Annotated in this window: 49 protein-coding genes (2 of these 49 running past the window's edge); 21 read left to right on the forward strand and 28 right to left on the reverse strand. The window is 68.3% G+C overall.

Annotated features, from left to right (window positions below):
- Positions 1-403, forward strand: the 3' portion of a protein-coding gene (locus DFO63_RS16390) for a ribonuclease H-like domain-containing protein (RefSeq protein WP_119007369.1). The gene continues 620 nt to the left of window position 1, outside the view; only the last 403 of its 1023 coding nucleotides appear in the window; the start codon falls outside the window, past its left edge; it ends in the stop codon at positions 401-403.
- 78 nt (positions 404-481) lie between these two features.
- On the forward strand, positions 482-796 hold the full coding sequence (locus DFO63_RS16395; protein ID WP_049443590.1) for an I78 family peptidase inhibitor: 315 nt from the start codon (positions 482-484) through the stop codon (positions 794-796).
- 64 nt (positions 797-860) lie between these two features.
- Here DFO63_RS16395 and DFO63_RS16400 read toward each other — a convergent pair whose 3' ends face one another.
- The 5 genes from DFO63_RS16400 to DFO63_RS16420 all read right to left on the reverse strand — a co-directional run bounded on the left by DFO63_RS16400 (position 861) and on the right by DFO63_RS16420 (position 6812).
- Positions 861-2861 (reverse strand): M56 family metallopeptidase, encoded by a 2001-nt coding sequence (locus DFO63_RS16400; protein ID WP_119007370.1) that lies wholly within the window; start codon positions 2859-2861, stop codon positions 861-863.
- A 3-nt stretch (positions 2862-2864) separates the two neighbouring features.
- Positions 2865-3251: a BlaI/MecI/CopY family transcriptional regulator gene (locus DFO63_RS16405; protein WP_119007371.1), complete on the reverse strand. Its 387-nt coding sequence runs from the start codon at positions 3249-3251 to the stop codon at positions 2865-2867.
- 106 nt (positions 3252-3357) lie between these two features.
- Positions 3358-4170 carry a hypothetical protein gene (locus DFO63_RS16410; protein WP_119007372.1) on the reverse strand — a complete coding sequence of 271 codons (813 nt, stop codon included), beginning with the start codon at positions 4168-4170 and terminating at the stop codon, positions 3358-3360.
- Between the two features lie 3 nt (positions 4171-4173).
- A complete protein-coding gene (locus DFO63_RS16415; protein WP_101764654.1) occupies positions 4174-5589 on the reverse strand; it encodes an XVIPCD domain-containing protein in 1416 nt (471 codons plus the stop codon).
- Between the two features lie 116 nt (positions 5590-5705).
- Entirely contained in the window at positions 5706-6812 is a 1107-nt protein-coding gene (locus DFO63_RS16420; RefSeq protein ID WP_101764653.1) for an SDR family oxidoreductase, read from the reverse strand.
- 196 nt (positions 6813-7008) lie between these two features.
- Between DFO63_RS16420 and DFO63_RS16425 the strand changes: the two genes are divergently transcribed.
- Positions 7009-7317 carry a hypothetical protein gene (locus DFO63_RS16425; protein WP_049443579.1) on the forward strand — a complete coding sequence of 103 codons (309 nt, stop codon included), beginning with the start codon at positions 7009-7011 and terminating at the stop codon, positions 7315-7317.
- Here DFO63_RS16425 and DFO63_RS16430 read toward each other — a convergent pair.
- Positions 7305-8363 (reverse strand): DNA topoisomerase IB, encoded by a 1059-nt coding sequence (locus DFO63_RS16430; RefSeq protein WP_101764652.1) that lies wholly within the window; start codon positions 8361-8363, stop codon positions 7305-7307. The two genes, DFO63_RS16425 and DFO63_RS16430, sit on opposite strands and share 13 nt — an antisense overlap.
- 111 nt (positions 8364-8474) lie before the next feature.
- Between DFO63_RS16430 and DFO63_RS16435 the strand changes: the two genes are divergently transcribed.
- The 3 genes from DFO63_RS16435 to DFO63_RS16445 all read left to right on the forward strand — a co-directional run bounded on the left by DFO63_RS16435 (position 8475) and on the right by DFO63_RS16445 (position 15001).
- Positions 8475-8864, forward strand: coding sequence for an I78 family peptidase inhibitor (locus DFO63_RS16435; RefSeq protein WP_014035471.1), 390 nt, complete (start codon positions 8475-8477; stop codon positions 8862-8864).
- A 175-nt stretch (positions 8865-9039) separates the two neighbouring features.
- The gene (gene gltB / locus DFO63_RS16440) at positions 9040-13494 is read left to right on the forward strand and encodes a glutamate synthase large subunit (RefSeq protein ID WP_119007373.1); all 4455 of its coding nucleotides are present in this window, start codon (positions 9040-9042) and stop codon (positions 13492-13494) included.
- A 61-nt stretch (positions 13495-13555) separates the two neighbouring features.
- Complete coding sequence (locus DFO63_RS16445) at positions 13556-15001, forward strand: FAD-dependent oxidoreductase (protein WP_119007374.1); 1446 nt, start codon at positions 13556-13558, stop codon at positions 14999-15001.
- Here the strand turns inward: DFO63_RS16445 and DFO63_RS16450 are convergent.
- On the reverse strand, positions 14987-17359 hold the full coding sequence (locus tag DFO63_RS16450; RefSeq protein ID WP_259337440.1) for a response regulator: 2373 nt from the start codon (positions 17357-17359) through the stop codon (positions 14987-14989). The genes DFO63_RS16445 and DFO63_RS16450 overlap by 15 nt on opposite strands.
- A gap of 202 nt (positions 17360-17561) precedes the next feature.
- On the opposite strand from DFO63_RS16450, the gene DFO63_RS16455 reads away from it, so the two are divergent.
- Complete coding sequence (locus tag DFO63_RS16455; protein ID WP_014035467.1) at positions 17562-18428, forward strand: methylglyoxal synthase; 867 nt, start codon at positions 17562-17564, stop codon at positions 18426-18428.
- Between the two features lie 401 nt (positions 18429-18829).
- Here the strand turns inward: DFO63_RS16455 and DFO63_RS16460 are convergent, their stop codons facing one another.
- The 3 genes from DFO63_RS16460 to ttcA are packed head-to-tail and all read right to left on the reverse strand — an operon-like array spanning position 18830 to position 21531.
- Positions 18830-19609, reverse strand: coding sequence for a SprT family zinc-dependent metalloprotease (locus tag DFO63_RS16460; protein WP_119007408.1), 780 nt, complete (start codon positions 19607-19609; stop codon positions 18830-18832).
- A 59-nt stretch (positions 19610-19668) separates the two neighbouring features.
- Complete coding sequence (locus DFO63_RS16465; protein WP_005411825.1) at positions 19669-20574, reverse strand: recombination-associated protein RdgC; 906 nt, start codon at positions 20572-20574, stop codon at positions 19669-19671.
- Between the two features lie 36 nt (positions 20575-20610).
- A complete protein-coding gene (gene ttcA / locus DFO63_RS16470; protein WP_182474436.1) occupies positions 20611-21531 on the reverse strand; it encodes a tRNA 2-thiocytidine(32) synthetase TtcA in 921 nt (306 codons plus the stop codon).
- A gap of 91 nt (positions 21532-21622) precedes the next feature.
- Here ttcA and DFO63_RS16475 point away from each other — a divergent pair, with 91 nt between their 5' ends.
- Positions 21623-21826 (forward strand): YdcH family protein, encoded by a 204-nt coding sequence (locus DFO63_RS16475; RefSeq protein WP_004153435.1) that lies wholly within the window; start codon positions 21623-21625, stop codon positions 21824-21826.
- A gap of 155 nt (positions 21827-21981) precedes the next feature.
- Here DFO63_RS16475 and plsB read toward each other — a convergent pair whose 3' ends face one another.
- From plsB to DFO63_RS16500, 5 genes are all read right to left on the reverse strand, one after another.
- Positions 21982-24618: a glycerol-3-phosphate 1-O-acyltransferase PlsB gene (plsB, locus tag DFO63_RS16480; protein ID WP_049443568.1), complete on the reverse strand. Its 2637-nt coding sequence runs from the start codon at positions 24616-24618 to the stop codon at positions 21982-21984.
- Positions 24618-25571 carry a hypothetical protein gene (locus DFO63_RS16485; RefSeq protein WP_119007376.1) on the reverse strand — a complete coding sequence of 318 codons (954 nt, stop codon included), beginning with the start codon at positions 25569-25571 and terminating at the stop codon, positions 24618-24620. Before DFO63_RS16485 ends, plsB begins: the two co-directional genes overlap by 1 nt.
- A gap of 316 nt (positions 25572-25887) precedes the next feature.
- Positions 25888-26709, reverse strand: coding sequence for a serine protease (locus DFO63_RS16490; RefSeq protein WP_119007377.1), 822 nt, complete (start codon positions 26707-26709; stop codon positions 25888-25890).
- A gap of 218 nt (positions 26710-26927) precedes the next feature.
- On the reverse strand, positions 26928-27653 hold the full coding sequence (gene pyrF / locus DFO63_RS16495) for an orotidine-5'-phosphate decarboxylase (protein ID WP_119007378.1): 726 nt from the start codon (positions 27651-27653) through the stop codon (positions 26928-26930).
- Positions 27650-28573, reverse strand: coding sequence for a 5'-nucleotidase, lipoprotein e(P4) family (locus tag DFO63_RS16500; protein WP_119007379.1), 924 nt, complete (start codon positions 28571-28573; stop codon positions 27650-27652). Before DFO63_RS16500 ends, pyrF begins: the two co-directional genes overlap by 4 nt.
- A 101-nt stretch (positions 28574-28674) precedes the next feature.
- Between DFO63_RS16500 and DFO63_RS16505 the strand changes: the two genes are divergently transcribed.
- Positions 28675-29325, forward strand: coding sequence for a YceH family protein (locus DFO63_RS16505; RefSeq protein ID WP_119007380.1), 651 nt, complete (start codon positions 28675-28677; stop codon positions 29323-29325).
- Positions 29326-29450: 125 nt separating this feature from the next.
- Here DFO63_RS16505 and DFO63_RS16510 read toward each other — a convergent pair whose 3' ends face one another.
- The gene (locus DFO63_RS16510; protein WP_119007381.1) at positions 29451-29975 is read right to left on the reverse strand and encodes a GNAT family N-acetyltransferase; all 525 of its coding nucleotides are present in this window, start codon (positions 29973-29975) and stop codon (positions 29451-29453) included.
- Positions 29976-30236: 261 nt separating this feature from the next.
- Positions 30237-32213, reverse strand: a complete 1977-nt coding sequence (locus DFO63_RS16515) for a UvrD-helicase domain-containing protein (RefSeq protein ID WP_119007382.1) — start codon at positions 32211-32213, stop codon at positions 30237-30239.
- Positions 32214-32312: 99 nt separating this feature from the next.
- On the opposite strand from DFO63_RS16515, the gene DFO63_RS16520 reads away from it, so the two are divergent.
- Genes DFO63_RS16520 through DFO63_RS16530 form a run of 3 tightly spaced genes read left to right on the forward strand, consistent with a single transcriptional unit; the run spans position 32313 to position 34345 of the window.
- The gene (locus tag DFO63_RS16520) at positions 32313-32984 is read left to right on the forward strand and encodes an SEL1-like repeat protein (protein ID WP_101764641.1); all 672 of its coding nucleotides are present in this window, start codon (positions 32313-32315) and stop codon (positions 32982-32984) included.
- Positions 32981-33715 (forward strand): SEL1-like repeat protein, encoded by a 735-nt coding sequence (locus DFO63_RS16525; RefSeq protein WP_259337441.1) that lies wholly within the window; start codon positions 32981-32983, stop codon positions 33713-33715. The genes DFO63_RS16520 and DFO63_RS16525 overlap by 4 nt, the downstream gene beginning before the upstream one ends.
- A 9-nt stretch (positions 33716-33724) precedes the next feature.
- Positions 33725-34345, forward strand: a complete 621-nt coding sequence (locus tag DFO63_RS16530; RefSeq protein WP_049445723.1) for a thymidine kinase — start codon at positions 33725-33727, stop codon at positions 34343-34345.
- A gap of 525 nt (positions 34346-34870) precedes the next feature.
- Here the strand turns inward: DFO63_RS16530 and DFO63_RS16535 are convergent.
- The 5 genes from DFO63_RS16535 to DFO63_RS16555 all read right to left on the reverse strand — a co-directional run bounded on the left by DFO63_RS16535 (position 34871) and on the right by DFO63_RS16555 (position 40043).
- Positions 34871-36475, reverse strand: a complete 1605-nt coding sequence (locus DFO63_RS16535) for a glucan biosynthesis protein D (RefSeq protein ID WP_049445726.1) — start codon at positions 36473-36475, stop codon at positions 34871-34873.
- Between the two features lie 106 nt (positions 36476-36581).
- Complete coding sequence (mutM, locus tag DFO63_RS16540; protein WP_005421105.1) at positions 36582-37394, reverse strand: bifunctional DNA-formamidopyrimidine glycosylase/DNA-(apurinic or apyrimidinic site) lyase; 813 nt, start codon at positions 37392-37394, stop codon at positions 36582-36584.
- A gap of 76 nt (positions 37395-37470) precedes the next feature.
- Positions 37471-38313: a hypothetical protein gene (locus tag DFO63_RS16545; RefSeq protein WP_119007383.1), complete on the reverse strand. Its 843-nt coding sequence runs from the start codon at positions 38311-38313 to the stop codon at positions 37471-37473.
- Positions 38314-38511: 198 nt separating this feature from the next.
- A complete protein-coding gene (locus tag DFO63_RS16550) occupies positions 38512-38844 on the reverse strand; it encodes a hypothetical protein (protein ID WP_014035450.1) in 333 nt (110 codons plus the stop codon).
- Positions 38841-40043: a fatty acid desaturase gene (locus DFO63_RS16555; protein WP_119007384.1), complete on the reverse strand. Its 1203-nt coding sequence runs from the start codon at positions 40041-40043 to the stop codon at positions 38841-38843. The genes DFO63_RS16550 and DFO63_RS16555 overlap by 4 nt, the downstream gene beginning before the upstream one ends.
- 151 nt (positions 40044-40194) lie before the next feature.
- On the opposite strand from DFO63_RS16555, the gene DFO63_RS16560 reads away from it, so the two are divergent.
- Positions 40195-41016, forward strand: a complete 822-nt coding sequence (locus DFO63_RS16560; protein ID WP_119007385.1) for an ATP-binding cassette domain-containing protein — start codon at positions 40195-40197, stop codon at positions 41014-41016.
- Positions 41017-41067: 51 nt separating this feature from the next.
- Here DFO63_RS16560 and DFO63_RS16565 read toward each other — a convergent pair whose 3' ends face one another.
- Together DFO63_RS16565 and DFO63_RS16570 are read right to left on the reverse strand one after the other, a co-directional pair.
- Positions 41068-42270, reverse strand: a complete 1203-nt coding sequence (locus DFO63_RS16565) for a DUF4785 domain-containing protein (RefSeq protein ID WP_049445734.1) — start codon at positions 42268-42270, stop codon at positions 41068-41070.
- Positions 42271-42281: 11 nt separating this feature from the next.
- Entirely contained in the window at positions 42282-43160 is an 879-nt protein-coding gene (locus tag DFO63_RS16570; RefSeq protein WP_014035446.1) for a hypothetical protein, read from the reverse strand.
- A 260-nt stretch (positions 43161-43420) separates the two neighbouring features.
- Here DFO63_RS16570 and DFO63_RS16575 point away from each other — a divergent pair, with 260 nt between their 5' ends.
- A complete protein-coding gene (locus DFO63_RS16575; protein WP_119007386.1) occupies positions 43421-44260 on the forward strand; it encodes a phosphatase PAP2 family protein in 840 nt (279 codons plus the stop codon).
- 188 nt (positions 44261-44448) lie between these two features.
- Here the strand turns inward: DFO63_RS16575 and DFO63_RS16580 are convergent, their stop codons facing one another.
- A complete protein-coding gene (locus tag DFO63_RS16580) occupies positions 44449-46719 on the reverse strand; it encodes a TonB-dependent receptor (RefSeq protein ID WP_049445741.1) in 2271 nt (756 codons plus the stop codon).
- Between the two features lie 159 nt (positions 46720-46878).
- Between DFO63_RS16580 and DFO63_RS16585 the strand changes: the two genes are divergently transcribed.
- Both DFO63_RS16585 and DFO63_RS16590 read left to right on the forward strand, forming a co-directional pair.
- A complete protein-coding gene (locus DFO63_RS16585) occupies positions 46879-47892 on the forward strand; it encodes a TIGR00266 family protein (protein ID WP_119007387.1) in 1014 nt (337 codons plus the stop codon).
- A 183-nt stretch (positions 47893-48075) separates the two neighbouring features.
- On the forward strand, positions 48076-49068 hold the full coding sequence (locus tag DFO63_RS16590) for a patatin-like phospholipase family protein (RefSeq protein WP_014035442.1): 993 nt from the start codon (positions 48076-48078) through the stop codon (positions 49066-49068).
- A 39-nt stretch (positions 49069-49107) separates the two neighbouring features.
- Here the strand turns inward: DFO63_RS16590 and DFO63_RS16595 are convergent, their stop codons facing one another.
- Positions 49108-49593 (reverse strand): Lrp/AsnC family transcriptional regulator, encoded by a 486-nt coding sequence (locus DFO63_RS16595; RefSeq protein WP_049446786.1) that lies wholly within the window; start codon positions 49591-49593, stop codon positions 49108-49110.
- Between the two features lie 125 nt (positions 49594-49718).
- Between DFO63_RS16595 and phhA the strand changes: the two genes are divergently transcribed.
- Positions 49719-50612 (forward strand): phenylalanine 4-monooxygenase, encoded by an 894-nt coding sequence (phhA, locus tag DFO63_RS16600; protein WP_119007388.1) that lies wholly within the window; start codon positions 49719-49721, stop codon positions 50610-50612.
- Between the two features lie 104 nt (positions 50613-50716).
- Here the strand turns inward: phhA and DFO63_RS16605 are convergent, their stop codons facing one another.
- Complete coding sequence (locus tag DFO63_RS16605) at positions 50717-51772, reverse strand: LacI family DNA-binding transcriptional regulator (RefSeq protein ID WP_049446790.1); 1056 nt, start codon at positions 51770-51772, stop codon at positions 50717-50719.
- A 240-nt stretch (positions 51773-52012) separates the two neighbouring features.
- On the opposite strand from DFO63_RS16605, the gene DFO63_RS16610 reads away from it, so the two are divergent.
- The 4 genes from DFO63_RS16610 (at position 52013) to DFO63_RS16625 (ending at position 55004) form a co-directional block, all read left to right on the forward strand.
- Complete coding sequence (locus DFO63_RS16610) at positions 52013-52603, forward strand: cysteine dioxygenase family protein (RefSeq protein ID WP_049446792.1); 591 nt, start codon at positions 52013-52015, stop codon at positions 52601-52603.
- 117 nt (positions 52604-52720) lie between these two features.
- Positions 52721-53359 carry a bifunctional 4-hydroxy-2-oxoglutarate aldolase/2-dehydro-3-deoxy-phosphogluconate aldolase gene (eda, locus tag DFO63_RS16615; protein WP_119007389.1) on the forward strand — a complete coding sequence of 213 codons (639 nt, stop codon included), beginning with the start codon at positions 52721-52723 and terminating at the stop codon, positions 53357-53359.
- Positions 53360-53455: 96 nt separating this feature from the next.
- A complete protein-coding gene (gene adhP / locus DFO63_RS16620) occupies positions 53456-54484 on the forward strand; it encodes an alcohol dehydrogenase AdhP (protein WP_014035436.1) in 1029 nt (342 codons plus the stop codon).
- A gap of 127 nt (positions 54485-54611) precedes the next feature.
- Entirely contained in the window at positions 54612-55004 is a 393-nt protein-coding gene (locus tag DFO63_RS16625) for a hypothetical protein (protein ID WP_014035435.1), read from the forward strand.
- 71 nt (positions 55005-55075) lie between these two features.
- Here the strand turns inward: DFO63_RS16625 and ligD are convergent, their stop codons facing one another.
- Positions 55076-57101: the 3' portion of a DNA ligase D gene (gene ligD / locus DFO63_RS16630; RefSeq protein ID WP_119007390.1), read on the reverse strand. Its footprint extends 467 nt past the window's final position; 2026 of the gene's 2493 nt are visible here — the last part of the coding sequence; its start codon lies off the right edge, out of view — the gene reads right to left on this strand; the stop codon is at positions 55076-55078.

Raw genomic sequence — 57101 nt, forward strand, 5'->3', positions numbered from 1 at the left:
CTGGCTGCAGCCGTCCACCGTGTTCTGCAGCTACAACGGGCGCAGCTACGATGCGCCGCTGCTGAAGGCGCGCTACCGGCTGGCCCGCCAGCGTTGCCCGATCAGCGCGCTGGATCACGTCGACCTGCTCTATCCGACCCGCCGCCGCTATCGCGGCACGTGGGAGAACTGCAAGCTGTCCACCATCGAGCGCCAGCTGCTGCGCGTGGTACGCGAGGACGACCTGCCTGGCTCCGAAGCCCCGGGCGCATGGCTGCGTTTCCTGCGTGGAGGCGACGCGGTGGACCTGCGCCGGGTCGCCGACCACAACCACCAGGACGTGGTGACCCTGGCCCTGCTGCTGCAGCGGCTGGTGCACGAGGAACAACGCGAACGTGAGACGCTGGCGCTGGTCGGGCAGTAACGGCATGGGGCCGCGTTGACATGCCCTGACGCTGGCAGCGGTGACACTGCCGCCACCATCCACGCCTGGAGCCCGACGATGCGCCTCAATCCCCTTGCCCTGCTCGCCATCCTGCCGCTGGCCGCCTGCAGCCACGCCGGCAGCACCACCCGCCACGATGCCGCACCGGCGCCGGTGGCCGATGCCGCGCACGAATGCAGGCCGGAAGCGCTGGAAGCCTTCACCGGCAAGACCGCCGACGAGGCCACGATCAAGAAGCTGGTGGCCGACAGCGGCGCGCGCAACGCGCGGGTGGTCAAGCCGGGCATGGCGGTGACCATGGACTTCCGCCAGGACCGCGTGACGGTGCAGGTGGACGGTCAGAACCGGATCGAGCGCGCCAGCTGCGGTTGATCAACGGGGTGCCGGCCGCTGGCCGGCACCCCACACATTGCCGGCCAGCGGCCGGCACCACCGATCAGAGCCGCTCGGCCTTGCCGCTGGCCAGTGCGCGCGCGATCACCTGCTGCGCCTGCCGCGACGCCTGCTCATGCACGCGTGCCTGGCGCTCACCCAACGCGGCCTGCTGGCTGCCCAGCGCCGCCTGGCGGCTGGCCAGTTCAGACTGCTGGCTGGCCAGGCGCTGCATGTCGCGGGTGTGAGTGGCCCGCGCGGTTTCTTTATCAACTTCCTGCATCGCACGACGTGCCTCTGCAGCGGCCTCACGTGCGGCCTCACGGGCAACAGCCGCATCGTTGGTCGCGCCGCGCGCCGCCTTCGCCGCTTCCGCCGCCGCTTCGCGGTTGATGTCATGCGCGGCCATCGCGCTGCGCGCGGCCTCGGCGGCAGCCAGTGCCATGCGGCGCGCCTCCTCGCCCTGCAGGCGGCCCATCTCGCCCATCTGCTTGCCGAGTTCGCCCTGCTGGCGACCCAGCGCACTCTGCTGGCGGCCCAGTTCGCTCTGCTGGCGGCCCAGATCCGCCGCGCCGCTGTAGGCACGCTGCAGGGTCTGGATCATCATCGGATCACGCACCACGTAGCGCTTGTCGCCCTGGCGGAACCACAGCGCCGGGCCCTTGCCGAGCTGCCTGCGGGCGACCGTCACGTCGTCCATGCCGCCATTGGCGAAGGTCGAATCGCCATCGACCAGCACGAAGGCCTCCGGCGGCGACTTGCCCAGGTCCAGGCGGCCGTAGGTGGTGATGGAGGTGGCGCGGGAGGTCGTGTGTTGACTGTGCATGCCGGTATCGACATCGACATCCGCATCCACGTCGACCGCCACATCCGCATCGTCCGGACCTGACAACGCCTCGGCATCAGCCGGCTCGGCAGGCGGCGCGGGCGCCACAGGCACGGCCGGAACGCGCGCGGACGAAGGCGGTGCGGGCGGTGCTTTCGGAGCCTTCGGCGGCGACGGCACAGCGACCTTCGGCGCCGCAGGAGGCGCGGGCGGTGCCGGCGGCACCGGCGCAGCGACCAGTCGCATCGGCGCCACGCCCACCACCAGCACCACAGCGGTCAACGCCATCGCCAGGATGCGCGGGCAGGCCCGGCGTGGCTGCAACGAGAGCAGGCGACGCTTGAGGCTGGTGGTATCCGGTGCGGCACTGGCCACGCCCAGGTGCGGCTGCGGTGCCACACCCAGCTGCAGCAGCAGGCGCCCATAGGCCTGGCGGCTCGCGCCATGCTGGCCAACCACCGCTGCATCCACCGCTTCTTCGCGGGCCTGTGCGTATTCGCGCACCGACAGGCGCAGCAGTGGGTGGAAGAAGAACAGATGCTGGGCCAGCGCCGGCAGCAGGCCCCACTGCAGGTCACGCCGCTGCAGGTGCTGCAATTCATGGGTCAGGGCCAGGTCCAGCGCATCGCCCTGCAGGGCGTTGTCGCCGGCCGGCAGCAGCAGCACCGGGCGGAACGGACCGACCAGCTGCGGTGCGTCCACCTGCGTGCTCATCCACAACCGCGGCGCAGGACGCACGCCATGTGCATCGGAAGCCAGCTGCAGGGCCTGCACCAGCGCCTGGTCCTCGCAGGGATAGGCCGCTGCCAGCAGCGCACGGCAGCGACGCCACTCACCGAAGGTACGCAGTGCCATCAGCAGCACGCCGGACATCCACAGCGCGGCCAGTGCGACGGCCCACCATGCCACCGCCGGCACATCCGCGGCAGGCACCGGCATTGCGGCCAACAGCTGTGCCGAGGCCTCCGGGGCCAGCGGGTAGACGATATCGGCGGCCACGTCAGTCGCGCTCATCGCCACCGCCTGCGGCGCCGGCAGCCAGGCCAGCTGCAGCGGCTGGCTCCAGAACAGGCCGAGCACGGCCTGCAGCGAGACGAGCCACCACAGGCGGCAGCGGGTCGCCGCCGACAGCGACGGCAGCGCGCGGCATACGCCATACACCAGGGCCACCAGCAGCACGGTCTGCAGGCTGGTCCAGCCCAGCCGTTCCAACATCGGGATCAGCATCGTGGTGTCCATGGCTCAGCCCTCGTGGCGGCGCGATTGGAGTTGGGCGACCAGCGCTTCCAGCTCGGCCAGCTCGTTGTCGCTGACCTGCTTGCGCTGCGACAGATAGGCCACGAACGGCGACACCGAGCCCTGCAGGGTGTTGTCGACGAACTGGGCCACGGCGCCCTGCAGCACGCTCTCCGGGCCACGCGTGGCCTGGTAGCGATAGACACCGTCCTGCTGCTGGCGCTGAAGATACCCCTTCGCCCGCAGCCGCTCCATCATCGTCAGCACGGTGGAGCGGGCCAGGCCACGGGCCTCCCCATAGCCACTGGCGACCTCGCCGACCGTGGCCGGCGCATGTTCATCGATGTACTGCAGCAGGGCCAGTTCCTGGTCCCCGATCGTCTTGCCACGCATGACACCACTCCCTTGACTACACGTGTCGTCACTGTCTGCGTGACGACAACTGTAGTCAACCCCCCGAAAGTCATGGGCCGACGAACGGTAGGGGCGGCCTACCCCCTCAGCGCCCCGTCACGAACGGGTCGCCCTTGCACGGCAGCAACGGGCTGTCGTCGCAGGGCCATAGCGTGGCGGGAACGGTCCTGGCCACTTCGAAGTGGTCCTGGTTCCAGCGCAGGAAACCGGCGTGGATGGCATTGCCATGGTCGAAGCTCCGCGCATCGGCGGCCAGTGGCTGTTCGGGGTCGGCTTCGGCCACCCAGCGCAGCACTGGCACTTTGTCCAGCACGCCGATGAAGGCGAACAGATCGCCCGCGCCCTTGTCCTGGTACGCCGTCAGGGTCGCCGCATCGGGCAACCCCGCCTGCGCCAGGATGGATGCAGTGACATCCTGCAGCGGTGCGGCTCCCTGTGCGATGTAGGCGCGCATGCCCGTGGTGGTTGCCGGGCAATCCTGCAGCTGCACCAGATACCCGGTGGTACCGCCAGTGCCGGAGAACGACCGCATCCAGTAGCGGAAACGCGGCCCGCTGCGATCAGTAACCATGAAATCCTGCTGGCCATCCTGCGCGGGAATGGAAAGCACCTGCACCTTGCTGGCGCCCTCCACGTTGCACTTCAACTGCGCCAGCACCTGCCTGTCAGGTTCGGGCAGCGCAGCGTAGCGGCCGCCGGGATAGGCGCTGCCGGAGGCTTCCGGCAGTGCGGGCAATCCACGATCAGTGGGCAGGGTCTGCGCAGGCAAGGCCTCCGGTTTCGCCGCCGGGCTGGCAGTGGGCGCTACCGGCGCGACGCGCTCTCCAGCGGGCGCGCAGGCACTGCAGGCCAGCAACAGCATCAACGAAATGCCCGGCATCAGGTGTGATCGGATCATCGCTCAACGCCCTCCCATCGCCGGCGCTTCCTGCAGTTGTGCAGGCGCGGGTGTGGGTGCCGCCTGTTCGCGCGATTGCTGCTGCAGTTGGCGCAGGCTGCTTTCCACCGAAGTCTCGCGTACCTCGGCCGCATTGACGCCTGCGCGCAGCGCCGCAGGATCGCCCGGACTGCCCTGCACCAGGAACAGTGTCTCGCCCGCCGCACGTCCAGCACTGGGATTGCTGGCCACGATCTGGTCGACCCGGGTGATGCCCGCGGCCTTCGCTTCGCGCAGCATCACCAGACTATAGTCATCAGCATGCTCGGCGTAGCGTCCGCCCAAGGCCTGCAGGCGCGTGCTGATCTGCTGCTGCAGGGCATGGTCGCGATGCTGCGGCTGACGGGGGTCGTCATTGGCCGCGAGCGGCACGTCCTGCCCCAGCTCACGCGCCTGGCCGGGTGCGACCGAGGTCAGCACGTACTGCCAACGGTTCTGCCCGGGCGTGCCGCGCACCGTCGACACGAAGTCGTCGTACTCGCCGCCGCCGATGGTCTGGCAGCCGGCCGAATCGGTGTTGGAGCGGCTGCCCCGATGGATCTTGAAGGTGTCGTTGAGGTCCTGCACGCCCTGCGTATCTCGCGCATCGAACCAGCCGTCGCCATTGCTGTCGCGCTCCACCCGTCCGGCGCCAGCAGTGATCGCGTCCTGCGAAGGACGCAGCGCGAACTCATTCGGATGGCCATTGCGCGGATGGGTCGTTGCGCGCATCTCGGTGGTGCCCTCACCCAGGCGCCCCAGATCCTTGACCCGGTCGCCGTTGACGTCCTCACCCTCGGTCTTGGTGCGCGGCGCCACGTTGCCAAAGCCCGGGCTGCGTGGCGTGGTCTTGGCATGCCCGTCGTACTGGGCGGTCGGCTCAGTCGTGGCCTGGTTGAACTCGCGCACATGGCCGTGGCCCTGCGCATCCCTCCACAGCACCACGATGCGATCGTCGTAGACGCCACGCCCACGTGCCTCGGTGGTGCGGTTCTCGTCGCGCAGCCCCAGCACCACGCGGTCCTGCGTTGCCATCGCGTCATTCGCTGCGGTGTTGCCGCGCTGGGCCACCATGCTGCCATACACATCGTACTGCTGGGCCTGGCTCAGGGCTGCGGTCTCCGCCGCATCCGGCATTCGCGGTGGCCGCGTCGCCTCGCCCAGGCGATCCAGCATCGGGTTCACCGTTGCCGCATCCGCTGCGGCAACACCACCATTCCGTCGCAACGCCTCGAGCTCGGTGGCGGCACGCACCGATATGTAACGATCCAGCGATTCCTGCACCACGGCGCTCTGGCCGTCGTGCAGGACCTGCAGACGGGTGGCGGCAGCGCGCGCATCGTTCTGCCGCAGCAGGGCGACGACTTCGTCGGCCGCCGCATTGATATCCATCTCGGGCATGGTCGGTCCTGGGACGTGATCAGTACAGGGTCAGCCTACCCCAGCCCCCCACTGGGGCGTTTGACGCACTGCACACCCTCACTGCCACGCCGTATTCAGGCAGATCACGCCGTCACTCAGCCCCGTGGGCCGCCCATCACCGGCAGGATCACCCCGCTGATGTAACTGGCACAGACCGGCGAGGCCAGGAACACATACGCCGGTGACAACTCTTCGGGCTGTGCAGGCCGGCCCATATCGCTGTCCCTGCCGAACTCGGCGACGTCCCCGGCCTGCTTGTCGGCCGGGTTCAGCGGCGTCCATACCGGCCCCGGCGCCACGCAGTTGACCCGGATACCGCGTGGCAGCAGCTGGCTGGCCAGCGCCTTGGTGAAGGCATGGATGGCGCCCTTGGTGGCCGAGTAATCGATCAGCGCCTTGCTGCCGAAAATGCCGGTTTCCGAACCGGTGTTGATGATGCTGGCCCCCTCGCCCAGATGCGGCAGTACCGCGCGCGCCATCTGGATGTAGCCGCCAATGTTGGTCTGCAGGGTCTCCTGCAGGTGCGCGTCTTCCAGGTCTTCCAGCCGCTTGCAATGCAGCTGGAACGCGGCGTTGTTGACCAGGATGTCGATGCCGCCGAACGCCTTGGCCACCTGCTTGACCGCCTTGTTGCAGAAGCGCGGATCGCGCACATCACCGGCGATCACCACGCAGCGGCCGCCTTCGCGCTCCACGTGCTGGCGGGTGATGTCCGCGTCTTCGACCTCGTCCAGGTGCAGCACTGCCACATCGGCGCCTTCGCGTGCGAACAGCACCGCCACCGCACGGCCAATGCCCGAATCGCCACCGGTGACGATCGCGCGCATGCCTTTCAGCTTGCCGCTGCCGGCGTAGTCCGGTGCAAGGAAACGCGGCGCCAGCTCCAGTTCGTGTTCATGCCCGGGCTTGGCCAGCTGCTGCGCCGGCATCGCTTCCGGTTGCCGGCGTGCACCGGCCTGGGTAGCGGGCTTCTTTGTGGCTTTCTTTGCCGCGCGCACGTCCTTGGCCTTCTCCTGGTCCTGCAGGCGTCGCTGCCGGGCCGCGACGCGCGCTGCCCGTGGATCGCTGGCCGCCGCCTTGCGGGTTGCGGTCTTCACCACCCGTGGGCGAGCGGGGTCGGCAGCGGTCTTCGTCGCGGTGCTGCCTTTGCGCACCTTGGGCGAGGCTTTGCGGCGGACGGGGGTCTTTCGGGTGGTGGCCATGCAGGTCTCCTCGGGAGGGAAAGGGGCTGCCGGCCAGCGGCCGGCACTACCGGGGGCGGCGCACGCCGCTCCTGCAGTGTCTCCACCCAGGCTGTTGGCGGCAGTGAGCGCGCCGTGTCCACGATGTGCACGGTATTCATTCCGCCACCACGTGCGGCGTCGCACGCTGCACCCAACCACACCAAGGAATCCTTCCATGAAACATGCCATCGCCACCGCCGCCGTCTGTCTTGCCCTCGCCGCCTGCAGCAGCACGCCGATGGCCCAGGTGCAGCCGATCGACGGCGTGATTTCCGGCCAGTGCCACAGCGACATGGTGCGCGGCGCACTGGGCCTGGCCGCGTCGGACGCCACCGTGGCCCGTGCACGCGTGGACAGCGACAGCCTGCACGTACGGGTGCTGCGTCACGATGGTCCGCGTGTGCCGCCGGCCAGCGAGGGCGGCGACCGCCTGACCATCGAGAAGGGCCGCACCAACAACATCGTCGCGATCTACTGCGGCTGACGACTGCGGCTGAGCCGGCGCGCCCTGCGCAGCACGCGCAGGGTGGCCTGTTCCCACTGGCGCGGCCCACGCAGGCCGGCCAGCTTGGCCAGTTCGCCTCGCTCCCAGCCGGCGAACACGCACGGGTCGATGTAGGCCTTGCGGCACACCGCCGGGGTGTTGCCCAGCAGCGACGCCACCTCGCACACCACCGCGCGCTGCGCCTGCGCCAGGGCGCGCTGGCTGGCCGGTTCCGGGAGCTCGGTGGCGGCGAACGCCTGCACCGCCGCCACCGTGCCGCCCCAGGTGCGGAAATCCTTGGCGGTGAAGTCCTCGCCCATCACCCCGCGCAGGTAATCGTTCACCGCACCGGAGTCCACCGGCTGCAGCGCACCGTCGTCATCGCGGTACTGGAACAGCGCCTGCCCCGGCAGCTGCTGCAGGCGCCGCACCAGCAGCCCCAGCCTGCGATCGCCCACGGTCACCTCCTGCAGCTGCCCGGACTTGCCACGGAAGCGCATGCGCACGCGGCCGCCGCGCAGCAGTTCCAGATGCCGGTTGCGCAGCGTGGTCAGCCCGAACGAACGGTTCTGCTGCGCATAGGTTTCATTGCCGACCCGTACCAGCGTATCGGCCAGCAGCGCGACCACCATGGCCAGTACCTTTTCCTGCGGAAACCCGGGCCGTTTGAGATCCCGCGACAGCCGCCGCCGCAGCGTGGGCAACGCCTCGCCAAAGGCGATGATGCGGTCGAACTTGCCGGCGTCGCGCTCCTTCGCCCAGTTGGCGTGGTAGCGGTACTGCTTGCGCCCGCGGGCATCGCGGCCGGTGGCCTGCAGATGGCCATTGGCGTGGGCGCAGATCCACACGGCGGTATACGCAGGTGGAATCGCCAGCGCGCGGATGCGCTGCAGGGTGGCGGCATCGCGGACCGCGTGGCCATCGGCATCGCGATAGCTGAAACCCTTGCCGGCGCGGCGCCGGCTGATGCCCGGCTGGGTGTCATCGACATAGCGCAGGCCTGCAGCACGCGCAGCCTGTCGTTCGGGGGTAGAGGGGGTTGGCATGCCCGCAGTGTCGCCGCCGCGATGCCGCGAACCTGTCGATAACACAAGACAAACACGTGAGGGTCGGTTCGCCGCTATGCTCGGGCTTTCACAATCCCTTCCGGAGTCATGATGTCGTTCCCGATTCGCGCCCGTTCGCTCTCCGCCCTGCTGCTGCCGGCCGTACTGGCCCTGACCGCCTGCCAGGCACCGGCGCTGGATGAACAGGATTCGGCCACGGCCCATGCCCAGCAGGCTGCCGAAGCCGCCAAGGCGCCGGCCGACGAGGCTGGCAAGGCCACCGAGGCACCGCCGGTCGGCACCTGCGATGCCAGCCAGGTGCAGAGCCTGGTCGGCCAGGCCTACGCCGACGCGCTGGGCAAGCAGGCGCAGGAAGACGCCGGTGCCCACCAGCTACGCGTCATGAAGCCCAATGACGTGGCCACGATGGAGTTCCTCGGCGACCGCCTGAACATCGAAGTGGACGACAAGGGCCTGGTCAGCGGCGTGCGCTGCGGCTGAGTTCGACCCCGCGCCGGCACGGGGTTGCCGGCGCGTTCTGTTGCACCTGCAACCGTGTATTGCGGCGCTGCAGCAACCTGTGATCTAGTCGAGGCATCCGGTGGCCTCACGATGCGCTCCAGGGATTGAGCGGGCTTGAGTGTCCCCGTTCAATTCATCCCGCATCGAGGTAGAGATGGCCCCCCGCAACCGCCAAGGGCTTTACGACCCGCGCTCCGAGCGCGATGCCTGTGGATTTGGCATGGTCGCCCAGCTCGACGATCAACCTTCGCGCCTGTTGGTTGATACCGCCATCGCCGCGCTTTCGCGCATGACCCACCGTGGCGGCGTCGCTGCCGATGGCCTGACCGGCGATGGCTGTGGCCTGCTGCTGCGCCGCCCCGATGCATTCCTGAAACTGCTGGCCAGCGAAGCCGGCATCACCACCGCCGCGCGCTTCGCTGCCGGCCTGGTGTTCCTGCCGCACGACGCCGACGCCGCCGACGCCTGCCGCACGCAGCTGCAGGCGCAGGTGGAAGCGGTCGGCTGCAAGGTCGCCGGCTGGCGCGAGGTACCCACCGACGACAGCGTCTGCGGCCAGCTGGCGCGCGATACCCTGCCGCGCATCGAACAGGTATTCGTCGATGCCGGCGTCGGCCAGGATGATGCCGGCTTCGCGCTGGCGCTGTTCCTGGCCCGCCGCCGCAGCGAACAGCAGCTGCGCGGGCACGCCGATTTCTACGTCACCACCCTCACCCCGGATGCGATCAGCTACAAGGGCATGGTGCTGCCGGACAAGCTCAGCCGCTTCTACCCGGACCTGCAGCGGCGCGAACTGGCCTCCAGCGCGATCGTGTTCCACCAGCGCTTCTCCACCAACACGCTGCCGCGCTGGCCGCTGGCCCACCCGTTCCGGATGCTTGCCCACAACGGCGAGATCAACACCATCGAAGGCAACCGTCGCTGGGCGCAGGCGCGCAGCAAGGTGTGGAAGACCCCGCGCTTCGACATCGCCGAGTTCGACCCGGTGATCTCCATGCACGGTTCGGACTCGCAGAGCCTGGACAACATGCTGGAGCTGATGGTCGCCGGCGGCATGGAGTTGATCCAGGCGCTGCGCATCCTGGTGCCACCGGCCACCCAGTCGCTGGAGTTCAAGGATCCGGACCTGGCCGCGTTCTACGAATTCCATGGCCTCAACAGCGAGCCGTGGGATGGCCCGGCCGGCATCGTCGCCTGCGACAGGCGCTACGCCGTATGTACCCTCGACCGCAATGGCCTGCGCCCTGCGCGCTGGATGCTGACGGCCGACCGCCACTTCCTGGTGGCCTCCGAAGCCGGTGTGTGGGAAGTGCCGACCGAGCGCGTGGTGCGCAAGGGCAAGCTCGGCCCCGGCGAAATGGTGGCCATCGATCTCAAGCGCGGCGACCTGCTCGACTCCGATGCGGTGGACCGCATCAACCGCGGCCGCGCACCGTACAAGCAGTGGCTGCAGCAGGGCGTGACCTACCTGCAGACCGAACTGATCGATCCCTCGCTGGTGGAAGAGCCGTTCGACGAAGGCACCCTGCGCAGCTACCACAAGCTGTACCAGCTCAGCAGCGAGGAAGTGGAACAGGTGCTGCGGCCGCTGGCCGAGACCGAACAGGAAGCCACCGGCTCGATGGGCGACGACACGCCGATGGCGGTGCTGAGCCAGCGCAGCCGTCCGCTGTACGACTATTTCCGCCAGGCCTTCGCACAGGTCACCAACCCGCCGATCGACCCGCTGCGCGAAGACTGCGCGATGTCCCTGTCCACCCAGCTCGGCAAGGAGACCAACATCTTCCATGCCGGCCCGGAGACGGTGAACCACGTCATCCTCAATTCGCCGGTGCTCAGCCAGCGCAAGCTGCGCCAACTGCTGAAGATGGACCAGTACGTGCAGGCCAACCGCCTGCTCGACCTGTCCTACAGCGAAGACGAGGGCCTGCGCGCCGGCATCGAGCGCATCTGCGCCGAGGCCGAACAGGCCGCGCGCGAGGGCATGGTGATGCTGCTGCTGTCCGACCGCTACCCGGTGGCCGGGCGGCCGATGGTGCATGCGCTGCTGGCCACCAGCGCCATCCACCACCACCTCTCGCGGCTGGGCCTGCGCTGCGACGTGAATCTCATCGTCGAGACCGGCACCGCGCGCGACCCGCACCACATGGCCTGCCTACTCGGCTTCGGCGCCACGGCGGTGTATCCGTACCTGGCCTACCAGACCCTGTTCGACCTGGGCCGCCGCGGCATCCTCAAGCTCAGCAAGGGCGGTGAGCAGTCGCAGATCGGCCGCCGCTACCGCAAGGGCGTCTACAAGGGGCTGTCGAAGATCATCTCGAAGATGGGCATCTGTACCGTGGCCAGCTACCGCGGCGCGCAGCTGTTCGAAATCATCGGCCTGGAACCGGAGGTCGTGGACCTGTGCTTCCCGGATACCGCCTCGCGCATCGGTGGCGCCGGCTTCGCCCGCCTGGATGCCGACGCGCGCGAACTGTGCGCGCAGGCGTGGGACGCGCAGCAGGACGTGGATGTCGGCGGCCTGCTGAAGTACGTGCACGGCGGCGAGTACCACATGTACAACCCGGACGTGGTCACCACCCTGCAGCGCGCAGCGCGCAGCGGCGACCCACGTGCGTGGCAGCAGTACTGCGATGCGGTGCACGCGCGTCCGCCGTCGGCGCTGCGTGACCTGCTGGAGCTGGTGCCGGCCGCCACGCCCGCGCCGCTCGATGAGGTAGCACCGGCCAGCGAACTGTTCCCTCGCTTCGATACCGCGGCGATCAGCCTGGGTGCACTGTCACCTGAAGCGCACGAGGCGCTGGCGATTGCGATGAACCGTCTGGGTGGCCGCAGCAATTCCGGCGAAGGCGGTGAGGATCCCGCGCGCTATGGCACCGCCAAGCGCAGCAAGATCAAGCAGGTGGCCTCGGGCCGCTTCGGCGTCACCGCCGAATACCTGGTCAATGCCGAGGTGCTGCAGATCAAGGTCGCGCAGGGTGCCAAGCCCGGCGAGGGCGGCCAGCTGCCCGGCCACAAAGTCAACGAACTGATCGCGCGGCTGCGCTATGCGCGCCCGGGCATCGGCCTGATCTCGCCGCCGCCGCACCACGACATCTATTCGATCGAGGACCTCGCGCAGCTGATCTACGACCTCAAGCAGGTCAACCCGACCGCGCTGGTGTCGGTGAAGCTGGTCAGCCATGCCGGCGTCGGTACGATCGCGGCGGGCGTGGTCAAGGCCGGTGCGGACCTGATCACCATCTCAGGCCACGACGGCGGCACCGGCGCCTCGCCGGTCAGTTCGATCCGCTATGCCGGCGTGCCGTGGGAGCTGGGCGTGGCCGAAGCGCACCAGGCGCTGCTGGCCAACGACCTGCGCGGGCGTACCCTGCTGCAGACCGATGGCGGCCTGAAGACCGGCCTGGACGTGGTCAAGGCCGCGCTGCTGGGTGCGGACAGCTTCGGCTTCGGCACCGCGCCGATGATCGTGCTGGGCTGCAAGTACCTGCGTATCTGCCACCTCAACAACTGCGCCACCGGCGTGGCCACCCAGGATGAGCGCCTGCGCGAGAACCACTTCACCGGCCAGCCCGAGCGCGTGGAGAACTTCTTCCGCCTGCTGGCCGAGGAAGTGCGTGGCTGGCTGTCCTACCTGGGCGCGCGTTCGCTGGAAGAGATCGTGGGCCGTACCGAACTGCTGCGGCAGATCGAGGCCGCGCCGCGCGACGGCGTGCGCGTGGATCTGTCGCGCCTGCTGGCCGACAGCCGCTACGAGGGCAGCCACTGCGCGGCGCAACGCCTGTACGAATCGCCGGACAGCCTGGCCACGCAGATGGACGGCCTGCTGGCGCCGGCCATCGAGCACAAGCGTGGTGGCGAGCATCGCTTCCTGATCCACAACACCGACCGCAGCATCGGCACCCGCCTGGCCGGGGCGGTGGCGCGCGCGCATGGCAACCAGGGCATGGCCGAGGCGCCACTGGAACTGCGCTTCCGCGGCAGCGCCGGGCAGAGCTTCGGCGCCTTCAACGTGGGCGGCCTGCACCTGGAAGTGGAAGGCGAAGCCAACGACTACGTGGGCAAGGGCATGGCCGGCGGCCGCCTGGTGGTACGCCCGCCGCGTGGCGCCCGCTTCGAGGCACGCAGCACCGCGATCATCGGCAACACCTGCCTGTACGGCGCCACCGGCGGTGAACTGTTCGCCGCGGGCCGCGCCGGCGAGCGTTTCGCGGTGCGCAATTCCGGCGCGCTGGCGGTGGTGGAAGGGGCCGGTGACCACTGCTGCGAGTACATGACCGATGGCGTGGTGCTGGTGCTGGGCAAGGTCGGCCTGAACTTCGGCGCCGGCTTCACCGGCGGCCTGGCCTACGTGCTGGACGTGGACCGCGATTTCGTCGACCGCTACAACCACGAGCTGATCGACATCCATCGCGTATCCGCCGAAGGCTTCGAGAACTACCGCCAGCACCTGCACCGCCTGATCGGTCGCCACCGCGAGCTGACCGGCAGCATCTGGGCGCAGCAGATCCTGGACGAGTTCCGCGATTACATCGGCAAGTTCTGGCTGGTCAAACCGAAGGCCGCCAGCATCGAGTCGCTGACCGAAACCCTGCGCCGCGCCGCGTGATGTTTTCCGGTAGTGCCGGCCGCTGGCCGGCAACGTTCCCCCTCGCATTCCAGAGCCCGCCATGAGCCGCAAGCACGCCTTCCAGTTCCTCGACCTGCCCCGCACCATGCCGCAGCGCATCCCGGTGGAACTGCGCACGTCCGGCGACTGGGGCGAGCTGTACGGAAAGTTCGGCAAGGAAGATGCCCAGTACCAGGCCGGTCGCTGCCTGGATTGCGGCAACCCCTACTGCAGCTGGAAGTGCCCGGTGCACAACGCCATTCCGCAGTGGCTGCAGCTGGTGCAGGAGAACCGCATCCACGAAGCCGCCACGCTGTGCCACAGCACCAACCCGCTGCCGGAGGTGTGCGGCCGGGTCTGCCCGCAGGACCGCCTGTGCGAGGGCAGCTGCACGCTGGAAGAGTTCGGTGCGGTCACCATCGGTGCGGTGGAGAAGTACATCGTCGATACCGCGCTGGCCAGCGGCTGGCGCCCTGACCTGGGCGCGGTGCAGCCCAGCGGCCACAGCGTGGCGGTGATCGGCGCCGGTCCGGCCGGGCTGGCCTGTGCCGACCGCCTGGCCCGCGCCGGCATTGCCGCGGTGGTCTATGACCGCTACGAGCAGATCGGCGGCCTGCTGCAGTTCGGCATTCCCAGCTTCAAGCTGGACAAGGACGTGATCCATCGCCGCCGCGAAGTGCTGGAGGGCATGGGCGTGCAGTTCCGCCTTGGCGTCGAGATCGGACGCGACCTCAGCGTGCAGCAGCTGCTGGAGACCCATGATGCGGTGTTCGTCGGCACCGGCGCCTACCGCTACACCGATGGTGGCCTCGACGGCCAGGACCTGAAGGGCGTGCTGCCGGCGCTGCCGTTCCTGGTGCAGAACAGCCGCATCGTTGGCGGCGATGACCCGAAGGGCCGGCCGATTGCCGGCTGGGAAGACACCATCGCCCTGCCCGACCTCAACGGCAAGCGCGTGGTGGTGCTCGGTGGTGGCGATACCGGCATGGACTGCGTGCGCAGCGCGGTGCGCCTGGGCGCGGCCAAGGTCACCTGTGCCTACCGCCGCGACGAAGCCAACATGCCCGGCAGCGCGCGCGAAGTGGCCAATGCGCGCGAAGAGGGCGTCCGCTTCCTGTTCAACCGCCAGCCGCTGTCGATCGAGGCCGGCGCCGACGACGAAGTGATCGGCGTGACCGTGGTCGAAACCCGGCTGGGCGAACCCGATGCCAATGGCCGCCAGAACGCGGTACCGATCGAAGGCAGTGAATCGCTGCTGGAAGCGGACGTGGTGATCATCGCCTTCGGCTTCTCGCCGAGCGTGCCGGCGTGGCTGGCCGAGCTGGGCGTGGAAGGCCAGTCCAACGGCCGCATCGTCGCCGGGGGCAAGGACCGCCTGCCGTTCCAGACCGCGCATCCACGCCTGTTCGCCGGTGGCGACGCGGTACGCGGTGCAGACCTGGTGGTGACCGCCGTGGCCGAAGGCCGCGACGCCGCTTCCAGCATCGTCCGCCTACTGGCGCACTGAGTCCGGCAACAGCAGCACTTCCAGCAGTGCGCGCAGTTCGCACGGCTCCACCGGCTTGGCCAGGAAATGGTCGATGCCGGCATCACGGCAGGCCTCGCGCGTGCGCTCCAGCACGCTGGCGGTCAGCGCGATGATCGGCACCTGCGCACGGACGGCGCAGGTGTCGCTGCGGATCGTGCGTGCCAGCGCGAAGCCGTCCATGTGCGGCATATGGCAATCGGTGATCACCAGGTCGAACGGCTGCGCCTGCCAGGCCTCCCATGCCTGCAAGCCGTCGTCGCAGGCGTGTACCTGCAGCCCCAGTTCGCGCAGGCGCTGCTCCAGCAACTGCAGGTTGGTCGGATGGTCTTCGACAACCAGCACCCGTGCCGCCGGCAGCGGCCGTTGCGCGGCCGTCGTGAGCACCGGTACCGCCGTTGGTGCCGCACAGTCCGCCAGAGCCAGCTCCAGCCATACGGTGGTGCCCTTGCCGGGCGCGCTGCGCAGGTGCAGCTGCCCGCCCATCGATGCCGCCAGCTCGCGGCAGATCGACAGGCCCAGCCCACTGCCACCGAAGCGGCGCGTGGTCGAAGTCTCGGCCTGCTCGTAGGCAGCGAACACCGCCTGCTGCCGCTCCACGCTGATGCCCATGCCCGTATCGGTCACCTGCAGGCGCAGCCGCTGGCCGCCATCGCCCTGCTGCAGCACGTGGACCTGCAACACCACGCTTCCCTGCAGGGTGAACTTGAGTGCATTGCCGGCCAGGTTGAACAGGACCTGGCGCAGGCGCAGCCCATCGGCCAGCGACCACCGCTGCAACGCGGGGTCGATCTCGCTGTGCAGGTGCAGGCCGCGGCTGGCCGCAACGGGCATCAACAGCTGCTGCACCGCGCGCACCAGCGCCGCAAGGTCGGTCGGCCGCAGCTGCAGTGGCGCTGACTGCAGGCGCTGGCTGTGCAGCACATCGTCGAGGATCTGCCGCAGCATCTGCGCGGCGTCACCCACGGTGGTCAGCACCTGCCGCTGGCCCGCATCCAGGTCACTGCCCGCCAGCCGCTCCAGCATGCCCAGCAGGGTACTCATCGGCGTGCGGATCTGGTGGCTCATGGTCGCCAGGAAATGGCTCTTGGCCAGCGCCGCCTGCTCGGCCGCGCGGCGCGCCTCGGCCAGCGCTGCGGCACGCGCCTGCGCTTCGCTGACATCCAACCAGTAGCCGCTCCACTCCACGCTGCTGTCATCGCACTGCAGCGGTCGTCCCTGCGAACGGACCCAGCGCCAGCCCTGCGCCGAGCGGGTGCGGAAGGTAACGTCGATGGGACCGCGCACCAGCGCGGCCGCTTCGATGCACGCCATCACCCGGCTGCGGTCGTCGGCATGCACCGCGGCCAGAAGCTGCAGATGGTCGATCCGCGCGGTCTCCACGCTTACCCCGAACAGCGCCTGCACGTCGCCGGCGATCTGCGCCAGGCTGTAGTGGCCGGTTGCCGAACGGCGGGCCTGGTAGACCACCGCCGGCAGGTTCGCGGTGACGTCGCGCAACCGCTGCTCCAGCACGCGACGACGCACGCTCTCGCGATGCACGCGCCAGTAGCCGAAGGCATGCAGCAACACGAGTGCGAGCAGGATCAGCGACGCCGGCACCAGCCAGCGCAGTGCCGACCCGGTGAGCTGCGCGCGTGGCCGATCCGGCAGCCAGGCGCTGCGGTTCGACGCGCGACGTGCATCGCCCTCCTGCAGCAGCCGCTGGTCGAAAGCAGCGACCACCTCGGCACAGGCCGGTGCGGCCGCGAGTACCAGTGCATCGCCGAAGCCCGCGGGTGCCGCGATCACCACGGCATCCCCCGGCTCCGCGCGGAGCGCAGCTTCCACTTCAGCGAGATTGGCGACCACGGCGTCGACCAGCCCGGCACGCAGCAGTGACAGCGCGTGCTCCAGCGGCGCAGGTGCCAGCAGCTGCGCCCCCGGGGCCTGCTCGGCCAGCAACGCCTCCAGCGGCAGCCGGTCCGGGCTGGCCACGCTGCGACCACGCAGGCCTTCCAGCCCCAGCACCGCAGCGGCGCCCTCGCGCCGCACAATCACCTGTGGCACCTCCAGGTAGGCCCTGCTGGCCACCCAGTCGGCCGGCAGCTGCGCACGCGGCCAGCCCAGCAGCACCTGGGTGCCGGCCGGCAGTGAGCCCTCGGTAAGCACCGCCGCCGGCAACGGCTTCGCATGCTGCATCGCCTGCGTGCCCAGCAGCGGCAGGTAGTCCGCGGCCAGTCCCGCAACCTCGCCCTGCTGGCTGTACGACAGTGGCGGCCGGTCGGAGCGCCATGCCACCTGCAGGGGGTTCGCACACCCGGATGCAGCGGCGATGCCGGGCAGCAACAGCGATGCCATGACAGCGGCGACGGCGCGGCGGCCGGCGACATTTACGATGGACGTCCTCATTTCGCGGGCAGGAACCACGGCCGCGCAGCGGTACCGCTGCAGCCACGCTAGCGAGGCAGGCTTCCGCGACAATGAGAAAAATTGGAAAAGCATCCGCATCGGCGAATGCCGACATACACTGCCGCTTCTACCCGTCCCTACGGAGCGCTCGATGCGTATCGGCCTGGCCGCCAACCGTCTCCATCACCACGATGCACGCGCCGCGCTGTTCCGTTGGCTGCGTGCCAGCGAGGCAGGCCTGCGTGAGCTGGGGGTGTCACTGCATGCGGTCGGGCGCACCCACGATGCGATCGAGCGGCAGGGCTTCCTGGCCGGCTACGGTGGCCTGCACCGGTATCCCTACGGGCGCGAGGGTGGCCTGATGAAGCTGGTGGCCGAGGTGGTCGGCATGGGGCCGGAGCGGACACTGGACGGTGCGATCTACCTGATCGACCCGGTCGATCCGTCCTCGGTGTTTCCGGAAGCAACCGCGCTCAAGCGGCAGTGCGTGATCCACGGCAAGCCGTTCATCTCAACCGTGGCCACCGCACGCGACTGGATCGAGGTGGAGCGCATCCACGCCGGGCTGGCGGCCGACACCGGTGCCGACGACCTGCATGCCTTCCAGGGACAGACGCTGGCGCTGATCGCGCATGATGCGATGAAGCCGGCGATGCTGGCCTTTGCCGATGAACACTTCGATGTGCTGGCCCGATTTGGCCAACGCGTGGCGACGGGCACCACCGGGCAGCGCTTGAACGAGCTGGCCTGGAGCCGGGGGTGGCCCAGCGATACGCCGTGGGTGACGCGTTACCAGAGTGGCCCGATGGGCGGCGATGCACAGATTGCCGACCGGGTGCTGGAGGGGCGCTGCCAGCGCGCGATCTTCTTCGAGGACCCGCATGTGGCTCGCCAGCACGAGGCCGATATCCAGCTGCTGGAGCGCGCGGTGACGACGGTGACCGACCAGGCGGTGTGCATCACGGCGCCGCGGGTGGCGGCGCGCTGGGCGGCGGCGGCGGCGTTGCGGGCGGGGTGAGGGTTTCGGCCAACGGCTGAGCCCCTCGTGGTGGGTTGGGCCTGCGCGGTCATGAGGTTGGCCGGGATGGGTGGAATTGCGGGGGACGCCGTGAACCCATCCATGGGGGCTTGGCCGCGGCATCCATGCCGCGGACACCCCCGCAATCCCACCCATCCCGTCATTCGACAGATTCCGGTGTGCCCACCACGGAAGAAAGAAAAGAAGAGCAGGAGCGGGTCGCGCGCTGCGCGCGCTCTGCGGCGCGCTCCCATTCCGCGGAGTTGTTGTTCTTCACTCTGTAGCGTCGAGCTTGCTCGACTGCTCAGCACACGGTCTGGAGTGAAGCCCCTTCTGTTGAAGGGGCGCGCCGAAGGCGGGGGTAGAGGAAGAATGCGTGGGCAACTGCTGTAGCGCTGGCGCTACAGCAGTTGCCGGAGCATAGCCTTGAGGCGTCGCCCTTCGAGCTGGAAGTAGTCGCGCTGTTCGCGCCACGCGGGGAAGCGCTGTTCCACTTCGTACCAGAACGCGGGCGAATGATTCGGCTGGATCAGGTGGCAGAGTTCGTGCACCAGCACATACTCGAACGCGTCCGGACGCCCCAGCACCAGCGCAAGGTCCAGTGCCATGCTGCCGTCCGGCGCCAACGATCCCCACTGCGAAGACATCACCTTCAGCCGCAGGCGGCTGGGTGCACGTGGCAGGGTCGGCAGGTACTTCGGCAGCCAGCGGCCGACATCGGCACGGGTCTGTGCTTCGTAGAATTCGCGCAGCAGGCGGCGCAGGGTGGCATCGCCGGCACGGGCCGGCCACTGCACGCAGGCGCCGTGTTCGTCGATCTCCAGCCGCGCATAGCGGCCTTCCTGCCAGCGCAGCGGCAACAGTTCGCCGCGCAATGGCAGCACGCCGTCCTCGCCTGGCTGCAACGGGGCGGGCAGGCCATGGCTCTGGTATTGGCGCAGCTGCAGCGCCAACCAGTCGCGGTGCTGTTCCAGGAAACGCTCGCCCATCACCAGGCTGGCCCGCGGCGGCAGCGTCAACCGTGCGCCGCGCTCGTCCACGCTCAGCTTGATCCGTCGCGCGCGCGGATCGCGCACGCGCAGTACCTCGATCTCGGCGTCCTCCAGGCGCAGGCGAACGGTGTCGCGCTGCACGGTGGCGGGCGGGGTCGGGCTGATCAGGCGGCGCAGCAGACGGCTCATGCGCCCAGCATAGCGCTGCTTCGGGCCGCCGGATGACCGGCGGCCCACAGGGTGCCTGTTCAGTCAGCCTTGCTGAGCTTGAAGGCTTCTTCCAGCAGCAGGAACAGGCGACGGATCTCGGCGCTCTGCAGGGCGAAGCGGGCGTCGAACTCGGCGCGGCGGCCGTCTTCGTCGGCATGCTCCAGCTGGTCCAGGGCGCCATCGAGGAACTTCAGCTTGCGCACGATCAGGTCGTCGCCGATCACGAAGGACAGGTTGTCCTCGAAGATCAGCGCCAGCTTGGTTACCTGCTTGCCGGCGTCCAGGTGCTTGTCGATCTCGTCGCAGCGCAGTTCCTGGTGCTGGCACTTGACCACGGCGCCGCCCTCCACCGGATCCTTCATCTCGCACTCTTCGCCCAGGCTCAGCCCGGTCGGCAGCGGCTCGCCGGCGATCCAGCCGGTCAGGATCGAACGCGGTGCGACTTCGGCGTTCAGCGGCATCGCCGGGAAGCTGCCGAGCAGGCCGCGGATGTCGGACATGAAGTACTCGCCGGTCTTGCGGCTGGAGGTATCCACCGCCACGTAGCCGTGCTGCAGGTCGATGAAGGCGTCGTTGCGCGAGGACTTCACGAAAGCGCGCGGCAGCAGTTCATGCAGCAGGTCGTCCTTCATGCGCTTGCGCTCGCGGCCACCCGGGCGGCGGCCTTCCTTCTCCTCGATCTCCTCCAGCTTGCGCTCGAGCAGGTCGTTGACCACCGCCGCCGGCAGGATCTTGTCCTCGCCGCCCACGGTCAGCCACAGATGTTCGGCGATGCGGTGGGAGAGCAGCTCCTTCTCCTCGCGGCCGAACGGCGAGATGAAGCCGCGCGAATTCATTTCCAGCGCGCCGACCGGCTTCAGCAGGGCGTGCGGCAGCAGGGTGTCGACTTCGGAAAAATCGGTGGTGGTCGGGAAACGGAAGAACGTCAGGTTGCGAAAGAACATGGAATTCCGGATGGCAAAGAGGAAGGGCGACCGACCTTAAACGGTGGGCGTCTCGGGATCTGCGTCGGCGTCGGCCGGGGAGCCGGCCAGCCAGGCATGGGCGTCGGGCAGCGGCGCGTCGTCGCGACGGCCCAGCGCCATGAAGTCGAACAGGGTGGTGTCGGCCAGCTGCGAGGGTCGGACTTCACCCATGGCGCGCGCGATCTGCTCGATGCGGCCCGGGTGGTCCTTTTCCCACTGCTTCAGCATCAGGCCGACCTGGCGGCGCTGCAGGTTCTCCTGGCTGCCGCACAGGTTGCAGGGAATGATCGGGAACTGGCGGGCCTGCGCGTACTCGACGATGTCGCTTTCGCGCACGTAGGCCAGCGGCCGGATCACCACGTGCCTGCCGTCATCGCTGCGCAGCTTCGGCGGCATGCCCGACAGCCTGGCGTGGTGGAACAGGTTCATGAAGAACGTGGCCACCATGTCGTCGCGGTGGTGGCCCAGCGCGATCTTGGTGAAACCATGGGTCTCGGCGTAGTTGTACAGCGCGCCACGACGCAGCCGCGAGCACAGCGAACACATGGTCTTGCCTTCCGGGATGACCCGGCTGACCACCGAATAGGTGTCCTGCTCGATGATGTGGTACGGCACGCCCAGCCCGGCCAGGTACTCCGGCAGCACGTGCTCGGGGAAGTCCGGCTGCTTCTGGTCCAGGTTCACCGCCACCAGCTCGAACGGTACCGGCGCCTTCTTCTGCAGCTGCAGCAGCACGTCCAGCAGGGTGTAGCTGTCCTTGCCGCCGGACAGGCAGACCATGACCTTGTCGCCGGCCTCGATCATGCCGAAGTCGGCAATCGCCTCGCCGACCTGGCGGCGCAGGCGCTTGGCCAGCTTGTGCTGCTCGCGCTCGGCCACGCGCGGATCACGGGCGGCGCGCGGCTGGGGATCGGGAAGGGAAATGACGGCACTCATGGGTTCCATTCTAACGGCTCGGAGCCGCCCCGGCCGGGGGTCGGGGTTCCCCTCTCCCGGCGGTCATCATCGCTGTGTATGCTCGGAGGCTGTGGACACCTACAGCCCCGCCGAGATCGTCGAGCACCTCGCCGCCCTGCGCGCCGAGCACCGCCTGCTGGATGAACAGATCACCCGCATGGCGGCCAACGGCGAGGACGAGCTGGAGTCCAAGCGCCTGAAGCGGCGCAAGCTGCAGCTGAAGGACTGCATCGCCAGGCTGGAAAGCCTGCAGATTCCCGACGAACCGGCCTGAGCGGTGGCCCATCCACGCATGGCGTGGATCTACTGCTTCGCCCCGGTAGATGCCAACCTTGGTTGGCCCACTGCTCTGGTGGGTGCCAACCTTGGTTGGCACGGCTGGAAGGTGTGGACCAAGGTCCACACCCACCGCATCGCCCGGCGCTGCCTTCAATCCTGCGGCGCAGGCTCGTCCGGGCGGGCCGCTTCCGGGCTGACCCGTTCGATGGTGTGGCGCAGCTCGCGGCCGAGGATGAACTTGGCGTCCTTGGCCCAGGCATCCAGGCGCTCGTCGAACAGCAGCTTGCTGTTCTCGTCCGGCCACACCAGGCGCAGTTCGCGCAGCTTCTGGATGAAGCCACGGAACAGGGCCTTGTCGAAGAACTCCGGTGCCGCCGGTGCATAGAGCAGGCTCAGCCGCTGCGCCGCCTGCTGGCACAGGCTTTCCAGCTCGGCGGCGCCGAGCACGCCGGGGCCGTTCTTCACCAGCACCGAGATGGCGATGTAATAGCGCTCGAACGCCTGCTGCAGCGAATGGCCGATCGCACGCAGGCGGAACACCTCGTCGGTCTGCCCGGTATTGCGCGCCAGGATGCCGCCGTCGTCATCGTTGACGTTCTGCAGCAGGCCCTCGCGCACGAACACATCGATGGTCCGGTCGATGCGCAGGGCGAACTCGTCCTCGCTCCACGGCAGGAACAGCTCGGCCTGCAGGAACGGGTACACCGTACGGCCCAGCTGGACCAGGCCGGTGCGGCTCATGCGGCGGTTGTTCTGGAAGCAGCAGGCCACCCACGACGAGGCGGTGAACAGGTGCACCACGTTGTTGCGGAAGTAGCTCAGCAGCACCGCGGTGTCGCCGCTGACGCTGAGCACATCGCCCAGCGGGTGCTTGATGCGGGTGAGGACGTTGATTTCCTCGGCGTGGGCGATGATCCGCTCCGGCGAGTGCGGGGTCACCGTCACCCGGTCCGAGTACGGCATCTCGACCAGCAGGGTCTTGCACAGCTCGATCTGCGCGATCAGGTCGGCCTCGCCCATCGCGTGCTTCGGCGTGGACAGCAGGGCCAGCGCCAGCAGGTTGATCGGGTTGACGTCGGCGGCGCCATTGATGCGCACCTGGATGCGTTCGGCCAGCGTGTCCACCGTGGTCGACAGCCAGGCCGGTTTCTCGTCCTCGGACACCGCCTCGCCCTTCCACTCCGGCGCCTTCTCGGCCAGCACGTCGTTCAGCGCGATCGGCTCGCCGAAGTTCACCACCACCTGGCCGTAGTTCTGCTTGAGCACCTTGGGGATGCCCCACAGCAGCGACCAGATCGATTCCTTTTCCTTCGGCCGGCCGGACAGTTCGTCCAGGTAGCTGCCGCCTTCCATCAGCTTCTCGTAGCCGATGTAGATGGGCTGGAACAGCACCGGTTTGCGCGGCTGGCGCAGGAACGCGCGCAACGTCATCGAGATCATGCCGCCCTTGGGCTGCAGCAGGCGCCCGGTACGCGAGCGGCCGCCTTCGACGAAGTACTCCAGCGAGTAGCCACCGGCCACCAGCTGCGCGACGTATTCGCTGAGCACCGCCGAGTACAGCGCATTGCCACGGATCGAGCGGCGGATGAAGAACGCACCGCCCTTGCGCAGCAGGGTGCCGACGACGGGCAGGTTGAGGTTGATGCCGGCCACGATGTGCGGCGGCACGATGCCACGGTCGTACAGCAGGTACGACAGCAGCAGGTAGTCCATGTGGCTGCGGTGGCTGGGCACGTAGACCACTTCGTGGCCCGGCGCGGCGGCCTTGAACTTGTCCAGGTGGTGCACCAGCACGCCCGCATAGATGCGGTTCCACACGTGGCTGAGCATGAAGCTGGCCGAGCGCACCACCGGGCTGGAATAGTCCGCAGCGATTTCCCAGGCGTAGGCGTGTGCCTTCTTCCAGGCATCGGCCGGCTTCGAGTTGTCGCGCTTGGCCTGCGCGGCGATCGCTTCGCGTACCGGCTCGGCGGCCAGCACCTGGTCCACCAGCAGGCGCCGGGTCGACAGGTCGGGGCCGATCACCGATTCACGGATGCGTCGGAAGTGCGTACGCAGCACGCGCTGCAGCTTGCGCACCGTGCGCTCCGGCTCCAGGCCTTCATCCACGGTGTTGCGCAGCGAGATCGGCGGGGCGAAGCGGACGATGGTGCTGCGGCCGTTGAGCAACACCGCCAGCAGGCGACGGAAGCGGCCGACCAGTGCCCAGTTTTCCGAGAACAGCACCGCGAACCAACCGCTCTGCTTGTCCGGGGCGCGGCCAACGAAGATCGACACCGGCACCAGGTGCACGTCCAGGTCATCGCGCACGCGGTGTGCCTGCAGGACCTTGGCCAGCGAGTCGGAGTGGGTCTTCGCGCCGCGCTGCTCGGGAATCAGCGAGTTGCTGGAGCTGCGCCGCGACAGCGCCAGGTAGGCGCGCTTGCGGCCGGTCGGGTCACCGGCCAGCGGCACCAGCGGCGACGGCAGGCCGGCCTGGCGGCAGGCCTTGTCCAGGATCAGCGCGTTGGACAGGCCGTAGTCTTCCAGCACGTACATGACCGGGCGGCCATCGTTGTACTGGCCCGGGTCTTCCGGCTCGATCTTCAGCGACAGCCACGGCTCGACCAGGCGGCCCAGCAACCGCGCCCACAGCGGGCGGCGGCCGGCCGGACGCGCGTGCGCGGGCGGCGGTACCGGGTTCGGGCCGGTACCGGTCGAGGGGGACGCCGGCACCGTATCGGCGGGCGTCGACTGGGATTCTTCGCCGGGGAACGGCAGCGGGTTCTGTTTCGACATCGGCGCCATTATGGCTTAGGCGGCGGCGTTGCCGCTTCCCCACCCTCCGCGGGGGCTTCAGCCGGTGCCGGCGACGCAGCCGCGCGGGCCGCGTCGGCCTTGCGCAGCAGCGCGTCGGTGTCGGCCAGGGTACGGGTCAGGTACCAGTGGCCCTCGCGCCGGCTCAGTGGCAGCTGCAGGGTCATCTCGCGCCCGGCCAGGTCGTAGTGCAGGCGTACCAGCGCATTGTCGCCCTCCACCGAGAGCAGCTCGCCCCGGACGCTGCGCAGCGCGTCATCCACGCCCAGCCCGTAGCTGCCAAGCACCGCCTTGAGGGTGTGGATGAACGGCGCCAGCTGCTGCAGGCTGCCTTCCATGCCGGCCGCCTGCAGGCCGGCTTCGTCATCGAAGCCGACCTTGTTGGCGGCGCCGACCAGCGCGGCAATGGTGCTGCGTGCGCGGGCGCGGTCACTGATCGGCGCGCCCTGGGCCCAAACGGCAAGGGTTTCGACCAGGGCGATGTAGTGGGCCTGCTGGCCGGGCGTGTAGCCCTTCTGATGGCGCAGGTACTGCACGCCGAAGTTGCCCATCGACTGCGCGGCCTGGCGCACGGCGCTGGCCTGGCCGGCCAGCTGGCGGTCGAAGCTGCGCTGCAGTTCGGCGCTGGCATCGGGCTTGCGCAGCGCGGCCAGCATCGGCAGCAGCTGGTCCCCCAGCGGCAGCTCGGTCAGCGGCCACTGGCTGTGGCCCTCCGCCCAGGCCTGCTGCAGGCGCTGGTACTGGCCCGGCGGTACCGACAGCTTCGCGTAGCCGACCAGATCATCTTCGGCCAGGCGCAACGCCATCGCCTGCACCGCAGCCACCGGCTCGGCCGCCGGCCTGGCCGGATCGTTGGCAGACTCGCGGCACGCCGCCACGGCCAGCAGCAGCATGGCCGCCAGCCCCCATCCACGCGCAGACCTTCCTCGCACCGCCACGCTCATGCAATCGGACTCCCCGGACCGGCCCGCATCTTGCGGCCTGCGACGTGACAGCGGCAAGCCGGGACGTCACGGTTTTCGGCCAAGGCGGTCAGATCCCTTCTGCCGCGGGCAGAAGGGATCTGACCGCGGAGCCGCCGCCGGCATAAAAAAAGAGCCCGGATCACGGGGATCACAGGCTCTTCAAACCGGCGCGAGGCCGGAGGACAGTGTTGTGGCACATGTCCGGTCCGAGGACCGGATGGCGGCGATCCTACGCTGCCCTTCAAGTTAAGGCAACACTTCACGTAATGCCATGTATGTATTTGATTTTATTGAATCAATCACGCTGCCAGACAGATTCAATGAAATCTACGGCGTGTTTTTCGGCGATTCGGGCATAAATCCCCGGATAGCCGGCCAGCGCGCAGCCCTCGCCCCAGCTGACGATGCCGAACTGGGTCCAGCCATCGCGCAGGCGCAGCAGCAGCGGCCCGCCGGAATCCCCCTGACAGCTGTCGATGCCCTCGCGGCCGGCGCAGATGACCTTGCCACGCGACAGTTCCCCACCGTAGGCCTGCTGGCATTCATTGAATGCCACGAACGGCACCTGCACGGTCTGCAGCTGGGTCGGGTAGACCCGGCCATCGCCGATGTCGGTGTCCCCCCAGCCGATCACGGTGAATTCGCGGCCCGGCTTGAGATAACTGGCGTCGGGCCGCAGCCGCAGTGCCACCGGCTGTGCACCATCCAAGGGGGCGCTGAGCTGGATCAGGGCCACGTCGTGCTCCAGCGAGTTACCACTGTTGAATGCCGGATGGACGTGGATCGCCTTGACGTTGGAGGCGCGGGGCGAGGCGTCGGTGGACAGGGCAGCGGCGTTGCCGACGACGGCGATGCCGCCAGGCGCTTCCCCCTGCATGCAGTGCGCGGCGGTCAGCACCCACGAGGGCGAGATGAGGGTGCCCCCGCAGAAGTGGCGGTCATGATCCGAATCGCCGTCGAAGATGCCCTGGATGCTGACCATGAACGGGTATTCGCCGGCCGGAGCCGCTTCACCGCCGATGATGCGTGGTGCTTCGCGTGCCTGCGGCGCAGCGATGGCGGGTACGGCAGACGCGGCCAACAGCAGGCCGATGAACAAAGAGGTGCTGCGATACATATCCCTGTACTCCTCTATCGATGGTTGGAACCGGCGCGGCCGCGGTCCGTGCCGGTGCATCGATTGGGGAGCAGTGATGAGGCCAACAGCGCGAACGCGCGCACAGTTCCGGAGCCTTGCGCCGCCTGCGACAGCTGCAGACCCACAAATGCGAACGCCATCCCGCATGGATAGGGATGGCGTTCGACGTGCCGGCGTGACCGACGTCGGCGGTGGGCTCAGCGGGCAGCCAGAGCCGACGCGATTTCCTGCTGGATTGCCCGCGCTGCGGCCTGCGGATCAGCCGCCAGGCGGATCGGTCGGCCAACCACGATGGCATCGGCGCCATCGGCGAAGGCCTGCGCCACGCCAACGGTGCGCTTCTGGTCATCGCCGACCGGGCCACCGGGTCGGATGCCGGGGCAGACGATCGAGAACCCAGCGCCGGTGGCGGCACGGATCGGGGCGGCTTCCTGGCCCGAGGCGATCACGCCGTCGATGCCGGCGGCCTGGACGGCCAGCGCGCGCTCGACCACCACGTCCACCGGCTCGCGGTCGATGCCCATCTGCGCCAGGTCGGGGCGGCCCATCGAGGTCAGCACGGTCACTGCCAGCAGGCGCATGTCGCTGCTGTTGGCGGCTGCGCAGGCCTCCATCATGGCCGGGTGCCAGCCGTGGATGGTGGCGTAGCTGACCGGCCACTGCGACAGGCGCTTGATCACCGCCGCAGCGGTGGCCGGGATGTCGAAGAACTTCAGGTCGACGAACACGCGCTTGTCGCGGCGGGCCAGCGCATCGAGCACCTGGAAGTACTCGCCGGAGGCGAGCAGTTCCATGCCGATCTTGTAGAACGCCACGCTGTCGCCGAGGCGGTCGACCCACTCCAGTGCCTGCACGCGGTCGGGTACGTCCAGCGCGAAGATCAGGCGCTCGTCATCGCGCAGCGGCAGCGGTGCGCGGCTCACGGTGCGTAGTCCAGCGCAGCGCGCTTGGCGTCGTGGCGGGCCTGGCGCGACTGGCTGTAGTCGTTGTTGAACTGTGCCGGCTCGAAGCCGCCGTAGGTCGGGTTCGGCAGCATCCACCAGCGCTCGCCGAACCAGTCGTGGTACTGCTGCAGCAGCGCGTCGCGGCCGTCGTTGGTGTTGGCGGTCACTTCCACGAAGTCGCCCAGCTGGTCACCGAACTGCATCAGCACGCGGTACTCCTGCCCGGCCAGGCGGCGGCGGCAGTTCTTCTCGCTGCCGTTCTGCTCGCACCCCGGCACCACCGTGCCCAGGCCAAGGAACACACTGTCGTCGGCCACCGGCAGGCCCTGCTCGCGCAGGTTGGCCAGGGTCGCGTCCTTCAGGTGCACGGCGCGGTTGGAGATGTACAGCAGGGTCACGCCCTTGGCATTGGCGGCCTTGGCGAAGTCGACCACGCCCGGGATCGCCTTGGCCTTCTTTTCGGCTACCCACTGGTCCCAGGTCAGCTCGTCGTATTCCTTGCCATCGCGCACCAGGCGCGCCTGGTAGGGCGAGTTGTCCAGCACGGTCTCGTCCACGTCCAGCACCACCGCCGGCTTCAGGCCCTTGGCCTCGTTGCCGCGTTCTTCCGGCACCAGTGCGTCCCAGTGGGCTTCCTTCAGCGCCGCGTCGAGACGGTCGGCGGCGGCACGGTAGGTCTGCTCGGTGATCGCCTTGTACTCCTGCGCGCGCTGCATCCACAGCACCGCGTTGAGGTTGTCGTTGGCGGTGGCATCGAGCGCGCCATCGGCCTTGGCGGCGGCGGCCGGGGCCTGCGGGGCAGCGGCTTCGGCGGCAGGCGCATCCACGCGCTTGCAGGCGGACAGGCCCAGCGCCGCGGTGGCGAGCAGGGTCAGGGACAGGGAAACGGGACGACGCATGGGTTCACCGGCAATCAGATATACCGGCGCATTTTACCGGCAAAGCCGGCCTTGGGACGGCTATGCTTGGCGGTTGACCCGTTGCCCTTCCGGAGGCCGCCATGACCGATTCCGCCCAGACCCCCGACGTCCCCCTGCTCGACGCCGTGCAGGCCCGCCTGCTGGGCTGCCTGGTGGAGAAGGAGGCGACCACCCCGGACACCTACCCGCTGACGGTCAACGCCGCCCAGTCGGCCGCCAACCAGAAGACCGCCCGCGAGCCGGTGATGAACGTTGATGCCGGCAGCGTGCAGCACGCCCTGCGCCAGCTGGAGACGCTGGGCCTGGCCCGCCAGCACTTCTCCTCGCGCGCCGACCGCTACGAGCACCGCCTGCAGGCCGCGCTGGACCTGACCCGGCAGCAGACCGTGCTGCTGGCGATGCTGCTGCTGCGTGGGCCGCAGACGCTGGGCGAGCTGGTGACGCGCAGCGAACGCCTGCACCGCTTCGCCGATACCGACGAAGCCCGCCACGCCATCGAGCGCCTGCAGCAGCGCGCGCTGCTGGTGGTGCTGCCACGCGCCAGCGGCCAGCGCGAAGACCGCTACATGCACCTGCTGTGTGGTGAAGTGGACGGTGCGGCGCTGGCGGCGAAGTACGCCGGCAGCGGTGGTGGCAGCGAGGCCGCCGACCCGGGCCTGGCCGAGCGCGTGGCCCAGCTGGAAGCGGCCGTGGTCGATCTGCAGGCGCAGCTGGCCGAACTACGCGGTTGAACGTCCATATGCGGTAGTGCCGGCCGCTGGCCGGCAACCCAGGTTCACCGAGATGCCGGCCAGCGGCCGGCACTACCGGATGTCCTGCCGATGCAGTGCCGACCAACGGTCGGCACCCGCCACGATCAAACCTCGGCCGCGCCCGGCGTGGCATACAGCCGGCTCGGGCTGTCCACGCCCGGCAGCTGGATCACCCCGCGTTCCTGCATGCCCAGGCCCAGCAGGATCTTCCCGGACACCACATTGTCCAGGTCGGTGATGCCGTACAGATCCACGATGCCCAGCTCCGCACGTGCATGCGCGAACACCGCCCGCGCCGCCTCGCCGGCATAGCCCTGCCCGGCGAATTCCGACAGCACTGCATAGCCGATATCCGGCCCCGGCAGGCCATCCCGCCGCACCAGCCCGGCATTGCCCAGCCAGGCACCATCGGACAAGCGCTCGATGGCATACATGCCGAACCCGTTCAACGCATAGCTGTGCAGCACCCGCAGCGCGATGTACTCCCTCGCCTGCTCTTCACTGCGCACATCTCGGTCGCCGATGAAGCGCAGGAAGCCCGGATCATTCAACAGCGCCAGCATCGGCGCCGCATCGCGATCAGGTTCGATCGCACGCAGTCGCAGGCGTTCACTTTCAATCGGATGCACGCGCAGACCTCCAGCCGAAACCCCGATTCTGCCTCAACCCCCGGCTGTTGAATTTGATTTTCCTTGCATTGCCGTGGAAGGACGCGCCCGGAATCTGTCAGAGGCCGGTCGGGGTGGGTTCGCGGGGGTATCCGCGCCATGGATGGCGCGGCTAAGCCCCCAAGGACGGGTTCACGGCGTCCCCCGCGAACCCACCCCGACCGGCCACACCGCAGGACCAACGCGCACTCCACCACGGAGGGGCGGCGCCGTTGGAGCGGCTTAGTCGAACAACGCCTCGATCGCCGCCAACCCCGCCGTCGCCCGCTCCTTCTTGCGCGCCGCATCGGCCACCGGATCAGCTCCATCGCGCTGGATCTCCTCGGCCGGAATCTCCTCGAAGAACCGGCTCGGCTTCAACCGCACGTGCTCGCCGAACTTGCGCGTCAGCTTGCTGTAGCTCATCCACAGCTGGATCTTGGCGCGGGTGATGCCCACGTACAGCAGGCGGCGCTCTTCCTGCAGGTTGCCCTCGTCCAGGCTGACCTGGTGCGGCAGCACGCCGTCCTCGCAGCCGACGATGAACACGTAGGGGAATTCCAGGCCCTTGGAAGCATGCATGGTCATCATGCGCACCTGGTTGCCGCCCTCGTCCTTGTCGCTGCGCGACAGCAGCGCCAGCTGGCCGGCCAGGTCGGCAGCGGTGGCACCGCGCGGGCCACCCTCGAACCACTGTGCCAGTTCCTCGATGTTGTTGGCACGGCGCTGGTAGCTGGCCTCTTCCTTGGCCTGCTGGCGCAGCTCACTCAGCAACCCTGATTCCTTGGCGACCTTGCGGATCATGTCGCCGGAGGTGACCTGCCGGGTCTGCGCACGCAGGTCGCGCAGGATGTCGGTGAAGCGCGCCAGGCTGTTGGCCGCGCGCGGTGGCAGCTGCTGCAGCGCCCCGATCGCTTCGGCGGCCTGCGCCATCGGCATGTCCTTTTCCTGCGCCAGTTCGGCCAGCTTGGCCAGCGTGCCGGCACCGACGTCGCGCTTGGGTGACTGCACCGCGCGCATGAACGCGGTGTCATCGTCCGGGTTTACCAGCAGGCGCAGCCAGGCCAGCGTGTCCTTCACTTCCTGGCGCTCCAGGAACATCGTGCCGCCGGTCAGGTGGTAGGGGATGCGCAGCAGCTGCATCGCCTTTTCCAGCGGGCGCGACTGGAAGTTGCCACGGAACAGGATGCAGAAGTCGCTCCACGGCACGTTGCGCGACTGCGCCACGAAGGCAATCTCCGCAGCGACCTTCTCCGCTTCATGTTCGCTGTTGCGGCATTCCCATACGCGGATGCGCTCGCCGTCGGCCTGGTCGCTCCACAGCTTCTTCAGGTGCTCGTGCGGATTGTTGGCGATCAACGCATTGGCCGCGCGCAGCACGCGGTTGGAGCAGCGGTAGTTCTGCTCCAGCTTGATGATCTCCAGCGCGGGGTAATCACGCCCCATCTGCTGCAGGTTTTCCGGGTTGGCGCCACGCCAGGCGTAGATCGACTGGTCATCGTCGCCCACGCAGGTGAAATTGCCCTTGTCGCCGGCCAGCTGCTTGAGCAGGCGGTACTGCGCGTCGTTGGTGTCCTGGCATTCGTCCACCAGCAGGTAGCCGATGCGCTCGCGCCAGGCCATCGCGATCTCCGGGTTCTCTTCCAGGATCTGCACAGGCAGACGGATCAGGTCGTCGAAGTCGACCGCGTTGAACGCGGTCAACCGCAGCTGGTAGCGCTCGTAGACGCTGGCCGCTTCCTTCTCGCGGTTGCTGCGCGCGGCGGCCATCGCCTGTTCGGGCGACAGGCCAGCGTTCTTCGCGCGCGACACCAGGTTCTTCATGTCCTCGATGTCATCAGGCTTGGCGCCGTACATCAGGTCCTTGATCTGCGCGGCGGCATCGTCGGCATCGAAGATCGAGAAACCGCGCTTCAGGCCCACGGCGGCATGTTCGATCTGCAGGAACTTCAGGCCCAGCGCATGGAAGGTGCAGATGGTCACCTCGTCGGCGTCCTGCTCACGCAGGCGCTTGGCCACGCGCTCGCGCATTTCCTTGGCCGACTTGTTGGTGAAGGTGATCGCGGCGATGCGGCGGGCCGGGTAGCGGCCACAGCTGATCAGGTGGGCGATCTTCTCCACGATCACGCGCGTCTTGCCGCTGCCGGCGCCGGCGAGCACCAGCAACGGGCCTTCGATGTGCAGGACCGCGGCAGCTTGGGGAGGATTCAGACCGTGCATGGGGACAGGATTGTAGCGGGGTGCTGGCAGGCCCACCTGACTTGCATGGCGCCCGCCCGTAAGGTATTGAATCGGCACCGGAACACAGGAGCGTGGTCCATGTCCTCGACTGTCATCGCCCGTCCGCTTGCGGCCGTCCTGCTGGGCCTGCTGGCCATGCCTGCGGCCGGGTCCGGCCCGCCGCCGCGCACGGATGCCTATGAAACGATCGTGCTGCAGTCGCACGAGTTCCTCGTCTACCACCCGGACCTGCGCTTCCGCCAGCTGGGCATGGAGGCCCGCGAACGGGGCCGCGACGAAGAAGCCCGCAACAACTTCCGCAATGCCGCGCGCTATGGCGACAAGCTGTCACAGGCGGCGCTGGCCGACATGCTGTGGAACGGGCAAGGCGGCCCCGCCGACCGCGCCCTGGGCTATGCGTGGATGGATCTGGCGGCCGAGCGTGGCACCGAATGGCTGGTGGCGCAGCGCGAACGCTTCTGGGAGGCGCTGTCAGCGGATGAACGCGAGCGCGCGGTGCGCGAGGGCCGCACGCTGTACGCCGAGTTCGGCGACCCCGCCGCCACGCCGCGGCTGGAACGCGAACTGCGCGCCGGCAGCATGCAGCAGACCGGCAGCCGCGCCGGCTGGAGCGGCGCCATGCGCAGCCAGGGCCGCGGCGATGCCGGGCCGCGCGTGCTGCAACCGGAGAAGCACCAGCTGGCACGTTACTGGGACCCGGTGGCCTACCGGCAATGGCAGGACGAGGAACTGGCCAGGTCGGGGCGATGACCCGCGCCTGCCGGGCCATCGGTGCCTTCGTGCTGGTGCTGCTGGCACCGGGGTACGCGGCCGCCAGCACCTGCGCGCCCGACCCGGCCGCGTCGATTCCGTCGGCATTGCTGACCGAGGGTTTCCTGCAGGCCCATCCCGACCTGTACTGGCGCGACCTGGGCCAGCTGTCGTGGCGACGTGGCAAGCCGGCACAGGCGCGGCTGCGCTTCCAGCGCGCCAGCCTGTACGCCGACAAGTTCTCGCAGTCGCTGGTTGCGCGCATGTACCAGGAAGGCATCGGCATCGACGCCGATCCGGTATTGGCCTACATCTGGATGGACCTGGCCGCCGAGCGCGGTTACCGCGACCTGCTGGTTGAACGCGAGCGTTACTGGCAACGGCTGGATACGGCGCAGCGGCAGCGGGTACTTGCCGAAGGCCCGGCGCTGTACGCGCAGTACGGCGATGCCGTGGCCAAGCCGCGCATGGAAACCGTGCTGCGGAACGCCCGCCATGCGATGACCGGCAGCCGCACCGGCTTCGTCAACCCGGGCCTGCGCATGGCGCTGGGCGAGGGGCCGGAGGCCAACCGGCCGGTCACCGGCGATGACTACTACCGCGATGCCTTCTGGGAACCGGCGGCCTACTGGTGCCTGCAGGAGCAGATCTGGCAGAACACCCGGCTGCGGCCCAGCATCGAGATCGGTGCACCGCGGCAGATCCGCGACGGCGGGCCGGGTGGCGACTAGAATTGGCCGATGGCCAAGCTCTACTTCTACTATTCGGCGATGAACGCCGGCAAGACCACCACCCTGCTGCAGAGCGCACACAACTACCGCGAACGCGGCATGCGGGTGGCGATCCTGACCCCGCGCCTGGACGACCGTGCCGGCGCCGGCGTTGTCGCTTCGCGGATCGGCCTGCGCGCCGATGGCATGGCCTTCGACCGCGATACCGACCTGCAGCACTGGGTCGAGCAGGATCTGGCAGCCAACGGTCCGATGGGCTGCGTGCTGGTGGACGAGGCGCAGTTCCTGACCCGTGCCCAGGTCTGGCAGCTCAGCGAAGTGGTCGACCAGCTGCGCATTCCGGTGCTGTGCTACGGCCTGCGTACTGACTTCCGCGGCGAGCTGTTCGAGGGCAGCCAGTACCTGCTGGCCTGGGCCGACGAGATGCAGGAGATCAAGACCATCTGCCACAGCGGCAAGAAGGCGACGATGACCGTGCGCGTGGACGAGCATGGCCACGCCGTGCAGGACGGCCCGCAGGTGGAGATCGGTGGCAACGAGCGCTACGTGTCGGTCAGCCGTGCCGAGTTCAAGAAGATCACCCGCGGCGAAGGACGGATCGATCCGGCGCAGGCACCCCTGCCGCTGTAAGGGGTGTTCTTTTGCAGGGCTTGCAGCCCTGCACCTGCTCAACGCAACAGCAACAGCGAAAGCTGGTATCCCGTGGGATGGCGGGGCGGTGTGGGCTTGCAGGACACGCCGTAAACCCATCCCTGGGGGCTCGATGGCGCCATCCATGGCGCCAACGGTCCTGCAAGCCCACACCGCCCCACCTCTGTCAGATCCCCACGGCTGTTGGTAGGTGTCGACCTTGGTCGACACATCTGTCAGATATCGAATGAAATTCCGGGGGTCAGATCCGTTTTCCTTCGGGAAACGGATCTGACCCCCAGAGCAATTCCCACAGATCGCGGAGATCTGTCGAAGGCGGGGTGGGTCCGGTGGCGGGAGTGTCCGCGGCATGGATGCCGCGGCCAAGCCCCCATGGACGGGTTTACGGCGTCTCCCACCACCGGACCCACCCCGCCTACCCACGGAATGCCGGCTTTTGCTTCGGCTGTTGCCGTTGCTTGGAGCCTCTGCGGGTGCAGGGCGCAGCCCTGCCGATAAACCCACTTAGTACAGCGTGCGCTCCGGCGCGCCCGCCGGCGGCGGGGTGTACTGGTACAGCCAGGTCTCCGTAAGCGTCTTGCCACCACTGCGCAGGAACAGGCGGATGTCGATCTGCTCGGTACTGCCTTCCGGCGGCACCAGGTCGAACATCGCGCGATAGCCGTTGATCTCGCGCAGCGGGCGCGCCGACACGATCTCGACCCGGCCACGGCTGGCTTCCACCACCGCCTCGACCTCGCCCTTGTCGATCAGGCTGGCCAGCTCGCCCCCTTCGAAGTCCACCGCGAAGCGCCAGCTGAAGTACTCGCGCTTCTTGCCAACCACACCGCCCAGGCCGGTACGGCTGGCCACGCAGTGCGCCAGCGGCGGCCGCGCCGGCGGTTCGGCGCCCCAGTACAGGCGGTAGCCGACCAGCAGCTCCTGGCCCGGCTGCGGCTTTTCCTTCGGGTTCCAGAACGCCACGATGTTGTCGAAGGTCTCGTCCACGGTGGGAATCTCCACCAGCTGCACCGAGCCCTCGCCCCATTCGCCCTTCGGCTCCACCCACAGGCACGGGCGCTTCTCGTAGAACACGCCGTCGTCCTGGTAATGGTCGAAGTTGCGGTCGCGCTGCAGCAGGCCGAAGCCGCGCGGGTTGCGGTCCACGAACATGTTGAAGCGCAGGTTGCGCGGGTTCAGCAGCGGCCGCCAGATCCATTCACCGGCACCGGTCCACAGCGACAGACCATCGGTATCGTGGATCTCCGGGCGCCAGTCCCATGCCATGCGGCGGTCGTTCTCGCCCACCTGGTACATGCTGGTGCACGGGGCGATGCCCAACCGCTCGATCGCCTTGCGCGGGTACAGCGCACTGTCGATGTCCATCAACAGCACGTCGCCATTGGTGATCGCGAAGCGGTAGGCGCCAGCCACGCTGGGCGAATCCAGCAGGCCGTAGACCACGATCGTCTCCGAATCGGCCGACGGCTGTTCCAGGTAGTAGGCGATGAAGTCCGGGAACTCCTCCGGCTTGCCCATGCCGGTGTCGATCGCAAGGCCACGCGCGGACTGGCCGTACTGGCCTTCCTTGCCGACCGCGCGGAAGTAGCTGGCGCCGAGGAAGGCGGCAAAGTCGCGGTCAGTGTCCTTGCGGGTGTTCAGGCGGAAACCGGCGAAGCCGAGGTCGGCCGGCAGCTCGCCGTCCTTGATGCCGCTCTTGCCGTAGTTGAACGCCGCGCCGTCATAGGCCAGCTCCTGCGCCTTGCCGTCGACCACGTCGAACATGCGCACCGGCGAATGGAAGTACAGGCCCAGGTGGAAGAACTTGGCCTGGAACTTGCCCGGCTGGTCAGCCCACAGCGCATGGTCCTGGCGGTAGCCGATCGACTGGTACTGGTCCCAGTCCAGTCCCTCCAGGCGGCCCGGCAGCACCCGCTTGTGGCTCTTGTAGGGCGCCTGCGCCAGCGCGCGCGCCTGGCCCTTCAAGGTGGCGAAGTCGAACGGCTGCGGCTGGCCGAGGCGGCGCAGGCCCATCTGGCCGCTCTTGCTGGCCGCGCACGCGGGCAGGGACGGCAGGCCGAATGCAGCCAGGGCGAGGGAGGCATTGCGGATGAAGTCGCGTCGTTGCATGCAGGCGCGTCAGGCACAGGGAGGAAGGTCGGCCATCATAGGCAGACAAACGTTAACGGGCAGCGGAGACGCGCCCTGCCCGTTCAGCTGCCGCTGGCGGCCCGGCTCAGCGCTGGCAGTGGCTGCACCAGACGCTGGCACGCTGGCCGATGGTGGCGTGCTTCAGCGCACGGCCGCAGTTCGGGCAGGGCAGCCCGTCACGGCCGTACACCAGCAGTTCCTGTTCGAAGTAGCCCGGCGCGCCATCGGGGCTGATGAAATCGCGCAGGGTGGTGCCACCGCGGGTGATGGCGTAGCCCAGGATCTCCTTCACCGCGTCGGCCAGCCGCTGGTAGCGTTCGCGCGAGATCTTTCCCGCCTCGCGCAACGGACTGATGCCAGCCTTGAACAGGCTCTCGGCGGCGTAGATGTTGCCCACGCCCACCACCACCGCCTGGTCCATCAGGAAGGTCTTCACCGGCGCGCTGCGGCCACGGCTGCGGGCGAACAGGTAGTCGCCGTCGAACGCGTCGTCCAGCGGTTCCGGGCCCAGCCCCTGCAGCAGCGGGTGAATCTCACCGGCGGGCTGCCACAGCAGGCTGCCGAAGCGGCGCGGGTCGTTGAAGCGCAGCAGGCGGCCGTTGTCCAGGCTGATGTCGACGTGGTCGTGCGCACGCAGCGGGGTATCGCCGGGCAGCACGCGCAGGCTGCCGGACATGCCCAGGTGCAGCACCGCGCTGCCGATGGCGGTGTCCAGCAGCAGGTACTTGGCGCGCCGCCGGATGTCCTCGATGCGCTGCCCCGGCAGCAGCTCGGCCACTTCCGGTGGGATCGGCCAGCGCAGGTCGGCGCGGCGCAGGATCACCCCGTGCACGCGGCGGCCCTGCAGGTGCGGCGCCAGGCCGCGGCGGGTGGTTTCGACTTCGGGCAGTTCAGGCATGCAGGGATTCTATCGCTGCTCTGCCGCCGGCACCTGGCCGTCGAAGCCGGGGAATGATCCCCGGCTTCGACGGGTGTCAGGCGTCCTGCCCGACGCGCGCAGGCTCCGCCGGGACAGGTGCGGCAGCGGCGGAACGGTCCGGGAACAGCGACGGCAGCGTTTCCACGAACCGGGCCAGGCACTGGTCGCTGTAGCGCTCGGCCGTCTGCTTGACCAAGGCGTAGTCGTCGGCCTGCCAGGCTTCCAGGGGTGCGGCCACCGGCTCGTCCACCTGGCACTGCACGCCTTCGCCACCGACCAGGCGCAGCAGCTTGCGGGTATACGGGAAGCCGACGTGCTGGGTCTGGCGCAGCTCGTACTGGGTATCGGCATCGCCCAGTTCCTTGTAGATCAGGGTGAAGCCATCGGCGGTGATCTGCACCGGCCGGACCTCTGCCGGCACAGCGCCCGGATGCGCGGTGAAGTATTCGGCCAGGCGCAGGCGCACCTGGTCCTGCAGGTAACCGAAGGCCGGGTTCGGAACAGTCTCGACCCGGGTTCCCTTCAGCTGATCCTTCTTGAACGAGCTGCCACCGAGCGTGCCGGAAAACAAGGACACGGCAACCTGCGCGGCCACCAGCTTGCCGGTGGTGGAACGCTGCACCAGGCGCAGCGTCTTGTCGCCGACCGGCTGGCCATCTGCGCCCATCTGCAGCTTGACGCTCAACGGCACCCGGCCTTGCCAGGCAGGCACCTCCGCCACGGTGGCCGCCGCCGTGTCTTCCACGACGGCGACAGCACCGGCATCAGCTGCGGGAACGTCTGCAGCCGTCGCCGTGTCGGACGGGGTGGTTGGGGGCGGCTCATTGGCCAGCACAGGCGAGGCGATGACGAGGCTGCCGAGCAGCGCGGCCGCCAGAAGCGGTGGGTTCGATTTCATGGGGGATCCTTGGGTCGTGTCGGGCCAGTGCAGGCGATTCCGTTCGGCATCGATCATCGCAATGGCACAGCACTCCCTTCCATGTCCTTCCCCCTACCGCGATCCATCGCGGTCGACATGCCAGCTCGCCTTACCCGTGCGGATCGACCGGTTCCCGGGATCGCGTCGAACCCACCATCGGCAGCACGCCGGGAATCTTTAGCGCGGAGGCGCTGCCAGTTCGCGCGCATCCAGGAAGCCATCACCGTTGGCATCCTGCTTGTGGAAGCGCTGCACGATCACCTGCCGCTGCTGCTCGCGGCTGATCACCCTGCCCTTGCCACCGGGCAGCTCCTCGGCCGTCAGCACACCGTCACCATTGCGGTCCATGCGGTCGAAGGCATACAGCATCCACTGCACGTACTCGGCCTCGCTGACCCTGCCGTCGCCATCGCTGTCCATCCGCTGCAGATAGCTGGCGGTATCGGTGACCTGGGCCAGCGCCGCGCCCGGCAGCAACGCCGCCAGCAGAAGCCCGTACCCTGCCCTCACGCGCCCACCAGGCTGTAGCCCTTCAAGCGTGCGGCGTAGGCCTGCAACGCCGCGATACCGCTTTCCTCGGCCTCGCGGCACCACGCCTGCAGCTGATGCAGGCGCTCGGCGGCATCGTGGCCGCGGGCTTCCAGCAGCGCCGCCAGCCGCGCGCGGTACTCGACCAGGGTGCGGATGCGCGGGCGCTGCGCCACCCATTCGCTGAGCTGGGCACGACTGTCCGGCTTCAGCCAGCGGCCATCGTTGACCAGGCCGCGGCGCAGCCGGCGCGGCAGCAGGCGGCGCAGCTTGGCCCCAGCCTGTACGGCTTCCTCGCGCAGGGCCGGCATGAACACATTGCGCTGGTAATCGGTCATCGCCTGGAAGCGGTGCGACAGCAGCGCCTTCAGGGTCTCGGCGTCGGGCACGGCGATGTTCGGGCGCACGTCCATGGCCGGCGCCACCCGCAGCACCCTGGCCAGGCGCAGCGCCTGCAGCAGGCGGATCGCACTCCAGCCGATGTCGAACTCCCAGCGCCGCATCGCGAAGCGCGCCGAACTGGGGAAGGCATGATGGTTGTTGTGCAGCTCCTCGCCACCGATCCAGACCCCCCACGGCGTGAGGTTGGTGGAGGTATCGGCCGACTCATAGTTGCGGTAGCCCCACCAGTGGCCCAGGCCATTGACCACGCCCGCAGCCCAGAACGGGATCCACGCCATCTGGATCGCCCACAGGGCCACGCCGGGCAGACCGAACAGCACGCTGTTGATCACCAGCAGCAGCACCGGCCCCAGCGTCGCGTGCGGGGTATACAGGTGGCGCTCGATCGCATCGTCCGGGGTGCCGCGCCCGTACTGCTCGATGTCCGCGCGCATGCCGCGCGCTTCCCGGTACAGCTCCACGCCGTGCCAGAACACCTTGCCGATGCCGCGGGTAACCGGGCTGTGCGGGTCGTCCTCGGTCTCCACCTTGGCGTGGTGCTTGCGATGGATGGCCACCCACTCGCGGGTGATCATCGAGGTGGTCAGCCACAGCCAGAAGCGGAACACATGGGCCAGCGCCGGGTGGAAATCGACCCCGCGATGGGCCTGGCTGCGGTGCAGGTACAGGGTCACCGAGAAGATGGTGATCTGGGTGAAGACCAGCAACACCACCAGCATGGCCCACCAGCCCAGGCCGAGCACACCACCGGTCAACAGGGACATCAGGGCATCAGGCATGGCAGCTCTCCGGATCGACGCGGGGATGGCAGACATGATGGGCGCTTGCGTTGCAAACTGCATCCCTGCGGCGATGAATCCCATCGCCATCCGTGGCACCGTTCACAGTTGGGGACCTGAGTTGTCGAGCCTTGATCCACGCGCCAGCGCCATGACCGCCGCCCCGCCCGTCGCGGAGCTGCCCCCCTTGATCGAACTGGACCGCGCCACCGTGGTGCGCGGCCAGGTGAAGGTGCTGCACGGGCTCAGCCTGCGCATCGCGCAGGGCCAGCACACCGCCCTGCTAGGCCCCAACGGCTGCGGCAAGTCCACCTTCATCAAGCTGATCACCCGCGAGCTGTACCCGCTGGCCCAGGGCGACGGCACGGTGGCGGTGAAGGTACTGGGCCAGAACCGCTGGCAGGTGGACCGGCTGCGCTCACAGCTGGGCATCGTCACCGGCGACCTCAGCAGCAACCTGGCCGACATGCCCGGGCTGACCGTGGAACAGGCGGTGCTGTCCGGCTTCTTCGCCAGCTACGTGGTGCCGGCCTTCCGCGAAGTGACCGCCGACATGCGCACGCGCGTCGGCGAAACACTGGCGATGACCGGCGCCCTGTCCCTTCGCGAGCGCGCCTATGCCGAGCTGTCGGCCGGCGAAACGCGCCGCGTGCTGATCGCGCGCGCGCTGGTCAATCGGCCGCAGGCACTGCTGCTGGACGAACCCTCCACCGGGCTGGACCTGGTCGCCCGCGAGCAGCTGGTGGCGACCATGCGGGTGCTGGCGCAGCAGGGCATCACCCTGGTGCTGGTGACCCACCACATTGAAGAGATCATTCCCGAGATCGAGCGGGTGGTGCTGCTGCGCGATGGCCGCGTACTGGCCGACGGCACCCGCGCCGAGCTGCTGCGCAACGAACCGCTGTCGGCGGTGTTCGACGGCGCGATCACGGTGATCGAGCAGGAAGGCCGGCTGACCGCGTATGCGGGGTGATCGACATGCGCAGTGCAGCGGGCCGGATATCCCGGCCCACTGCACCCTCGCTCAGAACTTCAGCGCCAGCGCACGCGACTCGATCGGCGCCATCCGGCTCTGGTCCTGAAGCTGCAGGTCGCGCAGCTCATACGGCGCACCGAAGCCGACCGGCAACGCAGCCTGGTCGAACGGCAGCACCAGCTGGCCTGCGCCCGGGCCATCGAACCACGCGGCCGCATGTGCCTGCGCGACCGGCTTCAACTGGCCATCGCGGGCCGTGGCATACAGCGTGCCCCGCGCCTCATAGCGTCCGGCCGCTGCTACCTGCAGCGGCAGCGCCACCTGGCGGCTGGCCGGGTCCGGTGCCGCCTGGCCGCTGAAGCGCGCGGTCGGCCGTGCCACCGCGAAGGCCACCTTGCCATCGCGCAGCACGCCATCGGCCTGGGCGAACACCTGCAGTTCCCATAGGCCCTGCACAGTGCCGACATCGGCCGGGATCCGTACCTGCGCGCGCAGGCTGCCATCGGTGGTGCGCAGCAGGCGCTGCGGCCAGCTGCGGCCATCCGGCGCGACCAGCAGGGCTTCACCGCCCAGGCCGCCACGACGCGATGCCAGCTGCGCGGTGGTGGCGCCGTCTTCCAGCAGGCGTGCCTGCAGCTGCACGTTGCCACCGGCCAGCACCTGCGCCTGGTTGGCCTGCACTTCCAGCCGCAGCGGGCTGTTCGGCTCCAGCACCTGCACCACATAGCGGCCCTGCGCCTGCGTGCTCTGCAGGGTGTACGCACCGGCCGCACTGGTCGCGCCGGTGCGCAGCATGCTGCTGCCATCCCCCACCGGCATGCCGGCATCCTGCAGCGCGCGCGCATCGACGCTACGCGCCACGCTGCTGCGGCCAGCCGGATCGCGCACCTGCAGGGTGTTGGCCGGCACTGCGCGGGCACCTGCGGCCGGGCTCAGCTGGATCACCGCATCGGGCGCCGTCAGCGGCAGGTCCAGGCCGCGCTGCAGCTGCGTGCCATCGACCTGCTGCCAGTAGCTGCGGCTGACCGAGGCATACGGCGTGGCCGCCTGCAGCGGCTGTGCCGGGTCCAGCGCCCAGGCAAACGACAACGGTGCGTGTTCGCTTTCATCAGCCGGCAGCGGCGCGGCCACCAATGCGGCAGGCACCTGATCGCCTGCACGGGCGGCCTGCAGCGGCTGCGCGGCCTGCGCCGTGGACAGGGACAGCACGGCCAGCACCGCACTGGCCAGCAGAGTGGAATGGTTCGTCATGGTCGTCTTCCTCACTGGGCCAGGTCGGTGCGCAGGATCGTGCCGAGGCCGAAGCACTCGCGGCGGCTCTGGTTGTGGCTGAGCGGCTCGGCATCCTTGGTGCGCTGCTTGTCGGTGAACCAGGTGGTGCCGGCGGCCTTCTGGCTGCTGCACTCCAGGAAGCCATCGGAGCAGGACGACAGCCAGTTCTGGGTGAACTCCAGGCCGACATTGGCGGCGTAGCCACCGCAGTAGCTGTTGCTGTCCCACACCGCCGATTCCACGTCGCTGCCGACCACGGCGCGGAACGGTTTGGGCAGCGCCGGGCGACCTGCGGTGCCGTACAGGTTCTGCGCGTTGTAGGTGGCCATGCTCGCCACCTGCTGCTGGCGCACGGCGTCGTTCTTGTAACCCAGCAGCCAGCCCAGCGAGGTTTCGAAGGTGTTGCCGTTGAGCACCGCATCGGCCAACGGCGTGCCCGCCGAAGACGGTGCCAGTGCGTTGACCTTGCGCACCGTGCGGATGATCTTCGGATAGCGGCTGTCGTAGGTCGGGTTGGACAGGATCCAGCGCATCACGTTGCCGCCGTTGGAGTGGGTGATCACCACCAGCTGGGTGATGCCACGGCTGTCGATGAAGCTGGTCAACTGGTTGGCCAGGCAGCCGGCGGCTTCCGGCTTCCACATGTACTGGGTGAAGTCACAGTTGATGACGACGTAGTTGCTGCTGTTCGGCAGGCCCTGGCGCACGGTGTCGATGATCGCCGGCTGCCAGTAGTCCTGGGTGGCATTGGTCTGCGCGCCGGTGCCATGCACGAAGGCCACGCCAACCACGTCGGCGGCCTGCGCTTGGGCGGTTGCCAGCCCGAGGAGCAGGGCCAGGACGGTACTTCCTGTTGCGGTGCTGCGCATCGCTTCTCTCCCTCTGTCAGCGGATCCCCCCGACCCGGCTGGAACTGGACGGCCTGTCGATCACCGTTGTGCCGATGCTCATGGCGCAGCCGTGTGAAAGTCCGTGCGCTGCGCCCGGATTCAGGAGACTGACGACAGTCGATGACGTTTTTCATACCGCTCCGATGACCATGCCGGGTCTGGCCGTATGACCGATGGCCACTGCGGTGTCGTATGGGGGCTGCGATCATGGCGCGATGTTTTCTGCCCGGAGCCTGCCCATGTCGCTGATTTCCCACCCTGCCCGCCCGCTGCTCGGCCTCGCCGTCGTCGCGGCCCTGGCCGGTTGCGCCGCCACCGCCGCCAAGCCGACCGCTGTCGAAGCCAACATCACCACCAAGGCGGTGGGCTATCTCGACAAGAGCGCGGTACCGGCCAGCCTCGACCTGGTGCCGGCACCACCGGTCGCCGGTTCGGCCGCCCTCGCCCTGGACGAACAGGTCAGCCGTGAAGCCCGCGCGCTGCGTGGCAGCCCGCGCTTCGCCCAGGCCGGCGTCGATGCCGAACTCGGCTTCCCCGAAGGCGCCAACCACTTCTCCTGCGCCGCCGACATCGACGTCGATGCGGTGAAGAGCCCGGCGCTGTACCGACTGCTCGAGCGCAGCCGGATCGATGCCAGCGCCGCCACCAAGGCGGCCAAGAACCACTACCAGCGCCCGCGCCCGTTCATGGTCAACGGTGAGCCGACCTGCTCGCCGAAGGACGAGGAAGGCCTGCGCAAGAACGGTTCCTACCCGTCCGGCCACACCTCGATCGGCTGGGCCTGGGCACTGATCCTGTCGGAGATCGCGCCGGACCGCGCCGATGCCATCCAGGCCCGCGGCCGCAACTACGGAGAAAGCCGCCTGGTGTGCAACGTGCACTGGCAGAGCGACATCCTTGAAGGCCGCTTCATGGGCGCCGCCGCCGTGGCCCGCCTGCACGACAACGCCGCGTTCAACAAGGACCTGCTGGCCGCACGCAGGGAAATCGCTGCCGCGCGCAAGGCCGGCCTGCACTCCAGCCGCGACTGCGCGGCCGAGAATGCTGTGCTGAAGATCCGCCCGCAGAGCGCGCTGTAAGCGGCGATCCGGGGTCAGAGCCCTTCCCTTCGGAAAGGGATCTGACCCCAGCGCGGAATGCCGATGCCATCGGGGTCGGATCCCTTTCCGCTGGAAAGGGCTCTGACCCCATTCGGCAACGATGGGTGTAAAGCAGAAGGGCCGGCATTGCGCCGGCCCTTCTTCATTGCATCAACGCAGCAACCGCATCAGAACTTCGCGGTGAATTCCACGCCCCAGGTACGCGGCTCGTTGAGGAAGCCGGTCAGGTTGTTGAAGTCGATCGCGCCGACCACGCGGGTCTGGTTGGTCAGGTTGCGGCCGAACACCGCCACGTCGTACTGGCCGTAATCCCAGTTGTAGCCCAGGCGCAGGCCGCCTTCCAGCGAACTACGGCCGCGGAATTCCGGCGACTCATAGATGAAGAAGTTCACCGCGCTGCGGTAGGCCCAGTCAGTGTAGGCGTACAGCTCGCTGCCATCGCTGAGCGGGAAGCCCACGCGCAGGGTCGCGTTGTGGATCCACTTCGGCGCCTGCGGCAGCGGGTTGCCGTTCACCAGCGCATAGGTCTGGCCGTTGATCACCGTGGTCGGGTCGGTGATGGTGCAGCCACCGCCACAGATCGCCACCGCCAGGTTCTTGTCCTTGATCTCGGTGTCGTTGTAGCTGCTGCCGAAGGTCAGCAGGACGTTGTCGGCCAGGTAGGCCTCCAGGTCCAGCTCGACGCCCTGGCCGATGGTCTTGTCGGCGTTGAGCAGGGTGGCGGTGTTGTTGGTGCCGCCCACTGCGATCAACTGCTGGCCATCGACGTTGTAGCGGAACACGCTCAGGCCCAGGCGCGCGCGGCGCTCGAACAGATCAGCCTTGATGCCGGCTTCGTACGAGATCACCTTCTCCGAATCGGCCTGCGACAGGCCCGGCGCGAAGGCCAGGCGGCCCTGGATCGACGGCGCGCGGAAGCCCTTGGCCACGCGGGCATAGGCGTTGATGTCGTCGGTCAGCTTGTAGACGCCGCTCAGATCCCAGCTGACGTCGTTGACGTCGGTGTTGGCCAGGTACGGGCCACTGACCGGGGTGCCGAACGGAACGGCCTGCAGCACGCTGGCGCTGAAGTCCTTCTTGTCCTGGGTGTAGCGCACGCCGGCACGCAGCTTGAAGCGGTCGGTGACATCGAAGTCACCCGAGGCGAACACCGCCCAGGCCTTGTTGCGCTGGTTCTGCACCACGTGGCCGGTCTGCGGATTGCCCGGGGCCAGCGAGTCGTAGTTGAAGTTGTTGATGGTCACGTCTTCATCGAAGTAGAAGACGCCGGCCTGCCAGTCGAAGCGGCCCCACTCGTTGGACTCGATGCGGAATTCCTGCGTCCACTGGCGATGGTGCGGCAGGCCGTCAGCCGACTCCGACGAGAACGGGATGAAGCCCGGGCCGTAGTTGCCGGCGCCGAGGAACGCCGCACCGTAGCCACCGTCGATGTCACCGCGGTTGAGCGATTCGGCGGTTTCGTAGCCGGTGATCGAGTGCAGCGTCACCGAGCCGAGGTTCCACTGCAGGCGCGCGCTGCCGCCCCAGGTCTTCAGGTCGGAGAAGTTGACGCCGTCGTTGGCCACCTTGTCGCGGTCGAAGTTCTCGACCAGCGAGTTGCCACCCTTCTCGATGATGTTGGCGCGGAACAGGCGGGCGGTGCCGTTGAGCTTGCGCTTGTGCAGGTTGAACAGCGCTTCGAAGTCGTCGCCTTCGTACAGGAACTGCACGCGGCCGGCGGCTTCGTCGTAGCCTTCGAAGCCGCTGTTGGGGGCGCCGACACGGGTGTTGTCGACCCAGTCATCGCGGCGCTGGTAGATCGCCGAGACGCGTGCCGACCAGCGGTCGGTCAGCGGGCCGCCGTAGGCGCCCTGCACGTTCCAGCTGTTGTAGCTGCCGTAGCCGACGCGGATGTAACCATCGGCATCCTGCGACGGACGCGCCGAATCAAACTTGACCACGCCAGCCGGCGTGTTGCGGCCGAACAGCGTGCCCTGCGGGCCACGCAGCACTTCCACGTTGGCCAGGTCGAACAGCGGGAAGCCCTTCAGCAGCGGGCTCTCCTGCACCACGTCGTCGTACACCAGCGACACCGGCTGCGATGCATTGAGATCGAAGTCGGTGTTGCCCAGGCCGCGGATGTAGAAGCGCGGGAAGGCACGGCCGTAGGACGACTCGATGTTGAGGCTGGGCACGCGTGCGGCCAGGAAGCGGATGTCATCGCCGGCCGAGCCGAGCACATCCAGCTTCTCGCCCTGGATCGCGCTGACCGCGACCGGCACGTCCTTGGCGTTCTCGACGCGGCGCTGCGCGGTCACCTGCAGGGTGTCGAGGGCAACCGGATCCTTGGCAGCGGGGGTTTCCTGGGCGGCTGCTACCAGCGGCAGCAGGGCGGAAAGAGCGGCAACGAGGGGGCGCGCGACCGGAAATCGGCCACGGGAAGTGCGGGTCGGGGACATGGCGGTAGGCTGTGTTTGGAGGGGTGGTAAAACGGCGCTACCAGATAATTGTTGCAATACAGCACCTGCCCCGCAAATGCCGGCCGTTCATGGCCCCGTCGCCCTGCCCCCGGTGCGCTCGCTAGACTCGGGGTTTTCCAGCGCCGCGGAGCCACCGCAATGACCCAGTGGTACTTCCATGCCTCCGCCCAGGCCGACCGCGTCGGCCCCCTCGATGACGAGGCCGCGCGCCGCTATGCGCAGGCCAACCCGCGCGCGCTGGCCTGGTGCCAGGGCATGGCGGGCTGGACGCCGACCGCCGAGGTGGCCGAGCTGCGTGCGCCGGGTGCGGGCCAGCCAACCCCGCCGCCGGTACCTTCCAACACCGCCGGCAATCGTGCCGACGATATCGAATTCCGCATCGTCGGCCATGAAATGCAGTTCGTGGAGATCGAGCTCGACCCCGGCGAAAGTGCGGTGGCCGAGGCAGGCGCGTTGATGTTCAAGGACGCCACGGTGCAGATGGACACCGTGTTCGGCAGCGGCGCCGCCAGCAGCGGCGGCCTGATGGACAAGGTGATGGCCGCCGGCCGCCGTGTGCTGACCGGCGAGAGCCTGTTCGCCACCGTCTACACCCAGACCGGCCACGGCAAGGGCAAGGTCGCCTTCGCCGCGCCCTACCCCGGCACGGTGCTGGCGATGCGCCTGGACCAGCACGGTGGCCGCCTGATCTGCCAGAAGGACAGCTTCCTGGCCGGCGCACGTGGCGTGCAGATCGGCGTGCAGTTCCAGCGCAAGATCATGACCGGCCTGTTCGGCGGCGAGGGCTTCATCATGCAGAAGCTGGAAGGCGACGGCTGGGTCTTCATCCATGCCGGCGGCTGCGTGATCGAGCGCGAGCTGGCCGCGGGTGAACGCCTGGACGTGGATACCGGCTGCGTGGTGGCCTACCACTCCAGCGTGGACATGGACGTGCGCCGGGTGGCCGGCATCAAGAGCATGCTGTTCGGCGGCGAAGGCGTGTTCCTGGCCACGCTGACCGGCCCGGGCAAGGTCTGGCTGCAGTCGCTGCCGTTCTCGCGCCTGGCCGGCCGCATGTGGATGGCCGCACCGCAGGGCGGCGGCCAGAGCCGCGGCGAAGGCTCGGTGCTGGGCGGCCTGGGCCGGATGCTGGACGGCGACAACCGGTTCTGACCGCCTCCGGTAGTGCCGGCCGCTGGCCGGCAACCCCGTGGACCGTTGCCAGTTTCCCAATGGTTGCCGGCCAGCGGCCGGCACTACCTTTATGAATAGGGATCTCCCCCACCCTGCCCGCCCCGCCACAGCTTCGGTATGCTGGCGCCCTTTCCTGAATCCGGCGCCGCGAGCGCACTGCCGATGAGCCTGTTCCGCCCCCGCATGCTGCTGTCCGTCGCCCTGATCGGCCTGCTGGCCGGCTGCGGTGGCGACCCGGTCCGTCCCACGCCGCCGCCGGCGCCGACCGTGGTGCCGCAGGCCAAGCCGATCAAGATCGGCATCGCTCTCGGTGGTGGCGCAGCCAAGGGCTTCGCCCACATCGGCGTGATCAAGATGCTGGAAGCCAACGGCTTCGAGCCGGCCGTGGTTTCCGGCACCAGCGCCGGCAGCGTGGTCGGTGCGCTGTATGCCAGCGGCATGGACGCCTTCCAGATGCAGAGCAAGGCGGTCGCGCTGGACGAAGCCAGCATCCGCGACGTGCGCCTGTTCTCCGGTGGCCTGGTGCAGGGCCAGAAGCTGCAGGACTACGTCAACGAGCAGGTTGCCAACCGTCCCGCCGAGCGCCTGAAAAAGCCGTTCGCCGCCGTCGCCACGCAGCTGGAAACCGGCGAGCGCTCGATCTTCGTGCGCGGCAACGTCGGCCAGGCGGTGCGCGCGTCGAGCAGCATTCCCGGTGTGTTCGAACCGGTGAAGATCGGTGGCCGCAACTACATCGACGGCGGCGTGGTCAGCCCGGTGCCGGTGGATGCCGCGCGCCAGCTCGGCGCCGACTTCGTGATCGCCGTGGACATCTCCAGCAAGGCCAGCGGCAAGGCACCGACGGACATGCTGGGCATCGTCAACCAGTCCATCTCGATCATGGGCCAGCGCCTGGGCGAGCAGGAACTGGCGCGCGCCGACATCGTCATCCGCCCGAAGGTGCTGGACATCGGCGCCGCCGATTTCAGCCAGCGTGGCACCGCGATCCTGGAAGGTGAAAAGGCCGCGATGGCGGCCATGCCGCAGATCCGCGCGAAGATCCAGCAGTTGCAGCGCGCGCGCGCCGCAGCAGCAGCACCGGCGCCGGTGGCCGCACCGAAGTGCGAGGAAGCTTCGCGCCTGGGCAAGCTGATGGGCCGCAAGGACAAGTGCTGATCCGTTGATGCCAGGCCACCGGGCACGCCTGGTGGCCGCTCAGGGCTCCAGCTGCGACAACGGCAACGCCTGGAAGCCTTTCACCGTGCGCAGCACGAAGCTGGAATTGGCATCGGCCACGCCACCGGCGTTGAGCAGCCGGTCCAGCAGGAAGTGCGAGAAATGCTCCAGGTCGCGCACGTAGACGTGCAGCAGATAGTCCATGTCGCCGGTCAGCGCATGGCAGGCCACCACCTCATCCCAGCCCTGCACGCTGTCCACGAAGTGGCCGATGGCGGCCTGGTCGTGCTTTTCCAGCTGCACGCGCACGAAGGCCTGCAGGCCGAGGCGCAGCTGCCGTGGCTCCAGCCGCGCGCCATAGCCGACGATCACGCCCTCGCTTTCCAACCGCTGCAGGCGGCGCAGGCAGGCCGAGGGTGAGAGGTTCACCCGTGTCGCCAGCTCGGCGTTGGTGGCGCGCCCATCCCGCTGGATTTCAGCCAGCAGGCGTATATCCGTGCGATCGAACTGGACTTCTCCGGCCATTGTTGCCCCGCAACATGGTGAGTACGCAAGGATATTGCGCCAACAAGGCCAATCGACGCAACTTTTGCAACCCTGTTGCGCGCCCCCTGCCCTAGCATCGTGGGTATCCCGTCAAGGAGTGCCCCATGGACCTCGCCCAGCCCCGCCGCGTCGAACACCAGCAGACCGACAAGGGCTACGTGCCGGTGTATACCACCGCGCTCGTCGAGCAGCCGTGGGACACCTACAGCGCCGACGACCACGCCACCTGGAGCACGCTGTACCAGCGCCAGCGCGAGCTGCTGGTCGGCCGTGCCTGCCAGGAGTTCCTGGATGCACAGGACGAGATGGGCATGAACGCGCACATGATTCCGCGCTTCGACCAGCTCAACGAAGTGCTCGGCGCCGCCACCGGCTGGACCCTGGTCGGCGTTGAAGGCCTGCTGCCGGAACTGGATTTCTTCGACCACCTGGCCAACCGCCGTTTCCCGGTGACCTGGTGGATCCGTCGCCCGGACCAGATCGACTACATCGCCGAACCTGACCTGTTCCACGATCTGTTTGGCCACGTGCCGCTGCTGATGAACCCGGTGTTCGCCGACTACATGGAGGCGTACGGCCGTGGCGGCGTCAAAGCCCACGCGATCGGCCCGGATGCGCTGCAGAACCTGACCCGCCTGTACTGGTACACGGTGGAGTTCGGCCTGATCGATACGCCCGACGGCCTGCGCATCTACGGCGCGGGCATCGTGTCGTCGAAGGGCGAATCGCTGTACTCGCTGGAATCGGCCGCGCCCAACCGCATCGGCTTCGACCTGCAGCGGATCATGCGCACCAGGTACCGCATCGATACCTTCCAGAAGACCTACTTCGTCATCGACAGCTTCGAACAGCTGATGCAGGCGACGTCACCCGACTTCACCCCGATCTACGCGGCACTGGCCGACCAGGCGCATCTTCCGGCCGGTGAAGTGCAGGGCGATGACCGCGTATTCCAGGCCGGCACGGGCGAAGGCTGGGCCGACGGCGGCGACGTGTAAGCGCGCAACGCACACCGCTTCGCACTGGAACGGCGCACCCTGGTGCGCCGTTCTCGTTTCCACCGGCCTGCACCGTTGCCACGGCGCAGGCGAGGGCAGGGCACTCAGCCGTCCACGGCCCGGCAGGAACCGCGCACCATCAGCTGCGGATGCACGCTGGCCGCAGTCGGCGCCTCCGGTACGTCGGTCTGCACCAGCATCGCGGCAGCCATGCGGCCGATGTCGGAGACGTGGCGGCGCACCGACGTCAGCGGCGGCCACAGCCGCGACGCCAGCGGGCTGTCGTCGTAGCTGACGATCGACAACTGCTGCGGCACCGCGATGCCCGCGCGCAATGCCACCTGGTAGACGCCAGCGGCCATTTCATCGTTACCGGCGAAGATCGCACTGGGGCGTTGTCCGCCCATCAGCAGCCGCTCGGCGGCATGCACGCCCGACTCGAACGTATCGCCCGCTTCCAGCACGCGTTCACCCGGCAGGGTCAAGCCGACCTGGGCCAGCCGATCGAGGAAGCCATGGGTACGCTCGCGTGCGCTACGGCGATCCCCCGGACCCGCAATCACCGCGATATCGCGATGGCCCAGCGAGAGCAGGTAGCCCGCAGCCGCAGCGGCACCGTCGCGATCGTGGGTGACCACCGCCTGCACGTCTTCCTCCGATGCATGCGCATTGATGCGGATGTAGCGGCAGTCGATCGCGTCCAGCATCTGCGCCAGCGCCACCGACTCGGAGGCGCGCGGGCCAAGGATCACGCCATGCAGCTTCTGCTGCTGCACGAAGCGGCGCACGCCGTCCGCACAGTCCGCATCCTGGCTGTTGCACGGGTGCACCACCAGCTCATAGCCGGTGCCGCGCAGCGCTTCCAGCGCGCCGTGCTGCAGGTCGACAATGCATTGGGCGCCGGGGTCGTCGTACACCAGGCCGATCAGGAAGGAGCGGCGGAACGCGAGTCCGCGCGCCAGGGGGTCGGGCACGTAACCGACCTCGCGCATCAACGCCTCGACCTTGTCGCGGGTGTCTTTGCGCACCAGCGGCGAGTTGTTGATGATTCTTGAAACCGTTTTCTTGGAAACTCCCGACAGTCGTGCGATGTCGTTGATCGTGGCTGCCTTGCCCTTCGATGCCGGCAACGCGGCATCGCTAATATTTCGCACTGACATGTATAGAACCAGGTAAGTCGGAGAATTCTAGCCTTGCGCCCGTCGGGCGCGAAGTTGCGGAATGTCGCAGCGGATCTGAAACGTGTCGTGTTCGACACGTTCTGCTGCGCGAGGTTCCATTGTGATCGCTCTACTGCCTCTGCATCTGAACCGTTCTTCCGCGCGTGTTCACCCTGAATGCGGACGCGACGCACGCGAACGCCAACATTCCCTTAACCATGCTCCGCTACAGTCAGGTGCATGGACCTGCAGACCTCTCCGTTTCCGCCGTTCCGTGGCCGCGACCGGTTGATCGCCGCGGTCGACGCGGCGATGACCTCCGGTGATGCCGGGCGCATCACCGCCGACCTGCAGCTGGCGCTGCAGGAAGCCATAACCGACAGCCGCATCGAATTGCCCGAATGCGTGCATCGGCCGGTCAGTGATCATTACGCGCGACGTCCGCTGTACCACAGCCGCGAACACGGCTACAGCGTGATTGCCATGAGCTGGGGCCCAGGGCAGGGCACGCCGCTGCACGACCACGATGCCATGTGGTGTGTGGAGGGAGTGTGGTTGGGCGAGCTGGAGATCACCCGTTACGAGTTGCTGGAGCGCGCCGGCGAGCGCTGGCGTTTCCACCGCCACGCCGCGCTGCGCGGGGGCTGCGGCAGTGCCGGCAGCCTGATCCCGCCGCACGAGTACCACACCCTGCGCAACGCCAGCGATGACGCGTTGGCGATCTCGGTGCACGTGTACGAGGCGCAGATGGAGCGCTCGGCGGTGTTCGACCCGCTCGGCGGCGACTGGTACCAGCGCCGCATCCAGGCACTGCAGGCCGACCCCGCCTGAGCCAGGCACGGGGGCAGGGTGCTGCCAGCACCTTCGCGATCCACGTGGCATCATGCGCCGCTGCGCTGCCGGACCCGGCAGCGATCCGCGATGCCCGGTCGGGCAAGGAGCAAGACGATGTCCAGCGCTGATCCGCGCCTGCGCGCGCTGTTGAAGCTGGCACCGGTGATCCCGGTGTACACCCCCGAAGATGTGAATGAAGCGGTCGACGTCGCCCAGGCGCTGTTCCGTGGCGGCCTGCCGGTGATCGAGGTGACGCTGCGCACGCCGCAGGCGCTGGATGCGATCAAGGCGATGGTCGAGGCTGTGCCGGATGCGGTGATCGGTGCCGGCACCGTACTCAACGCCACGCAGATGCACGCAGCGAAGCAGGCCGGTGCGCGCTTCGCGGTGTCCCCGGGTGCAACACCGGCGCTGTATGCGGCCGCGCGTGATGCCGACCTGCCGTACCTGCCCGGTGCGGCCACCGCCTCGGACCTGATCCTGGGCCTGGAGCACGGCCACGACACCTTCAAGTTCTTCCCGGCGGTGCAGGCCGGTGGCGCTGCGCTGCTGGCGGCCTGGCACGGCCCGTTCGCCGATGTGCGTTTCTGCCCGACAGGTGGCATCAGTGCGCAGACCGCGCCGCAGTTCCTGCACCTGCCCAACGTGCTGTGCGTGGGCGGCTCGTGGCTGACCACCCCGGCGCTGCTGCAGACCCGCGACTGGGATGCCATTGAACGCCTGGCCCGCGAGGCCTCGGTGCTGGCCAGCTGAACCCGCTCCACGAATCTTCAAAGGTTTGATCGTGATCAAAGCGCCGGCCTCGTGCCGGCGTCATTCTGTGGGCAAGCGCACTACGGAGATCCGAACATGAATTCGACCATGAAGGCCGCTGTCGTGCGTGAGTTCGGCAAGCCACTGGTGATCGAGGAAGTCTCGGTACCGCGCCCGGGGGCGGGCGAGGTGCTGGTCAAGATCGAGGCCTGTGGCGTCTGCCACACCGACCTGCACGCCGCCGAGGGCGACTGGCCGGTGAAACCGAACCCGCCGTTCATCCCCGGCCACGAGGGCGTGGGGCACGTCGTGGCCGTGGGAGGCGGGGTAGGGCACGTCAAGGAAGGCGACAGGGTCGGCATCCCCTGGTTGTACTCGGCGTGTGGCCATTGCGAACACTGCCTGGGTGGCTGGGAAACGCTGTGCGAGACACAGCGCAACACCGGTTACTCGGTCAACGGCGGCTTCGCCGAGTACGCACTGGCCGATGCCAACTATGTCGGCCTGCTTCCGAAGGACGTGGGCTTCGTCGAGATCGCGCCGGTGCTGTGTGCCGGCGTGACCGTCTACAAGGGCCTGAAGGTCACCGACACCAAACCCGGTGACTGGGTGGCGATTTCCGGCATCGGTGGCCTGGGCCACATGGCGGTGCAGTACGCCCGCGCGATGGGCCTGAACGTGGCTGCGGTGGATGTGGACGACAACAAGCTGGCATTGGCCCGGCAGCTTGGCGCGCAGATCACCGTGAACGCGCGTACCACCGATCCGGCCGCCTTCCTCAGGAAGGAAATCGGCGGCGCGCACGGTGCGCTGGTCACCGCGGTGTCGCCGAAGGCGTTCGAGCAGGCGCTGGGCATGGTCCGCCGTGGCGGCACCGTCTCGCTCAACGGACTGCCGCCCGGTAACTTCCCGCTGGACATCTTCGGCATGGTGCTCAACGGCATCACCGTGCGTGGCTCGATCGTCGGCACCCGGCTGGACCTGCAGGAGTCGCTGCAGTTCGCGGCCGAAGGCAAGGTTGCGGCCACGGTCAGCACCGACCGCCTGGAAAACATCAACGACGTGTTCGCGCGCATGCATGCGGGCACCATCGAAGGCCGCGTGGTGCTCGATTTCGCCGCCTGACCGCCTGTGCATGGCCGCCGTCGCTCCGTCCCCCTCTCCCACGGACGCGGCGGCCATGCCGATCCATCGGTAGTGCCGGCCGCCGGCCCGCAACCCCAGGCACTTCGCGCCGCCGTACAATGCGCGCATGCCCGGCCTGCTCAAGACCCTGTTCCTGTCCATCGTCGCCCTGATCGGCGGCGTGCTGTCGCTTGCGCTGGTCAGCAGCGTCGCCAGCTGGCTGCCTCCGCTGCTGGGCCTGTCGCCGGACAACAACAGCGTGCAGCTGGGGTGGGATCTCACCTTCAGCGTGCTCGGTGGCATCGCGGGCATTTCCTTCGCCACCTATTACGCCCCCTGCTGGCCGCGTTCGCATGGCTTCTCGATCTGGTCGCTGATCGCGCTGGGCTGTGGCTACGCAATGTGGACGGCCGGTGCGGATTTCCCGTTCTGGTTCGTCATTTCGCTGCTGGCATCGCTGCCGCTGCAACTGCTGGTCGGCTGGTGGTTCGGCCGTCGCGCCTCGCGCGATCCGCGCTGAGCGCATACAGGTAGTGCCGGCCGCTGGCCGGCAACCTCGGCCATCCTGCTGTTGCCGGCCAGCGGCCGGCACTACCGCTTCAGCGACGGCAGCGTCTGCTTCAACCGCTCGATGCCCTGCCAAGGGTCACCCTTCAAGCGCTTCGCCCTCGCCAGCGCCTTGCCCATGGGAAATGCGTCGGCGGCACTGATACGAGCCAGCTCCTCCCAGCGCAGTGGCACTGCCACACCGGCGGAATCGCGCGCGCGCAGCGACCACGAGCACACGCTGGTGGCCCCCCGGGTGTTGCGCAACCAGTCGATGAAGATGACGCCACGGCGCTTGGCCTTGCTCATCGTCGCCACATAGCGATCAGGTTGCTCCTGTGCCATTGCCTGCGCAAAGGCTTCGCAGAGTGCCTTCGCCTCGTCCCAGCCAGCCTTGGGCTGCAGCGGTACCACCACATGTACGCCCTTGCCACCGGACAGCCGCACGAAGCTCTCGAGACCTGCCTGCTGCAGGCGGTCACGCACATCGCGTGCACCGGCTTTCACCTGTGCCCAGCTGACGCCGTCACCAGGGTCGAGATCGAACACCAGTCGATCCGGATGCTCCGGGTCGGCCACGGTCGCACCCCATGGATGCAGCTCCAGCGTGTTCATCTGCACCAGCTGCAGCAGGCCCCGCGCATCGTCGATATAGACATAGTCCTCGCGGCCGCTCTTCTGCTGCAGGGGCACCGCATGCACCGCGTCACCCAGGCCGGGGCCATGATGCTTCTGGAAGAAACAGACCTTGCCCACCCCATCGGGGCAGCGCAACAGTGACAGCGGCCGTCCGGCGATCTCGGGCAGGATCCAGCGCGCCATGCGCCGGTAATAGTCGGCCACGTCGCCTTTGCCTAGTCTCTGCCTGGGAAACACCACCCGCTCCGGATGAGTGATCTGGACCTCGCCTCCGACTTCATCATCTGCCGTTGCTGTGCTCATTCCCAGGTCCTCCTTCTGCTTGTCGCTGCGCAGCCGCTTGAAACTGGCCTGGCGCAGCAGGCCTTCCTTGCCCCAGCCACGGAACGCCACTTCCGCCACCGTCACTGGCTTCACCCAGCGCACGCTGGCGGCGCGGAACGGTACATGCGCCGGAAGCTGCAGCACAGGCGTCTTTACTGCCAGTGGCTGCAGTGCCTTGAGCAGCGCGCGCAGGTTCTCGTCATCGAAGCCGGTACCGACGCGGCCAACATAGCGCAGGCCCTCCTTGTCCGGCGTTGCCAGCAGCAACGATCCGAAGCCCACGCGTGAACCCTTTGGCGCCGTATAGCCGACGATCACGAACTCGTCGGTGTCTTCGTGCTTCACCTTCACCCAGCTGCGGGCGCGGGCGTTCACGTACGGCGCGTCCACCTGCTTGCTGACGATGCCTTCGAATCCCGCCTCGCCACTGGCATCGAACACCTGCGGGCCGTGGTCGATCACATGTTCGCTGAAGGCCAGGATGCCCGGCATGGGTCCGATGAGATCCTTCAGCAGCGCTTTGCGTTCCAGCAATGGCGCACGACTGATGTCCGCGTTGGCCACACCCGGAAGATCGAACACGATGTAGCGCAGTGGTTGCTTCGAGCTTCCATCGATCACGCGCTGCAGCGCTGCGAAATCGCTGCGCCCTTCCGGGTCCAGCACCACCAGCTCACCGTCCAGGCGCGCATCACGCACCGGCAGCGCCCGCACGGCCTGCACCACCTCGGGAAAATCATCGGTCCAATCCAGGCCATTGCGTGAGCGCAGCTTCACCTCGCCGTCATGCAGATCGGCCAACAGGCGATAGCCGTCCCACTTGATCTCGTGCAGCCAGTGCGCGCCGTCCGGCGCACTGTCGCGATGATCGGTCAATTGCGGTTTGAACCCATGCGGGTAGGGCGCGTCACGTGCGCCGTCCAATTTCAGCGCGCGCGCATGCCAGCGTGCATCGGCCTTGCGGGTAGACGTGCGTGCGGCCGGCACAGCACGCCCTGTCTTCCCCGCAGTGCGCTTCATCACTGCGGATGCGCGCTCGGGCGCGGGCGCGCCCAGCAGATCGTCTGCTTCGGCGTCGCGCGCTTCCTCGTCACCGCGCTTGATCAGC

Source organism: Stenotrophomonas sp. AG209 (assembly GCF_003550055.1).
Taxonomy (GTDB): domain Bacteria; phylum Pseudomonadota; class Gammaproteobacteria; order Xanthomonadales; family Xanthomonadaceae; genus Stenotrophomonas.

Coding starts and splice junctions, on each gene's coding strand:
- DFO63_RS16535 (WP_049445726.1), bottom strand. CDS start 36,475: ATGCAACGACGCGACTTCATCCGCAATGCCTCCCTCGCCCTGGCTGCA.
- DFO63_RS16625 (WP_014035435.1), top strand. CDS start 54,612: ATGCCCGGCCTGCTCAAGACCCTGTTCCTGTCCATCGTCGCCCTGATC.
- DFO63_RS16595 (WP_049446786.1), bottom strand. CDS start 49,593: ATGGCCGGAGAAGTCCAGTTCGATCGCACGGATATACGCCTGCTGGCT.
- DFO63_RS16545 (WP_119007383.1), bottom strand. CDS start 38,313: ATGAAATCGAACCCACCGCTTCTGGCGGCCGCGCTGCTCGGCAGCCTC.
- plsB (WP_049443568.1), bottom strand. CDS start 24,618: ATGGCGCCGATGTCGAAACAGAACCCGCTGCCGTTCCCCGGCGAAGAA.
- DFO63_RS16455 (WP_014035467.1), top strand. CDS start 17,562: ATGCGTATCGGCCTGGCCGCCAACCGTCTCCATCACCACGATGCACGC.
- DFO63_RS16490 (WP_119007377.1), bottom strand. CDS start 26,709: ATGTATCGCAGCACCTCTTTGTTCATCGGCCTGCTGTTGGCCGCGTCT.
- DFO63_RS16500 (WP_119007379.1), bottom strand. CDS start 28,573: ATGCGTCGTCCCGTTTCCCTGTCCCTGACCCTGCTCGCCACCGCGGCG.
- DFO63_RS16590 (WP_014035442.1), top strand. CDS start 48,076: ATGAGCCTGTTCCGCCCCCGCATGCTGCTGTCCGTCGCCCTGATCGGC.
- DFO63_RS16435 (WP_014035471.1), top strand. CDS start 8,475: ATGTCGTTCCCGATTCGCGCCCGTTCGCTCTCCGCCCTGCTGCTGCCG.
- ttcA (WP_182474436.1), bottom strand. CDS start 21,531: ATGAGTGCCGTCATTTCCCTTCCCGATCCCCAGCCGCGCGCCGCCCGT.
- DFO63_RS16430 (WP_101764652.1), bottom strand. CDS start 8,363: ATGCCAACCCCCTCTACCCCCGAACGACAGGCTGCGCGTGCTGCAGGC.
- DFO63_RS16530 (WP_049445723.1), top strand. CDS start 33,725: ATGGCCAAGCTCTACTTCTACTATTCGGCGATGAACGCCGGCAAGACC.
- DFO63_RS16525 (WP_259337441.1), top strand. CDS start 32,981: ATGACCCGCGCCTGCCGGGCCATCGGTGCCTTCGTGCTGGTGCTGCTG.
- phhA (WP_119007388.1), top strand. CDS start 49,719: ATGGACCTCGCCCAGCCCCGCCGCGTCGAACACCAGCAGACCGACAAG.
- DFO63_RS16460 (WP_119007408.1), bottom strand. CDS start 19,609: ATGAGCCGTCTGCTGCGCCGCCTGATCAGCCCGACCCCGCCCGCCACC.
- DFO63_RS16580 (WP_049445741.1), bottom strand. CDS start 46,719: ATGTCCCCGACCCGCACTTCCCGTGGCCGATTTCCGGTCGCGCGCCCC.
- DFO63_RS16425 (WP_049443579.1), top strand. CDS start 7,009: ATGAAACATGCCATCGCCACCGCCGCCGTCTGTCTTGCCCTCGCCGCC.
- DFO63_RS16410 (WP_119007372.1), bottom strand. CDS start 4,170: ATGATCCGATCACACCTGATGCCGGGCATTTCGTTGATGCTGTTGCTG.
- DFO63_RS16405 (WP_119007371.1), bottom strand. CDS start 3,251: ATGCGTGGCAAGACGATCGGGGACCAGGAACTGGCCCTGCTGCAGTAC.
- DFO63_RS16575 (WP_119007386.1), top strand. CDS start 43,421: ATGTCGCTGATTTCCCACCCTGCCCGCCCGCTGCTCGGCCTCGCCGTC.
- DFO63_RS16395 (WP_049443590.1), top strand. CDS start 482: ATGCGCCTCAATCCCCTTGCCCTGCTCGCCATCCTGCCGCTGGCCGCC.
- DFO63_RS16570 (WP_014035446.1), bottom strand. CDS start 43,160: ATGCGCAGCACCGCAACAGGAAGTACCGTCCTGGCCCTGCTCCTCGGG.
- mutM (WP_005421105.1), bottom strand. CDS start 37,394: ATGCCTGAACTGCCCGAAGTCGAAACCACCCGCCGCGGCCTGGCGCCG.
- DFO63_RS16445 (WP_119007374.1), top strand. CDS start 13,556: ATGAGCCGCAAGCACGCCTTCCAGTTCCTCGACCTGCCCCGCACCATG.
- DFO63_RS16420 (WP_101764653.1), bottom strand. CDS start 6,812: ATGGCCACCACCCGAAAGACCCCCGTCCGCCGCAAAGCCTCGCCCAAG.
- DFO63_RS16465 (WP_005411825.1), bottom strand. CDS start 20,574: ATGTTCTTTCGCAACCTGACGTTCTTCCGTTTCCCGACCACCACCGAT.
- eda (WP_119007389.1), top strand. CDS start 52,721: ATGTCCAGCGCTGATCCGCGCCTGCGCGCGCTGTTGAAGCTGGCACCG.
- DFO63_RS16585 (WP_119007387.1), top strand. CDS start 46,879: ATGACCCAGTGGTACTTCCATGCCTCCGCCCAGGCCGACCGCGTCGGC.
- adhP (WP_014035436.1), top strand. CDS start 53,456: ATGAATTCGACCATGAAGGCCGCTGTCGTGCGTGAGTTCGGCAAGCCA.
- DFO63_RS16560 (WP_119007385.1), top strand. CDS start 40,195: ATGACCGCCGCCCCGCCCGTCGCGGAGCTGCCCCCCTTGATCGAACTG.
- DFO63_RS16520 (WP_101764641.1), top strand. CDS start 32,313: ATGTCCTCGACTGTCATCGCCCGTCCGCTTGCGGCCGTCCTGCTGGGC.
- DFO63_RS16565 (WP_049445734.1), bottom strand. CDS start 42,270: ATGACGAACCATTCCACTCTGCTGGCCAGTGCGGTGCTGGCCGTGCTG.
- DFO63_RS16515 (WP_119007382.1), bottom strand. CDS start 32,213: ATGCACGGTCTGAATCCTCCCCAAGCTGCCGCGGTCCTGCACATCGAA.
- DFO63_RS16400 (WP_119007370.1), bottom strand. CDS start 2,861: ATGGACACCACGATGCTGATCCCGATGTTGGAACGGCTGGGCTGGACC.
- DFO63_RS16605 (WP_049446790.1), bottom strand. CDS start 51,772: ATGTCAGTGCGAAATATTAGCGATGCCGCGTTGCCGGCATCGAAGGGC.
- gltB (WP_119007373.1), top strand. CDS start 9,040: ATGGCCCCCCGCAACCGCCAAGGGCTTTACGACCCGCGCTCCGAGCGC.
- DFO63_RS16485 (WP_119007376.1), bottom strand. CDS start 25,571: ATGAGCGTGGCGGTGCGAGGAAGGTCTGCGCGTGGATGGGGGCTGGCG.
- DFO63_RS16505 (WP_119007380.1), top strand. CDS start 28,675: ATGACCGATTCCGCCCAGACCCCCGACGTCCCCCTGCTCGACGCCGTG.
- DFO63_RS16555 (WP_119007384.1), bottom strand. CDS start 40,043: ATGCCTGATGCCCTGATGTCCCTGTTGACCGGTGGTGTGCTCGGCCTG.
- DFO63_RS16450 (WP_259337440.1), bottom strand. CDS start 17,359: ATGGCATCGCTGTTGCTGCCCGGCATCGCCGCTGCATCCGGGTGTGCG.
- DFO63_RS16610 (WP_049446792.1), top strand. CDS start 52,013: ATGGACCTGCAGACCTCTCCGTTTCCGCCGTTCCGTGGCCGCGACCGG.
- DFO63_RS16415 (WP_101764654.1), bottom strand. CDS start 5,589: ATGCCCGAGATGGATATCAATGCGGCGGCCGACGAAGTCGTCGCCCTG.